57 protein-coding genes and 1 pseudogene are annotated in these 55,515 nt (G+C 67.4%); 23 read left to right on the top strand and 35 right to left on the bottom strand.

All coding sequences use genetic code 11. The features are described from left to right. The 4 genes from DQW50_RS03770 to DQW50_RS03755 form a co-directional block, all read right to left on the bottom strand. On the bottom strand, positions 1-746 hold a 746-nt coding region (locus DQW50_RS03770), incomplete at its 3' end, for a carboxypeptidase-like regulatory domain-containing protein (RefSeq protein ID WP_133258790.1). A 2-nt stretch (positions 747-748) separates the two neighbouring features. Further along, positions 749-2,464, bottom strand: a complete 1,716-nt coding sequence (locus tag DQW50_RS03765; protein WP_112077977.1) for a collagen binding domain-containing protein — start codon at positions 2,462-2,464, stop codon at positions 749-751. 6 nt (positions 2,465-2,470) lie between these two features. Next, positions 2,471-3,913, bottom strand: coding sequence for a hypothetical protein (locus DQW50_RS03760; RefSeq protein ID WP_112077976.1), 1,443 nt, complete (start codon positions 3,911-3,913; stop codon positions 2,471-2,473). A gap of 7 nt (positions 3,914-3,920) precedes the next feature. Further along, entirely contained in the window at positions 3,921-7,109 is a 3,189-nt protein-coding gene (locus DQW50_RS03755) for a tubulin-like doman-containing protein (protein WP_112077975.1), read from the bottom strand. Between the two features lie 226 nt (positions 7,110-7,335). Here DQW50_RS03755 and DQW50_RS03750 point away from each other — a divergent pair, with 226 nt between their 5' ends. Further along, positions 7,336-8,535: an iron-containing alcohol dehydrogenase family protein gene (locus DQW50_RS03750; RefSeq protein ID WP_112077974.1), complete on the top strand. Its 1,200-nt coding sequence runs from the start codon at positions 7,336-7,338 to the stop codon at positions 8,533-8,535. A gap of 61 nt (positions 8,536-8,596) precedes the next feature. On the opposite strand, the gene DQW50_RS03745 is transcribed toward DQW50_RS03750, so the two are convergent. From DQW50_RS03745 to DQW50_RS03735, 3 genes are all read right to left on the bottom strand, one after another. After that, positions 8,597-10,042, bottom strand: a complete 1,446-nt coding sequence (locus tag DQW50_RS03745; protein ID WP_112077973.1) for an MATE family efflux transporter — start codon at positions 10,040-10,042, stop codon at positions 8,597-8,599. A gap of 86 nt (positions 10,043-10,128) precedes the next feature. Further along, a complete protein-coding gene (locus tag DQW50_RS03740; protein ID WP_112077972.1) occupies positions 10,129-10,560 on the bottom strand; it encodes an EamA family transporter in 432 nt (143 codons plus the stop codon). A 31-nt stretch (positions 10,561-10,591) separates the two neighbouring features. Next, positions 10,592-10,834, bottom strand: coding sequence for a hypothetical protein (locus tag DQW50_RS03735; protein ID WP_112077971.1), 243 nt, complete (start codon positions 10,832-10,834; stop codon positions 10,592-10,594). Between the two features lie 169 nt (positions 10,835-11,003). On the opposite strand from DQW50_RS03735, the gene DQW50_RS03730 reads away from it, so the two are divergent. After that, entirely contained in the window at positions 11,004-11,771 is a 768-nt protein-coding gene (locus DQW50_RS03730; protein ID WP_112077970.1) for a VOC family protein, read from the top strand. A 90-nt stretch (positions 11,772-11,861) separates the two neighbouring features. On the opposite strand, the gene DQW50_RS03725 is transcribed toward DQW50_RS03730, so the two are convergent. The 9 genes from DQW50_RS03725 to DQW50_RS03685 form a co-directional block, all read right to left on the bottom strand. Next, complete coding sequence (locus tag DQW50_RS03725) at positions 11,862-12,308, bottom strand: Zn-ribbon domain-containing OB-fold protein (RefSeq protein ID WP_112077969.1); 447 nt, start codon at positions 12,306-12,308, stop codon at positions 11,862-11,864. Then, the gene (locus tag DQW50_RS03720) at positions 12,305-13,471 is read right to left on the bottom strand and encodes a thiolase domain-containing protein (protein ID WP_112077968.1); all 1,167 of its coding nucleotides are present in this window, start codon (positions 13,469-13,471) and stop codon (positions 12,305-12,307) included. Before DQW50_RS03720 ends, DQW50_RS03725 begins: the two co-directional genes overlap by 4 nt. 134 nt (positions 13,472-13,605) lie before the next feature. Next, a complete protein-coding gene (locus DQW50_RS03715) occupies positions 13,606-14,361 on the bottom strand; it encodes a proteasome assembly chaperone family protein (protein WP_112077967.1) in 756 nt (251 codons plus the stop codon). 153 nt (positions 14,362-14,514) lie between these two features. Next, positions 14,515-14,694, bottom strand: a complete 180-nt coding sequence (locus tag DQW50_RS03710; RefSeq protein WP_112077966.1) for an RNA-protein complex protein Nop10 — start codon at positions 14,692-14,694, stop codon at positions 14,515-14,517. Between the two features lie 32 nt (positions 14,695-14,726). Then, on the bottom strand, positions 14,727-15,527 hold the full coding sequence (locus DQW50_RS03705) for a translation initiation factor IF-2 subunit alpha (RefSeq protein ID WP_112077965.1): 801 nt from the start codon (positions 15,525-15,527) through the stop codon (positions 14,727-14,729). A gap of 17 nt (positions 15,528-15,544) precedes the next feature. Next, a complete protein-coding gene (locus tag DQW50_RS03700) occupies positions 15,545-15,718 on the bottom strand; it encodes a 30S ribosomal protein S27e (protein WP_112077964.1) in 174 nt (57 codons plus the stop codon). Between the two features lie 2 nt (positions 15,719-15,720). After that, a complete protein-coding gene (locus tag DQW50_RS03695; RefSeq protein ID WP_066414660.1) occupies positions 15,721-16,002 on the bottom strand; it encodes a 50S ribosomal protein L44e in 282 nt (93 codons plus the stop codon). A 70-nt stretch (positions 16,003-16,072) separates the two neighbouring features. Then, positions 16,073-16,708, bottom strand: a complete 636-nt coding sequence (locus DQW50_RS03690) for an IS6 family transposase (RefSeq protein ID WP_112077963.1) — start codon at positions 16,706-16,708, stop codon at positions 16,073-16,075. A gap of 181 nt (positions 16,709-16,889) precedes the next feature. Beyond that, entirely contained in the window at positions 16,890-17,978 is a 1,089-nt protein-coding gene (locus tag DQW50_RS03685; protein WP_112077962.1) for a M42 family metallopeptidase, read from the bottom strand. 114 nt (positions 17,979-18,092) lie between these two features. Here DQW50_RS03685 and DQW50_RS03680 point away from each other — a divergent pair, with 114 nt between their 5' ends. From DQW50_RS03680 to DQW50_RS03650, 7 genes are all read left to right on the top strand, one after another. Next, positions 18,093-18,350, top strand: coding sequence for an MTH865 family protein (locus DQW50_RS03680; protein ID WP_112077961.1), 258 nt, complete (start codon positions 18,093-18,095; stop codon positions 18,348-18,350). A gap of 75 nt (positions 18,351-18,425) precedes the next feature. Beyond that, positions 18,426-19,118, top strand: coding sequence for a J domain-containing protein (locus DQW50_RS03675; protein ID WP_112077960.1), 693 nt, complete (start codon positions 18,426-18,428; stop codon positions 19,116-19,118). 105 nt (positions 19,119-19,223) lie between these two features. Then, positions 19,224-20,264, top strand: coding sequence for an NAD(P)-dependent alcohol dehydrogenase (locus DQW50_RS03670; protein WP_112077959.1), 1,041 nt, complete (start codon positions 19,224-19,226; stop codon positions 20,262-20,264). Positions 20,265-20,331: 67 nt separating this feature from the next. Beyond that, on the top strand, positions 20,332-20,814 hold the full coding sequence (locus DQW50_RS03665; RefSeq protein WP_112077958.1) for a hypothetical protein: 483 nt from the start codon (positions 20,332-20,334) through the stop codon (positions 20,812-20,814). Positions 20,815-20,836: 22 nt separating this feature from the next. Further along, entirely contained in the window at positions 20,837-22,018 is a 1,182-nt protein-coding gene (locus DQW50_RS03660; RefSeq protein ID WP_112077957.1) for a thiamine pyrophosphate-dependent enzyme, read from the top strand. An 83-nt stretch (positions 22,019-22,101) separates the two neighbouring features. Next, positions 22,102-22,869 carry a ribonuclease H-like domain-containing protein gene (locus DQW50_RS03655; RefSeq protein ID WP_112077956.1) on the top strand — a complete coding sequence of 256 codons (768 nt, stop codon included), beginning with the start codon at positions 22,102-22,104 and terminating at the stop codon, positions 22,867-22,869. A gap of 88 nt (positions 22,870-22,957) precedes the next feature. After that, entirely contained in the window at positions 22,958-23,452 is a 495-nt protein-coding gene (locus tag DQW50_RS03650) for a universal stress protein (protein ID WP_112077955.1), read from the top strand. A 3-nt stretch (positions 23,453-23,455) separates the two neighbouring features. Here the strand turns inward: DQW50_RS03650 and DQW50_RS03645 are convergent, their stop codons facing one another. Beyond that, positions 23,456-24,709, bottom strand: coding sequence for a polymer-forming cytoskeletal protein (locus DQW50_RS03645; protein ID WP_112077954.1), 1,254 nt, complete (start codon positions 24,707-24,709; stop codon positions 23,456-23,458). 177 nt (positions 24,710-24,886) lie between these two features. Between DQW50_RS03645 and DQW50_RS03640 the strand changes: the two genes are divergently transcribed. Together DQW50_RS03640 and DQW50_RS03635 are read left to right on the top strand one after the other, a co-directional pair. After that, positions 24,887-25,063 (top strand): DUF5786 family protein, encoded by a 177-nt coding sequence (locus tag DQW50_RS03640; protein WP_112077980.1) that lies wholly within the window; start codon positions 24,887-24,889, stop codon positions 25,061-25,063. 71 nt (positions 25,064-25,134) lie between these two features. After that, complete coding sequence (locus tag DQW50_RS03635) at positions 25,135-25,332, top strand: DUF5800 family protein (protein ID WP_112077953.1); 198 nt, start codon at positions 25,135-25,137, stop codon at positions 25,330-25,332. Between the two features lie 39 nt (positions 25,333-25,371). Here DQW50_RS03635 and DQW50_RS03630 read toward each other — a convergent pair whose 3' ends face one another. Together DQW50_RS03630 and DQW50_RS18365 are read right to left on the bottom strand one after the other, a co-directional pair. Further along, entirely contained in the window at positions 25,372-25,800 is a 429-nt protein-coding gene (locus DQW50_RS03630; RefSeq protein ID WP_112077952.1) for an ArsR family transcriptional regulator, read from the bottom strand. Between the two features lie 103 nt (positions 25,801-25,903). Further along, entirely contained in the window at positions 25,904-26,203 is a 300-nt protein-coding gene (locus DQW50_RS18365; RefSeq protein WP_241964327.1) for a hypothetical protein, read from the bottom strand. On the opposite strand from DQW50_RS18365, the gene DQW50_RS18360 reads away from it, so the two are divergent. Further along, positions 26,204-26,584, top strand: a complete 381-nt coding sequence (locus DQW50_RS18360; protein ID WP_241964325.1) for a hypothetical protein — start codon at positions 26,204-26,206, stop codon at positions 26,582-26,584. Positions 26,585-26,654: 70 nt separating this feature from the next. On the opposite strand, the gene DQW50_RS03620 is transcribed toward DQW50_RS18360, so the two are convergent. Both DQW50_RS03620 and DQW50_RS03615 read right to left on the bottom strand, forming a co-directional pair. Then, positions 26,655-27,092: a PIN domain-containing protein gene (locus DQW50_RS03620; protein WP_112077950.1), complete on the bottom strand. Its 438-nt coding sequence runs from the start codon at positions 27,090-27,092 to the stop codon at positions 26,655-26,657. Beyond that, positions 27,089-27,388: an AbrB/MazE/SpoVT family DNA-binding domain-containing protein gene (locus DQW50_RS03615; protein WP_112077949.1), complete on the bottom strand. Its 300-nt coding sequence runs from the start codon at positions 27,386-27,388 to the stop codon at positions 27,089-27,091. Before DQW50_RS03615 ends, DQW50_RS03620 begins: the two co-directional genes overlap by 4 nt. A gap of 152 nt (positions 27,389-27,540) precedes the next feature. On the opposite strand from DQW50_RS03615, the gene DQW50_RS03610 reads away from it, so the two are divergent. Further along, positions 27,541-28,668, top strand: coding sequence for an FAD-binding oxidoreductase (locus DQW50_RS03610; RefSeq protein ID WP_112077948.1), 1,128 nt, complete (start codon positions 27,541-27,543; stop codon positions 28,666-28,668). Between the two features lie 315 nt (positions 28,669-28,983). On the opposite strand, the gene DQW50_RS03605 is transcribed toward DQW50_RS03610, so the two are convergent. Further along, on the bottom strand, positions 28,984-30,339 hold the full coding sequence (locus DQW50_RS03605) for an alkaline phosphatase family protein (protein ID WP_241964323.1): 1,356 nt from the start codon (positions 30,337-30,339) through the stop codon (positions 28,984-28,986). After that, positions 30,336-31,601: an inositol-3-phosphate synthase gene (locus DQW50_RS03600; protein ID WP_112077947.1), complete on the bottom strand. Its 1,266-nt coding sequence runs from the start codon at positions 31,599-31,601 to the stop codon at positions 30,336-30,338. The genes DQW50_RS03605 and DQW50_RS03600 overlap by 4 nt, the downstream gene beginning before the upstream one ends. 243 nt (positions 31,602-31,844) lie before the next feature. Between DQW50_RS03600 and DQW50_RS03595 the strand changes: the two genes are divergently transcribed. The 5 genes from DQW50_RS03595 (at position 31,845) to DQW50_RS03575 (ending at position 36,392) form a co-directional block, all read left to right on the top strand. After that, the gene (locus DQW50_RS03595) at positions 31,845-32,645 is read left to right on the top strand and encodes a TatD family hydrolase (protein ID WP_112077946.1); all 801 of its coding nucleotides are present in this window, start codon (positions 31,845-31,847) and stop codon (positions 32,643-32,645) included. Continuing rightward, positions 32,635-33,477 (top strand): sugar phosphate isomerase/epimerase, encoded by an 843-nt coding sequence (locus tag DQW50_RS03590; protein ID WP_112077945.1) that lies wholly within the window; start codon positions 32,635-32,637, stop codon positions 33,475-33,477. Before DQW50_RS03595 ends, DQW50_RS03590 begins: the two co-directional genes overlap by 11 nt. 4 nt (positions 33,478-33,481) lie before the next feature. Beyond that, positions 33,482-34,435 (top strand): UbiA family prenyltransferase, encoded by a 954-nt coding sequence (locus DQW50_RS03585; RefSeq protein WP_112077944.1) that lies wholly within the window; start codon positions 33,482-33,484, stop codon positions 34,433-34,435. A gap of 6 nt (positions 34,436-34,441) precedes the next feature. Beyond that, positions 34,442-35,290: a sugar phosphate isomerase/epimerase gene (locus DQW50_RS03580; protein WP_112077943.1), complete on the top strand. Its 849-nt coding sequence runs from the start codon at positions 34,442-34,444 to the stop codon at positions 35,288-35,290. 169 nt (positions 35,291-35,459) lie between these two features. Beyond that, entirely contained in the window at positions 35,460-36,392 is a 933-nt protein-coding gene (locus DQW50_RS03575; protein ID WP_112077942.1) for an NAD-dependent epimerase/dehydratase family protein, read from the top strand. Positions 36,393-36,568: 176 nt separating this feature from the next. On the opposite strand, the gene DQW50_RS03570 is transcribed toward DQW50_RS03575, so the two are convergent. Then, positions 36,569-38,194: a hydantoinase B/oxoprolinase family protein gene (locus DQW50_RS03570; protein ID WP_112077941.1), complete on the bottom strand. Its 1,626-nt coding sequence runs from the start codon at positions 38,192-38,194 to the stop codon at positions 36,569-36,571. Next, the gene (locus DQW50_RS03565; RefSeq protein ID WP_112077940.1) at positions 38,191-40,269 is read right to left on the bottom strand and encodes a hydantoinase/oxoprolinase family protein; all 2,079 of its coding nucleotides are present in this window, start codon (positions 40,267-40,269) and stop codon (positions 38,191-38,193) included. Before DQW50_RS03565 ends, DQW50_RS03570 begins: the two co-directional genes overlap by 4 nt. 245 nt (positions 40,270-40,514) lie before the next feature. Between DQW50_RS03565 and DQW50_RS03560 the strand changes: the two genes are divergently transcribed. Further along, complete coding sequence (locus DQW50_RS03560; protein WP_112077939.1) at positions 40,515-41,489, top strand: NAD-dependent epimerase/dehydratase family protein; 975 nt, start codon at positions 40,515-40,517, stop codon at positions 41,487-41,489. Then, positions 41,486-42,811, top strand: coding sequence for a nucleotide sugar dehydrogenase (locus DQW50_RS03555; RefSeq protein ID WP_112077938.1), 1,326 nt, complete (start codon positions 41,486-41,488; stop codon positions 42,809-42,811). The genes DQW50_RS03560 and DQW50_RS03555 overlap by 4 nt, the downstream gene beginning before the upstream one ends. An 80-nt stretch (positions 42,812-42,891) precedes the next feature. On the opposite strand, the gene DQW50_RS03550 is transcribed toward DQW50_RS03555, so the two are convergent. Further along, entirely contained in the window at positions 42,892-44,316 is a 1,425-nt protein-coding gene (locus tag DQW50_RS03550) for a sugar transferase (RefSeq protein WP_241964322.1), read from the bottom strand. 57 nt (positions 44,317-44,373) lie between these two features. Continuing rightward, complete coding sequence (locus DQW50_RS03545; RefSeq protein ID WP_112077937.1) at positions 44,374-46,857, bottom strand: hypothetical protein; 2,484 nt, start codon at positions 46,855-46,857, stop codon at positions 44,374-44,376. A gap of 172 nt (positions 46,858-47,029) precedes the next feature. Here DQW50_RS03545 and DQW50_RS03540 point away from each other — a divergent pair, with 172 nt between their 5' ends. The 3 genes from DQW50_RS03540 (at position 47,030) to DQW50_RS03530 (ending at position 48,469) form a co-directional block, all read left to right on the top strand. Continuing rightward, complete coding sequence (locus DQW50_RS03540; protein ID WP_112077936.1) at positions 47,030-47,476, top strand: VanZ family protein; 447 nt, start codon at positions 47,030-47,032, stop codon at positions 47,474-47,476. 260 nt (positions 47,477-47,736) lie between these two features. Next, positions 47,737-48,042 carry a DUF6516 family protein gene (locus tag DQW50_RS03535; RefSeq protein ID WP_112077935.1) on the top strand — a complete coding sequence of 102 codons (306 nt, stop codon included), beginning with the start codon at positions 47,737-47,739 and terminating at the stop codon, positions 48,040-48,042. Positions 48,043-48,064: 22 nt separating this feature from the next. Further along, positions 48,065-48,469 (top strand): transcriptional regulator, encoded by a 405-nt coding sequence (locus DQW50_RS03530; protein WP_112077934.1) that lies wholly within the window; start codon positions 48,065-48,067, stop codon positions 48,467-48,469. Between the two features lie 143 nt (positions 48,470-48,612). Here DQW50_RS03530 and DQW50_RS03525 read toward each other — a convergent pair whose 3' ends face one another. From DQW50_RS03525 to DQW50_RS03490, 8 genes and pseudogenes are all read right to left on the bottom strand, one after another. Beyond that, on the bottom strand, positions 48,613-49,128 hold the full coding sequence (locus DQW50_RS03525) for a helix-turn-helix domain-containing protein (RefSeq protein ID WP_112077933.1): 516 nt from the start codon (positions 49,126-49,128) through the stop codon (positions 48,613-48,615). A 218-nt stretch (positions 49,129-49,346) separates the two neighbouring features. After that, positions 49,347-49,772, bottom strand: a complete 426-nt coding sequence (locus DQW50_RS03520) for a putative toxin-antitoxin system toxin component, PIN family (protein WP_112077932.1) — start codon at positions 49,770-49,772, stop codon at positions 49,347-49,349. Beyond that, on the bottom strand, positions 49,769-50,032 hold the full coding sequence (locus DQW50_RS03515; RefSeq protein ID WP_112077931.1) for an AbrB/MazE/SpoVT family DNA-binding domain-containing protein: 264 nt from the start codon (positions 50,030-50,032) through the stop codon (positions 49,769-49,771). The genes DQW50_RS03520 and DQW50_RS03515 overlap by 4 nt, the downstream gene beginning before the upstream one ends. Before the next feature lie 163 nt (positions 50,033-50,195). After that, entirely contained in the window at positions 50,196-52,757 is a 2,562-nt protein-coding gene (locus tag DQW50_RS03510; RefSeq protein ID WP_241964320.1) for a BGTF surface domain-containing protein, read from the bottom strand. Positions 52,758-53,331: 574 nt separating this feature from the next. Next, complete coding sequence (locus DQW50_RS03505) at positions 53,332-53,859, bottom strand: hypothetical protein (protein WP_112077929.1); 528 nt, start codon at positions 53,857-53,859, stop codon at positions 53,332-53,334. Further along, on the bottom strand, positions 53,852-54,511 hold the full coding sequence (locus DQW50_RS03500; protein WP_198664592.1) for a hypothetical protein: 660 nt from the start codon (positions 54,509-54,511) through the stop codon (positions 53,852-53,854). Before DQW50_RS03500 ends, DQW50_RS03505 begins: the two co-directional genes overlap by 8 nt. Positions 54,512-54,752: 241 nt before the next feature. Further along, a pseudogene (locus DQW50_RS03495) lies at positions 54,753-55,049 on the bottom strand (type II toxin-antitoxin system RelE/ParE family toxin); the annotation flags it as partial. Between the two features lie 10 nt (positions 55,050-55,059). Then, positions 55,060-55,332 carry a ribbon-helix-helix domain-containing protein gene (locus DQW50_RS03490; protein ID WP_112077928.1) on the bottom strand — a complete coding sequence of 91 codons (273 nt, stop codon included), beginning with the start codon at positions 55,330-55,332 and terminating at the stop codon, positions 55,060-55,062. Positions 55,333-55,515 lie beyond the last annotated feature (183 nt).

The following is a 55,515-nucleotide window of genomic DNA, read 5'->3' as shown; positions in this document are numbered from 1 at the left end:
TCGAGTTCGATGTCGGCCTGATCGCCGAACGAGTCGACGGTGTGATCGGCCGACTCGTAGCCGTCGGCCTCGGCGGTCACCGTGTAGCTCCCGTCGAGGTCGTCGACGGAGAACTCGTAACTGCCGCCCGTCGCTGTCGCCACGGACTCGCCGTTCCCGTCGACGAGTTCGATCGAGGCGTCGACCTCCCCGTCGCCGTCGGTCGAGAGCGGCTCGCCGGTCTCCGCGTCGACGACCGCTCCGTTCACGGTCGCGCTGGCCGGGGCGACCTCGACCCCGTCGGTTCCGTTCGGATCCTCACGAAAGACTACTGATTCCGGACCGATCCGGAGGTGATACGGGGTCGATCCGTAGCGACCGTAGCTCCGGATCGCCTCACAGACGTCCGCGAGAAGATCGGCACGCGTCGCGAGGTCGCAATCGAGCGCGGCCTCGACGCTCCCGCCGGTCGCGAGCGTCTCGAGTTCGCCGGGAACGTACTCAACGGCGACCCACGGCTCGGGGTCGGTTCCCCAGTCGAGAAGCGTTCGGGCGGTTTCGCGACCCGAGATGTTTCCCCATTGCGTCGCGAGCGAGTCGAACCTGTCGTACTCGTCCTCTGGGGCCGTCCCACAAAGTGATCTGACGGCGACCGCGTCGCCGTCGGCGGTTCGCCCGTCGAACGTCTCCCAGTGTGTTTCCGTCCCGGCTCGTTCACCGACGGTTATCCTCAGATCGGTTCCAGAGAGCGTCCGGTCGGGGCGCATAACTACGACTCGGACGGATCTAGATCGAAGTCTTTCTCTTGGGTCTCCCCACTGAGGTCGATGGTCTCTGCTTTCGTCTCGTATCCTTCGGCATTCACTTCGACACGATAGTCGCTACCCGGGGGGAGTCCAGTTATTTCGTAGTTTCCGAACGAGCCGGTTGTCACCGTCCGCACGTCGCCAGCTACGACCGTCACCTCGACCGTTGCATCCGAGACGACGGTTCCGTTCGAGGTGACTTCCCCCGAGAGCGTCACTCCCGTTGACTCGAGTTCGATGTCGGCCTGATCGCCGAACGAGTCGACGGTGTGATCGGCCGACTCGTAGCCGTCGGCCTCGGCGGTCACCGTGTAGCTCCCGTCGAGGTCGTCGACGGAGAACTCGTAACTGCCGCCCGTCGCTGTCGCCACGGACTCGCCGTTCCCGTCGACGAGTTCGATCGAGGCGTCGACCTCCCCGTCGCCGTCGGTCGAGAGCGGCTCGCCGGTCTCCGCGTCGACGACCGCTCCGTTCACGGTCGCGCTGGCCGGGGCGACCTCGACCCCGTCGGTTCCGTTCTCGTCGACCTCGATCTCCTGGGCACCGTACTCGAAGGCGTCCGTCGACTCGGCGGAGATCTCGTAGGTTCCGGTCGAGACGTTCTCGAAGGCGAAGCTCCCGCCGTCTGTCGTCGTGTTCATCCCGCCGTCGCTCTCGGTCGCGTTGTCGTCAGCGACCCGTTCGATGGTCACCTCCACCCCCGAACCGATCGGCTCGCCGTCGGCGTCGACCACGGTCCCGTTGATCGACGCGGCCGCGGCGCCGCCGTCGTCGCCGCCACTGCCGCCGATCACCCCGAACGCGGAGGCGCCGAAGAAGCCCGCGATCAACACGAGCAGTACGAGCGCGCCGATGGCGACGTACTTGCCGATCTCCGCCATGTCGAACCGGCTCGAGGAGCCCGAACTCGCGAGTCGGTCGGCCGTCGACCCGCCGGTGTCCGGCGCGCTCAACGCCGGGACACGCTGGCTGACCCGCCTCCGGATCTCGGAACTCGAGAGGCCGTGCTCCCGCGAGAGCGTCTGGACCGACTCGTTGATCGAGGCGATCTCCGCGTCGATGAGCCGGCTCCGGATCGACTCCTTCGTCGACTCCCACCGGTCTTCGGTGTCGCCGACCGGAACGATACCGCTCGACCCGTTCGGGGCGACGACCAGGTCGAACTCCGACAGGGCGTTCGACTCCGGCGAGTCGGCGACGGCGGCGCGGTTGTACGTGCCCATGAACTCGTTGACGAGCCCGAGCGCGCTCTCGGCGTCGCGCACGCCGACGGTCCCGCCCTGCCGCGACCCGATCAGCTCCTCGAGTATCGCGCGGTCCTGGTCGCTTCCCGGGAGCGACGTTTGACCGGCGTCGAGCGCCCGGAAGACGCTCATGTCGTCGGCGGAGTCGTCTATCGTGTACCCCCACTCGTCTTCGATCCGGTCGCGAAGCGCGTCCATGAACTCCCGCATCGAGCCGTTCCGCGTCGAGTACACCGCGTAGAACTGTTCGGCGCGGGCGTTCCGGGTCTCCCGCGCCCGGAAGAACATCGTGAACTTGCGCTCACGCCCCGCCTCGATCGCGAGTCTCACGCCGGCGGGACCCAGGTCCTTCTTCACCCGTTCGTTCGATCGGCTACCGCCGCCCGTCGGCGAGTGTTCGTTTCCTCTCGTGTCGTATACGCGTAGTGATGGCATCCGTGTTCACCCCATCTTTTCGAGGAGTTCGTCGAACCCGACGGTCATCACGTTCCCGTTGCGGTCGCGCATCGGGACGCGTTCCCCGTTCTCGTCGGTCGTCGTCTGGTAGTACACCGGGTGGATGTCCGACCCGGAGGTGTCCTGTACGAGCGTCCGAACCGTCTGGTTGTTCTCGATCAGCGTCTCGCTCACGAACTCCCGGAACTCGTCGAAGTACTGGTGGGCCTCGAGCGCCTGCTTGTCGCGGAACTCCTCGGCGAGGATGTCACACTTCGTCGCGACGAGCAGTACGTCCTTGTTCGAGGCGACGTCCAGGATGTCGAAGTACGGCTCTATCTCCAGCGGCTCGTTGTTGTGGTACCGCTCGACGTCGATGATCAGGATCAGCGTGTTGGCATCTCGGACCCGCTGGGCGAGGAGCCGGAGCGTCGAGTTGTCGATCTCGTCGTCCGGGCTCATCAGCGCGTTCGGGAGCCGTTCGAGGTACTCGCCCGCGTAGTCGAGGCTCGACAGCTCGATGTTCTTCGGGAACACCCGGCCGTCGACGTAGTTGAAGTTCAGGTCCTCGACGTCGGTCTGACCGGTCGCGTCGAGCTTCCAGCCGGTGTCCTTCGACGCCGCGTCGAGCGAGCCGACCAGCTCCATGAGGTCGCTGCTCGGGTTCAACGGCGTGTCGGCCTCACGGCCCACGGCCTCGTCGAGGGCGGCCAGGTACTTGCCGACGAGGAAGAGCGACTTCCCCGACCCCTGCGGGCCCAACACGAAGAAGTTCTCGGAGGCGTCGTACGTCACGAACCGGCGCAGCGTGACCACGAACACCGCCGCCATGAGCGTGTTCACGCCGATCCCGGACCACTCGACGCTCACGTCCGGCGCCGGCGGCACGACCCGAACCGTGTCGGCAGTGACCTGGAGGACCTGCGGCAGGTTGAGGTGGAACTCGATCAGCCCGCCGACGACGATCGCGCTGATCAGGTAGAACAGGAGCGTCGCGGAGCGCCTGAACTCGAGGGCCGACGCCGTCCGGACCTCCAGGAGCTTGGGACCGCCGCCGACGAGTCCGCCGCCGACGAACCCGGCGAGGACCCACACGACGTTCGCCGCGAAGTCGATGTTCGGGATGAACAGGCCGATCGACAGCAGGCCGACGAGCGCGGAGACGGTTCCCAGCCACAGCAGGATCCCCTGGACCCGTTTCTTCGGATCGAGGGTCACGAGGACCAACAACCCGAGATAGAGCCCGAACATTAGCGCGGAGAACTGTTCGAGGGTAACGCCCAAAAGCGGGTTCAACGCGAGGATCGCCGGCCTGACGATGTCCGACGCCTGCCACGCCTCCCCGAGCGAGAGGAAGAGCGGTCCGGCGACGATCACCATCACGGCGAAGTAGACGACGAGAAAGACCTTCTCGCCGTTTTCCTCGAGGAACTCACCGATCGTCGTCATCTATCGATCACTCCCCCCCGTCGAGGGTCTCGGAGGGCGCGTCCGCCTGCTCCGTGCCGTCCGCGTGTTCCTCCCCACCGGTGAACGAGACGTGCTCGATGTGTTCCACCAGGAGGTCGTCTTTGATCTCGCCCTCGTCGCGGAGGAAGAACTGGGTGTCGTTGGGGTTCTCGAGGTTCAACACCTCGTCCCGACGGACGTAGTACCCCTCGTCGAGGCCGTACGTGTGGTGAACCAGGATGTCGGTGTCGTCGGACGCCTCCTTGGCCCGGTAGCCGGTCTGGTAGCCGTCGGCTTCGACCTCCGCGCGGAGGTTGTCCAGGAAGATCCCGTCGATGAAGATCCCGAGTCCGATGTCCCAGCTCCCGCCGGCCTCGACCGGGAACGACGCGAAGTTCTCGCTTCCGGCACCTAGGTTGTAGGCGCCCTGGAAGACGGGTTTGAGGTCGGCCACGTCGCCGATCTGGTTTATCGCCCGGCTCATCACCCCGACGACGACGTTCATCTCGTTGTACCGGGAGCGGTCGCCGCTGATCCGGCGTTTCCGGATCCCGGTGTATTTGGGGTTGTGCGCGTTCTTCGCGAGCTCCTCTAAGGAGCCGCGGAGCCGCTGTTTCTCGGTCTCGTCGTCGAACAGCTTGCTCTCGGCGATGTCGGCGTCGTCGCGGAGCTGGAGGATGTCGTGGGGTTTGACCGTCTTGACGTAGTGGTACTCCTCGTCCTCTGTCGAGACGGACGTCTCCCGGCTCTCGTTGTAGTTCTCTCGGAGATCGCGGTATCGGCTCTGTGAGTTCATGAACGCGTCACGCGGGCCGTTGAGCTCCTCGAAGAGGCTGACCGTCCCGTCGTACAGATCGGCTTTGTGCTCCGCGTCCTCGAGTTCGGATTCGAGCTCGTCGCGGCGGCGCTCGATGTCGTCGGTCTCGATGACCTCGTCTTTGATCAGCTCCTCGAACTCGCGGGCGAGTTCGGAGAAGCTCGTGCCGGAGTCGAGCAGGCGTTCGATCTCCTCGAGCGCCCGCGGGCTGTCGGTCTCGAGCTCGGCGCGGGTCTCCGTGACGATGTCGCGGCGGCGCGCATCGAGCTCCTCCTCTATCGTCCGCAGGAGGCTGTCGACGGTGAACTCGAGTTCGATCGACAACGAGTCCCCGGCACGGGAGATCGTGAACACCTCGTTGTCGTCGAGCTGGTTGCGCTTCATCCGGTAGTTCTTCTGCGCCTGCTTGCGCTCCTCCTCGCCGGAGGTGTCCCACGGGAGGATGGACTCGAGGGTTCCCTCCTCCTGGTTCATCTGGAGGAACGCCTCTTTCGCGTCCGCCAGATCGGCTATCGAGGCGTTTATCTCTCGTTCGGTGTCGGAGACGTTGATCCCGACGCGGTCGAACTCCTCGGAGAGTTCGTTGAGCGTGCTCCGGACTCCCCCGTCGCTCACCGCCTCGAGCTGGTCTTCGGTCTCCGCGTTCTTCACCTCGCGGGCGTACGTCTCGAGCGCCATCTCGAGTTCGTCGCCCAGCCGCTCGGCGTCGATCGACCGGCAGTCCTCGTACTCCTCGTAGATCGGCTGGACCGACCGCTCCCACTCGTCGACGCGGCGGTCGACCTCGTCCTGTTGGGAGCGCCGGCGTTCTTCGAGCTCCTCGTCCGCGTCCTCGAGGTCGGCCTGAAGCCGGTCTCTGCGCTCCGTGGCCTCCTCGAGTTTGGCCTCGAGCTGGTTGAGCCGGACGCCGGCGTTTATCCCCTCGTCCTCCAGGGCGAGGAGGTAGCTGATCGTGCTCTCGACGCGGTTGTCGTCGACGGCGCGAAGCCGCACGAGCAGGTCCTTCCGGTGGGCGAGCCGGTTCAGTTCCTCGCGGATCACGTCGCCGAGCTGTTTGTCGATGCTGTCGACGAACTGTTCGCCGTCGGTGTTCACCTCGGCGGTCCCGGCACGGATCGAGCCGCCGATCACCTCGATGAGCTCGACGATGTCGTCCGTCTCCAGCTCCGCTTCGGAGACGATCTCTCGGTAGATCGAGACCGACTCGTAGTCGAGTTCGGTGAAGAGGTCGAGCTCGAGCAACGACCGCACGTTGTTGAGCCGCGTCTCGAGGTCCGTCCGGTCGGAGTCGTGGAGCTCGCCGTTCATCCCGTCCGGGCTCCACTCGCGCGAGAGGAACCGGTCGATGCCGGCGTAGATGTCCGCCTCCGACTCGAGGGCGTCCTGTTTGGCGTTCAGGATGTCCTTCGTGACGGTTTTCGCGTCCTGGATCGCGTCGACGTTGTACCGGAGGACCTGCGGGATCCCGATGATGAACGGGGCGTAGGAGGGCGTGTCCGCGAACGGGTCCTCCATGTCCATCATGTTGTAGTACGTCGCGATGAGGTAGATCGCCGCCCGGTCGAACTCCAAGAGCGCGTCGGAGCTCTGGAGGATGTTCGCCTTCTTCCCGCCGAACCCGGTCGGGTCGATCGGGATGAGGATCCGGTCTTTGAACAGGTCCTCGTCCTGGAGGCTGAGGTACTCGAGTTCGGAGAGCGCGGCGTGCGCGTTCGCGTTCTCCGCGTCCCCCTCGTCGTCGTTCGGTAACACGCCGAACAGCGTGATCTCCGCGGTCCGCTGTGTGCGCTTGAGGTGTCTGACGAGGTCGATGAAGATTCCCGAGCCGGAGCCGCCGCCCAGGCCGGCGATGACCGCGACCTTCCCCCTGCCGGGGAGGTCGATGGCCGTCCGGACGTCGTCGTCCTCGGCGTACGCCTTGTAGTAGAGCCCCTTGCCCAGCCCGCGCTTCCGGACGACGCCGGTGGCGAAATCGAGGTTCTCGTTGATGAACTCCGGTTGGAGCCACCAGTTCTCCTCCTCCATGCCGACCCCCGAGGCGATCCGCGGTACCGCCTCCTCGCCGATGAGGTCGTTCTGGTCGTGGAGCTGGATGTTCCGGGTGAGCGGGAGATACTCGATCGTGATCTCCCCCGGTCGGCCGGTGTGTTCCGAACGGAGCCGGTCTTTCGTCTCCTGGATCTGTTGTTCGATCTCCTTGATCCGTTCGAGGTCGCGGTTCTCCTCCTCCTCCGCCGTGTCGATCACGGTCACGGTCAACGTCTCGGGGTTCGGGCGGGGTCGCAAGACTGCCTCCTGGACCCAATCGGCCTTCAGAAGCTCGTACGTAATGGCCTTCCCAGCACCCCCGATCGCAAATATCCTGCTTGGGAGATTCATGCTGACATCCAACGATCATTACAACTATCTATAAATTATTCGATGGCCGGATACCATATTGACACGATTCGGAAACGAACGCCCACGGTCACGTTTTTTCTATGTGATAGGTTTGGCTCGTTCGTTTCCCACAGTATCCTGCGCAGTATCCTGCGCAGTATCCTATCATGTATCCGACTCGTTCGCGTCCCCCAGTTACAAACGGTCCCGCGTGGTACGGGTGGGCATGTTGCCGATCGCGGACCGCTTCGACTCTCAGCACCACGGCTGTGACGTGTTGTACGGGCGCGGGCGGGTCGCCGACCTCGGGGGGTACCTCGCCGATCGGGGGATCGACGGCGCGCTCGTCGTCTGCGGGGCGAACGTCGGCGCGAACGACGCCCTGATGGACCCGATCCGGGCGGGGCTCGGCGACCGGCACGCGGGGACCTTCGACGGGACGACCCCCGAGAAGCGGGCCGAGGACGCCTTCGACCTGCTCGAGACGGCGTCGACGGCGGACGCCGACGCCCTCGTCGCCGTCGGCGGCGGGAGCAGCCTCGACACGGCGAGACAGGCGTCCGTCCTCGCAACCGACGATCGCGACCTCACAGCCCTCGAGGCGGAGGCGCGGGAGGGGGCGATCGCCCCCCCGACCGCTGAGCCGGCGTTTCCCGTGGTCGTGGTCCCGACCACGTTCGCGGGGGCAGACCTCTCCGCGGGCGGGTCGCTCGAGGTGCTCCCCGCCGAGGCGTCGCCGACGGGCCACCCGCTCACCGTGAGCGGTTCCGCGATGCCGGTCGCCGACCTGCTCGACCCGAACCTGTTCGAGACGACGCCGCGGTCCGTCCTCGCCGGGTCGGCGATGAACGGCTTCGATAAGGGGATCGAGACGGTGTACGCCCGCGACGCCTCCCCCGTCAGCGACGCGACCGCCGTCCACGGGACCCGGCTCCTCTCCCGGTCGCTCCCGGTCGTCGCGGGCGACCGCGCCGGCGACGAGGCCGCCGCGATGGACCGGGCGGTCGCGGGGACGCTACTGGTCCAGATCGACCGGAAGATCAGCGTCGTCCACGCGTTCGGTCACGGCTTCGCCCGCCGGTACGACGTCCAGCAGGGCGCGATCCACGCGGTCGTCGTCCCGCACGTCCTCGCGTACCTCTTCGAGGAGGTCGACGCCGGACGCCGGGCGCTCGCCGTCGGGTTCGGGATCGACGCCGAGGGCCGCGACGACGACGCGGTCGCCGAGGCGGTCGTCGACGCGGTGGCGGACGTCCGCGACGCGCTTCCCGTTCCGAACCGCCTCCGCGACGTCGGGGCCGTCCGCGAGGAGGACCTCCCCGCCATCGCCGAGTTCATCGCCGAGGACCCGCCGATGGAGCGTGCGCCCCCCGGGATCGACGCCTCACCGGAGCGGATCGAGGGCGTGCTCCGCGGGGCGTGGTGAGGGCGGTTCGCCGACCGCGACGTGCCGGATCGATCGGGGTCAGTCGTCCACAGCGGTCGGGTCAGTCGTCCACGGCGGTGGCGTCGGGGCGGTACGCCAGGCTTATGGCCTTCCACTTGCCCGAGCGGAACCGCCAGTAGTTGATCGTCGCGGGGATCGTCGTCTCGGCGAGGAACGCCAGGTAGAGCCCCCACAGGCCGAGTTGGGTGGTCGCGCCGACGTACGCCAGCGGGAGCGACACCAGGAACATCCCGACGAACTGGCTGGCGAACGGCACCTTCGTGTCGCCGGCGGCGTCGAGCGGCCCCGCCGCCCCGCCGGAGATCCCCTGGAAGACCACCGCGAGACACGCGGCGTACACCAGGTTGACCGCGATGGGCACCTCCGGGCTGTCCGCGCTGTCGGCGAAGAGCAGGACGATGTCGCCAGCGAACGTCGCGATGAGCGCCGCGCTCACGAGGTACGCCCCAACGGAGAAGCGGATGATGTCGCGGGCGTACGCCTCCGCCTCGGCGGGGTCGTCGCCGCCGAGTTCCTGCCCGACGAGGCTGGAGGAGGCGAGCCCGAAGCCCCACCCGGGCGTGTTCATGATCCCCCAGATCCGGCGGGCGATCACGAACGCCGCCACCGTGTTCTCGCCGAAGATGTCGAGCACGAAGAGCATGGGGAACTCCGCCGAGGTCCACACGAGGTTCCGAGCCCCGACGGGGAGGCCGATCTCGACGAGGTCGCGGAGCATGTCCGGGTTGAGGTACGACCCGAACGGGTCGATCGCGACGGGGAACGCGCCGAGGAGCGGGAGCCGTCCCCGCGCGATCCCGACAGCGAACGCCGCGGTGACGACGACGTTCGAGAGGACGGTCCCGAGCGCGGCACCCTCGACGCCCCAGCCGAGCCCGAAGATGAACCCCGCGTTCAACACGACGTTCACGATCGCCCCGCCGGCACGGAGCTGCATCGCGGTGTACGAGTCGTCACAGCCCACGAGCGCCCGCCCCCCGACCAGGTTCAAGCCCGCGAACGGCACGCCGATCCCGACGATCCGCAGGTAGTCAGAGCCGTACGCGATCGCCGTCTCGTTACTGCTGATGAGCGAGATGAGTTCGGTCGGATACGTCCAGAAGACGAGCGTGACGGGAACGCTTATCACCACCACGAGCAGGGTGCTGGCGCGGATCGCGTCCCCGAGCTCCCGGAACGCCTCGGCCCCGTAGCGCTGGGAGACCAGCGCGATCGTCCCGCCGGCGACGCCGCCGCCGATGGCGAACGCGATCCCCCAGAAGGGGCCGGCGAAGCCGACGCCGGCGACCGCGCTGGTGCCCAAAGCGGCGCCGACCATCGCCACGTCGACCGCGTTCTTCGACATCCGGGCGATCCCCGTGACGATCCGCGGCCACGCCAGGTCGGTGGTCCGGACCACGCGGTGGCGATCGATCAGCCCGAGACGCGCGAGCGCGAAGCCGATGTAGAGGATGACGAGCCGGAACGGGTTCGGGAGGGAGGACACTGAGTACGGCCCCTTTTCCTGCGGTCGCTATAGGCGTTTCCTCACGCGGCGGGCGTTTCCGGATCGTCGCCGTCGATTCCAGCGGATCAGGTCCCGGAGACGAGGTAGACGGAAACGACCGCGAAGGCGATCCCGAGCGCCTTGCGCGCGGAGAACGACTCGCCGAGGAGGACGACCCCGATCAGCGAGGAGAACACGAGGAACATGGCGAAGATCGGCGTCACGACGCTGACGGGGCCGAGCGAGAGCGCACGATACAGCGCGAGGATGCCGACGCCCAGGAAGAGCCCGGCTCCGAGCACGTGGAGGAGTTTGGGTGAGCCGAGGTGGGAGGTGAAGCCCTGGCCGGTGTACCACACCACGCCGACCGCCATCGAAACCAACAGGACGTTCGAGACGATGACGGCGACGTCGCTGGGGATCGCGTCGGGGCCGGTGGTCGCGACCCGCATGAGCGGCGAGACGAACGTGTACGCCCCCATCGCGAGGAGCGCGTAGGGGAGATAGGTGGCGTCCATACGCCCCCCGTGGAAGCCGATCGGCAAGTCGCTACCGACTCCGGCCGGGCTCGTGGGTGTGTCCCGCGAGCAGTACGACGGCGTTGGCGACGAGGAGCGCGAACACCACCGCGCCGAACGCGGGGATCCGGTCACGGAAGACCGCGAGCCCGACGTAGACGGCGGGGAACGCGATCGCCGTCCAGAACGCGAACTGCTCCACGACCGCCGAGACGCCGGCGGAACCGGAGCGGACGACCGTCCGAACGCGTGTGGGTCCCGTGTCGTGGCTCATCCCGTGTTCGGATCACGCGGGAGGACGTCAAATACGAACCGAAGGCACAAACGGCGGTTTTCGTTACCGCTCCCGGACCGGGAGGGCGATCCTCGATCGACTCCGGCGAGCGAGTCCCGCGAGTTCCCGGTTCAGTACGCTTTTGGACCGAGCGGCCGAACCGCCGGGTATGGAGTCCACGTTCGACCACGTGATGATCCGCGTCGAGGACTTAGACGAGAGCCTCGACTGGTACGAGACGCACCTGAACTACGAGGAGAAGGGTCGCTGGGAGGCGGACACGTTCACGAACGTGTTCCTCGGCCCCGAGGACGTCCACGAGTCCGGCGCGCTCCTCGAGCTCACCTACAACCACGACGGCCGCGCCTACGAGCTGGGCGACGCGTGGGGCCACATCGCGGTGCGCGTGCCCGAGGACGCGCTCCAGGAGTCGTACGACGAGCTGATGGAGGACGGCGTCGAGGACTACCGCGACCCCGAGTCCTGCGGGAACCGCTACGCGTTCGTGAAGGACCCGGACGGCCACGAGATCGAGATCGTCAAGCGCGACTACGGCGCGAAGTGGAGCCTCGACCACACGATGATCCGCGTCGAGGACGCCGACGAGGCGCTCGGCTACTGGACGCGCAAGTTCGAGTACGGCGAGGCCCGCGACCGATGGGAGGCCGACACGTTCGCGAACTACTTCGTCGCGCCCGAGGACGCCCCGGAGGAGGCGATGAAGCTCGAGCTCACCTACAACTACGACGGTCGCTCCTACGAGCTGGGCGACGCGTGGGGCCACCTCGCGATCGAGGTCGACGACCTCGACGACGCGTGGGAGCGGCTGATGGAACGCGAGGCGCCCGACTACCGCGACCCCGAGTCGTGTGACCACCGCTACGCGTTCACGAAGGACCAGGACGGCCACGAGGTCGAACTGGTCACCGAGGACTGAAAACGCCCGAAAACGCCCGAAAACGCCCGAAAACGATCCGAGCCGGCGGATCAACCTTCGAACGCCGACGCTTTTTCGACGCGCCGACGTCTACGTCCCGACCGGTCGGAAGGTGACGATCCGCCCGCCGTCGGTCTCGCGTTCCCCGACGCCGACCTCGACCGTGGTTCCGACAGCGACCGCGTCACCGCCCGCGCCCTCGTCGCCGTCGTCGACGCCGTCGACGCCGCGGACGATCCCCGTCAGCCGGACCGGGCCGAACCGGGCGACCGCCGTGGTGTACGGCGCGTCGTCGGCGAACCGCGGCGAGGGGACGTGGACGACGGTGAACGTCTCGATCTCCCCCCGATCCGGGAGCGGCTCCTCCGCGAGCGAGGACGACCCGCACTCCGGGCACACGCGACGCGGCGGGAGCGAGCCGTGGCCCTCCGGGCAGACGAGCGCGTAGCCCGTCCCGTCCGCGAGCGCGTCGATCCACTCGTCGTAGCCGGCGTTCGCGGTCGGCGCGGCGCCGTCGGCCGTCGCCTCGTCGCTCATTCCGCCACCTCCAGGACGTGGACGACGGCGCTCGCGACCGTCCCGCCCGCGTTGTGGGCGACGCCGACCTCGGCGTCGGGGACGTGCTCGCTGTTCGGGTGGTCGCCCCGCAACAGCCGCGTCAGCTCCGCGATCTGTGAGCCGCCGGTCGCGCCGACCGGGTGCCCCTTCGCCTTCAGTCCCCCGGAGAGGTTGACCGGGCGGTCACCGTCGGCGGTCGTGAGCCCGTCGCGGGCGGCCGTGATCCCCTCGCCCGGCTCGGCGAACCCGAGCGACTCGATCGCGAGCACCTCCGCGATCGTGAAACAGTCGTGGACCTCCGCGAGGTCGACGTCCGCCGGGCCGATCCCCGCGTCGTCGTAGGCGGCGGTCGCCGCGGCGTCGGCTGCGGGCGTCGCCGCGAGCTCCGCCCGGTCCGCGAGCGCCAGCCGGTCCGTCCCCTGACCCGTTCCCGTCACGGCGACGGGGGCGTCGAGGTCCGCCTCGGCCGCGTACTCCTCGGAGACGAGCACGAGCGCGCTCGCGCCGTCGGTGATCGGGCAGGCGTCGTAGAGGTGAAGCGGCTCCGCGATCGGCGGAGCGGAGAGCGCCTCCTCGATCGAGACCTCCTTTCGGAACTGGGCGTACTCGTTCGGGAGGGCGTTCTCGTGGTTCTTCGAGGCGACGTGCGCGAGGTCCTCTCTCTCCCCGCCGTGGGCCTCGAAGTAGGCGGTCGCCATCAGCGCGTACGCGCCGGGGAACGTGACCCCCGCCCGCACCTCGAAGAGGTCGTCCGCGGCGATCGCCAACCCCTCCGTCGCCCCCGCGGTGTCGAGGTTCGTCATCCGCTCCATCCCGCCGGCGACGACGACGTCCGCGTCGCCCGCCGACACCGTGCGGACCGCCTCCCGGACTGCCACGCCCGCGGACGCACACGCCGACTCGTAGCGGGTGGCCGGACAGCGGACGCCCGCAGCTTCCGCCATCAGCGGGGCCTGGTGGCCCTGATGCTCCGCGAGCGCGCCCATGAAGTTCCCGTAGTTCAGCTCCTCGACGGCGTCCCGGTCGACGCCGGCGTCCGCGAACGCGCGGTCGGCAGCCTCCGCGAACAGGTCCCGACCCGTTCGCTCGGGGTGGCTCCCGAACCGCGTGAGTCCGACGCCGGCGACGCGTACCCCAGTCATACACGATCGATGGTTTCGGACCGTGTTTAGCTCTGCCGGAACGGCGGAGCCCGTCCGTGACGGGGACACGGATCGGGTGGAAAAACCGGGGCTGGAACGCCGGACCGAGAGAACGCGAGGAGGGGATCGACGGCCTAGCCGATGTACCGCAGGTCGTCGTCGGGGACGGCCGGGCCGTCCCGCATCTCGCGGATCTTCCCGACGACCTCCTCCATCTCCTCGGCGCGGTCCTCGAGGGAGTCGTAGCCGAGCTCGAAGCCGAGCAGCTCCTCGAGCACCTCCAGGACCGCGCGCGCGCTCTTCGGGTCGACGAGGTAGCCGCTCGTCTCGCCCATCAGGCAGGCAGCCTCGAGCCCGCGTCTGCCGCCGAGCCCGAGCACGAGCCCCGAGACGCCGACGATCCCGCCGGCGGGCTCGTCCGGCCGGAACTCGACGCCCGCTTCACGGAGGCCGTCCGCGATGGCGGCCTCGGAGACCGCGCCGAGCACCGTGTACTCCTCGACGAGTTCGCCCGTGGGCACGCCCCCGAGCGCGAACGCGCGCTCCGCGCCGAACGACTCGGCGACGTCGAGGAACGTCGACGTGAGCGTGTAGTGGCCCGCGTTCGACCCCGCCTGGTGGTCGCCGGTCAACACGAGCAGGTCGGCCCCGTCGGTCTCGACCGCGTGAAACTCCGCGCAGGTGAGCTCCGCGACTCCGTCCTCGCCGTCGACGCTCACCTGCGGCGGGAACTCCGTGGCGTACACCCGCCGGACGAGCTCGCCGTCGAACTCCTCGAGGAGGTGTTCGGCTGCGAGCTTCCCCACGTGGCCGACGCCCGGGAGCCCCTCGATCAGCACCGGCTCGTCGAGCTCCGGCGTCGCCACCTCGTCGATCTCGATGTCGTCCATGTCGTGTCCGTGCGAGCGGCGGTCACAAGAGGGTGGCTATTCGGCTGGCACGGGTCGTCCGGGGACGGTCCGGATCGGGGCGATCCGTCTCAGGGACGGACCGGATCAGGGGCGATCCGTCTCAGGGACGGACCGGATCAGGGGCGATCCGTCTCAGGGGCGGTCCGGCCGCGCCCGCCGACGGTACTCCCCGTACCGGTCGGTGGGATCGAACGGGGCCGGCGCGCTGTTCTCTGCCGGCGCGTCACAGACCGGACAGCGGTCGCCGAGCGTGTACACCGGGCGGTCGTGGACGTTCTCCGGGTCGGAACAGACGTGAATGTCGGAGCGCACGGGTGGTAGAAACGAAGGGGAGGCGACGTCGGTTACTCGTCGTCCTCGTGTCGTTCGCGGTGGAACGAGCCGACGCCGCCGGCGGACTCGATCGCCTCGCGGGCGCGTTCCGCGGCGGCCTCGAGCTGAGCTTCGGCCGTCTTGTAGTCGGGCGCGCGCACCTTGATCCGGTACTCCGGCGAGCCGACGTAGCCCACCTCGAGCTCGACGCCGTCCGGGATCTGGCCGTTCCCCTCAGCGGCCTCCAGGGCGGCTTTCACGTCGTCGACGCCGTCGGCGGCGGTCGACTCGAGGTCGACGTAGCCCGTGACGTCGACGTACGGGACCGAGACGTTCTCCCGGGCTGTGTCGACGATCGCCGCCGCCGCGTCGTCGTCCACCTCGACGCCCTCGAGCGCCTCGAGCCCGCGGATCGCCGACGCCTCGAAGGCGTCGTACAGCGAGTCGTACTCGCGGAGGAGCGCGTTGGCGACCGCGGTGTAACGGTCGTCGTCGACGTCCTCGCCGAGCGCGATGAGCATCCAGTTGTCGGCTTTCCGCTCGTTCTTCCAGTCCTGTATCGTCTCCTTGCGCTGGTGTTCGTTGACGTCCTTGATCGAGAGATCGATCTGGTTGGAGGACCGATCGACCTCCAGGACCTTCGCGACAACCGTCTGTCCCTCGCGGACGTGGTCGCGGACGTTCTTGATCCAGCCGGAGGCGACCTCGCTTATGTGACACAGGCCGCGTTTTCCCTCGTACTGGTCGAGATCGACGAAGACGCCGAAGTCGGCTATCTCGTCGATCTCGCCGACGACGAGCTCGCCGGGTTCGGGCCAGCCGCTGTACTTCATATCAGGTGGCGAGGCGGTTACCGCGCCTCAACGGTTTCCACGACGTCGCCGTACAGGTCGGCCTCCCCGCCGGTCGGCGTCGCGAGCGTGGTGCCACAGACGGCACACGACACGACCGAGGACGCCTTGCCGAAGACGACTTGTTCGTTCTCACAGTCCGCACAGGCCACGCGGAGGAAGCTTCCCGCCATGGTCACTCCTGGAACGTGAGCCGGCCCGCGCGCCATCCCTCGCGCATGTGGGCCTTCCCGCAGTCGCTGCAGCGGTACTTCAGGTGCGTCTTCTTGGTGGGCTTGTCGCCACCGGGCACCTTCGAGTACCCGCCGGCGTTGCCGATCGTCGCGAGCGCGCGGCGTCGCTGTCGCGCGTCGCGTTTCATGCCGGTCGCCCGGCCCGACCGGACCTTCTCGACCTCGTGCTCCTGGTGGGAGTCACAGTGAGGGCAGTACGTATTGAAGCGGCGTGGCATTTCCATGGATATCTACCTTGGGAGGCGATTCGACGCCGACGCTTAAAACGGGTTTGGTCTGGCGTGGAGGTAGTGTTCAGATAAGCTGATTCCATGCGAAGGCGAACGATCTCAACCACTCGTCAGCAGTTTCTGCTTCGGCGTTGCTAAAACAGTTTGAGAAACAGACAGTTCTACGTTTTACCTCACGGAAGACACGTTCGACGCTATTCCGATTTCCATGTCGTTCGTATCTGAAATCGAGGCCATGTTTTTCACATGCTCGGTGAAGTGGAACCGCACCATCAACGAGAAAGATCGCGTCATCCACGTCGTGTTTTTCGCGGAGTTCCGCGAAAAACTGATCTGCGATCACGTTCGTTCTTGTTGGCTCAAGCTTTGTGTGGAGTAAATCGTTTGAGTCGGGATCGACGGCAGCGTACAGCCAATATTGTTCATCGTCAAGCTGAATCACCGTTTCATCAACCGCAACGTGATTCGGGCTCCGACCAGATTCCGGCTGTAGATCGGCCTTGTGAACCCAGTTGTGAACAGTGGATCGAACCCGATCAACACCAAATACCTCAAGAAACGAAACAGTATTCGAAAGCGATAATCCAGCAAGGTGGAGCTGAATACTGAGCTTCATCAACAACTTCGGTGTTGCTTCTCGCTCCACAAACTCTAAGTTGATCTCGTCTAAACAGCCGCTGAGGCGGGCGTTTTCGGGCATGAATCACTTTGAAAACGCACCGCCTCACCTTTCAATCCTTATCTGAACACCGTCGGCGTGGACCGCGGACGCGAGGGCCGTGCTGCCGGCGAACTCCGGCCCGGGTCCGTCCCTACAGCGAGCCCGGATGCGTCCCTACGGCGGGCCCGGATGCGTCCCTACGGCGGGCCCGGATGCGTCCCTACAGCGTGTAGTCGTGCTCGCCCGTCTCCGACTCGAGGAACGCCGTCAGGAGGTCTGTCGTCGCCGCGACGTCGCCGAGGTCCGCCGTCTCTGTCACGGTGTGGAGGTACCGCGTGGGGATCGAGATCGCGCCGACCGGCTTCGCGCCGCCGGGCGTCTGGAAGCCGGCGGTGTCGGTGCCGCCCGCCGGCAACACCTCGTGTTGGTGGTCGATGTCGTTCGACTCGGCGACCGCCGTCAGCCGCCGGTGAACCTTCGGGCTCGTGATCACGGAGGAGTCCTTGAGCTTGATCGCCGCGCCGTCGCCGAGCCGCGTCACCGCGTCCGCCGCCTCGCCGATCTGCGGGACGTCGTTGGCGACGGTGACGTCGAGCGCGATCGCGAGGTCCGGGTCGATATCGACGCCGAGCGCGTGCGCGCCGCGGAGCCCGACCTCCTCCTGGACCGTCGCAGCGAAGTGGACCGTCACGTCCGGGTCGTCGATCCGCCGTGCAGCCTCGAGCATCGTAAAGACGCAGACGCGGTCGTCGAGCGCCTTCCCGGTCACGCAGTCGCCCATCCGCGTCGTCGTCTGGTCGAGCGTGACGAGGTCGCCGACGCTCACCAGCTCGGTGACCGCGTCGGCGTCGCGGCCGAGGTCGATGAAGACGTCCGAGACATCGTCGTCGGCCTCCTTCTGCTCGTCGGTGAGCGTGTGCGGCGGGACGGAGCCGATGACGCCGGTGAGGTCCTCCTCGCCGTGGACGGTCACGCGCTGGGCCCGGAGCACGCGCGGGTCGAACCCGCCGAGCGCGTCGACCTGGACGAAGCCGTCGTCGTCGACGTGGCGGACCATGAAGCCGATCTCGTCCATGTGGGCCGCCACCGCGACCGAGTAGTCCGGGTCCGCGTCGCCCTCGATCGTCCCGACCACGTTCCCCATCGCGTCGGTGCGGACGCGATCGACGGCGTCGGCCAGTTCGCGGCGAACGATCTCCCGAACGCGGTCCTCGTACCCCGGAACCCCGCGGGCCTCGGTCAGTTCGTACAGCAGGTCCTCCTCGAGCGCGTCGTCGCCGTCGAACGGGTCGTCGGGCGCAGTGGGCATGTACGGAACCGACACGGCCACGGGCAAAATACCGTCGGGTGTCGTTCCGAGAACGGTAAACAGATTCATTGTTGTTCCACAACGCTTTTGCGGTCCCTCCGGAGAGATGGGGGCATGACGGACGTCAAGGCGGAACTCCGCGAACAGTTCATGGACGCGTTCGGCGGCGCGGACTTCCCCGTCCAGAACCAGATGGACCTCGTCCCGGCGCTGCCGGACGGCCCGGCGACGAAGTTCGAGGCCGGCGACGTGAGCTTCACCGCGATGGAGCTCGCCGCCAAGCTCGGCAGCGACCAGGACTTCCCGTACGACACCGCCGAGGAGCTCGTCGACGACATCCTCGAGGCGCTCGAGGCGAAGGACCTGATCTAGGGGCTGTCGGCGGGCCCCGATCCGAGGGCCACCCGCCGGCGAGGGGTTGATGTACACGCGGCCGTTAGGTCGCCCGTGACCGTGGCCGCTCCCGGCGTCGTCCCGCAGTGGGTGCTCGTGGGGGTCGCACTCGGCGTCGCCGCCTCCGTCGGCGTCGCCGTCGTCTTCTACCTCGGCCAGCGGCTGTTCCCCGAGGAGGTTTCCTCGACCGACGGGACCTCGAACAGCGACGCGCGCCGCCGCGGGGAGATCCGCGGGTACCTCACGGCGATCGGCGAGCGCTTCCTCGAAGAGTACGCCGTCGGCGGCGTCGTCGTCCCCTTCTACCTCCCGGCGCGCGGCGTCGCCGTGACCTTCGACGCACACGACTACTTCCGGCTCGAGGGCGAGGACGTCCACGCCGTGTTGTGCGAACACGAGATGCCCGGCCGCGGGCTCGGTCGGCGGCTCCCGTTCGACGTGACCGAACCCGACTGGGGCCCCGATCCGGGGCGGTCGGGCCGACGCGACTCGGCCGAGGACGCCTTCGACGAGCTCGGGATCGCCGCCGACGCCGACGCCGACGAGGTGAAGCGGGCCTACCGCCGACGGGTGAAGGAGACCCATCCCGACCGTGGCGGCGACGAGGCGGCGTTCCGCCGGGTCCAGGAGGCGTACGCGACCGCCAGCGACCACGCCGACGGGAACGCGGCCGCGTCCGACCGAGCGGACGGGGGCGGTCGGGCCGGCCGGGAGGGCCGGCAGCGCGGATACGGGTTCGGTCGTTGACCCGTCCGCACCGCCGTCGTCCCGTCCGATCCGGTTCGATCACCGGGGGCTGCCCCGACGTGTTTTTAACGAACGTTTATGTGATTAGATGTGATATCATATCGCATGCGCGCAGCCAGACTCCACGAGTACACCGACGACATGACCGAGGGGCTCACGATCGACGAGGTGGACCGCCCGGAGGCGACGGGCGCGGACGACGTGATCGTCGAGGTCGAGGGGGCGGGATGGTGTCAGACCGACAACCACATCATCGAGGGGATGTGGGAGGAGTACGTCCCCCAGGAGCTCCCGATGACGCTCGGCCACGAGAACGCCGGGACGGTCGTCGAGACGGGCGAGGACGTCGGACTCGTCTCCGAGGGCGATCCGGTGATCTGTCATCCGGTCCAGACCTGCGGTACCTGTCGCCCCTGCCGGCTCGGCGAGACGATGTACTGCGAGAACGACGCGTTCAACGGGCTGACGACCGACGGCGGCTTCGCGGAGTACCTCCACACCAGCGAGCGCTCGGTGATCCCGCTCCCGCGGGGCGTCGAGCCGATCGACATCGCGCCGCACGCCGACGCGGGGATCACGGCCTATCACGCAGTCAAGAAGGCGGTCGCCCGCTTGAACCCCGGCGACCACGCGGTCGTCATCGGCGTGGGCGGGTTGGGCCACATCGGGCTGCAGTGTCTCGACGCGATGAGCGCGGCCCGGATCACCGCGGTCGACCTGAAGGAGTCCGCGCTCGACCTCGCGGAGGGGTACGGCGCCGACCACGTGATCAACCCGGGCGAGGCGGACGTCCGCGAGGAGCTCGACGGGATCACGGACGGGAAGGGCGCCGCGCAGGTGCTCGACTTCGTCGGCGAAGACGTGACCACGGCGTACGCCCCCGACATCACCGCCGCCGGCGGCGACCACCACATCATCGGCTACGGCGGCCACGTCCACGAGCCGGCCCAGGCGCTCGTGAACGGCGAGTTCTCGTTCGTCGGCAACATCGTCGGCCGCTACGCGGAGCTCCAGGAGCTGGTCGCGCTCGTCGAGCAGGGGGACGTCGACCTCCACACCAGCCGGTACGGCCTCGGCGAGGTCAACACGGTCGCCGAGAAGCTCGAACACGGCGAGATCGACGGCCGCGCCGTGATCACGCCCTAGGGACGGAGACTCAAATCGGGGTTTCACTCACGAAAACGCCTATACGATGGATCCGCGACCGTCGAGCATGAACGCCTCTCTCCCGTCCGGATCCGGGCTTTCGTCCCCGCAACGGTGGTCGCTCCTCGCGGGCGGCTACGCGTTCTGCTGTGCCACGGTGACGGCGGTCCTCCTCGCCGACGTACTCGGACTCTTCGCCGAGGTGATCGGCCTCCCGGCCGTGCTCTCGATACCTCTCCTCGCGAGCCCGGCGCTCGTCGCGGGCGCGGGGTTCTGGTGGATGCTCGTCGAACGGCCGGCGTCCTACACGTATCCCCGGGGGGCTGTGTTCGGACTGCTCACCGCGCTCGCAACCGGGGCGGTGTGGAGCGGGCGGTTCGTGGCCGTCTGGGGCGTCGAGATGCTCACGGCCGGCCCCGTCCCGCTTCTGGTCGGGTTCGTGCTCGGGGCAACGGCGCTCGCGGGGACCCTCGTCGGGCTGCCGTTCGCGTACGTCCGCCGACGGGAGGAGACGCGTCGGGACGCCGCCGCGACCGCCAACTCCTTGTGAGTACGGCACACACTCGACGCGCATGGACGAAGACGGTACGGACGAGACGGACGACTCCGCCGCCGACCCCCTCGCCGACGAGGACGTCTACCGCGTCCTCGGGCCGGACGGGATCCCGCTCCCGGACGCGACCGTTCCTGACCTGTCGGACGAGACGTTCCGGACGATCTACCGCGACATGGTCACCACCCGTCGGTTCGACGAGCGCGCGGTCAGCCTCCAGCGGCAGGGCCGGATGGGGACGTACGCGCCGTGTGCCGGCCAGGAGGGGTCGGCGGTCGGGTCGACGCACGCGCTCCGCGATCGCGACCTGATCAGCTACCAGTACCGCGAGCACGGTGCGGTCGTCGCCCGCGACCTGCTCGCCGAGTACCTCCCGTACTGGATGGGCCACGAGGCGGGGACGGCGGCGATCGCCGAGGGGAACGTCTTCCCGCTGAACATCGGGATCGCCGCGCACCTGCCGCACGCGGTCGGGGCGTCGTGGGCGTTCGACTACCGCGAGGAGGACCGCGTGGTGGCGTGTCACTTCGGCGACGGCGCGACGAGCGAGGGCGACTTCCACGAGGCGCTGAACTTCGCCGGCGTCTTCGACACGCCCACGCTGTTCTGTTGTCACAACAACGGCTGGGCGATCTCGGTCCCGCGCGAGCGCCAGACCGCGAGCGCGACGTTCGCCGGGAAGGCGGCCGCCTACGGCTTCGAGGGCGTCCGCGTCGACGGGATGGACCCGCTGGCGAGCTACGCCGTCACCCGGGCGGCGGCCGAGCGCGCCCGGAACGCCGGGGGAACGGGAAGCGAGGACGCGGACGGAGCGGGGATCGTCCGGGACGCGCCGACCCGGCCGACGCTCGTCGAGTTCGTCGAGTACCGGTACGGCGCACACACCACCGCCGACGACCCCACCGCCTACCGCGACGACGACGCGGTCGACCCCTGGCGAGCCATCGATCCGATCGACCGCATGGAGGCGTTCCTCCGGGAGACGGGCCGGATCGACGACGAGGGCGTCGCGGCGGCGCACGACCGCGCCGACGACCTGGTCGCGGAGGCGATAGACGCCGCGGAGGCGGTCGAGGCGGACCCCGCCGCGATGTTCGACCACGCCTACGCCGACCTCCCGCTCGAACTGCGCCGCCAGCGCGACGAGCTGCTCGCGGCGGTCGAGGAACACGGCGAGGGCGCGTTCGACCTCGGGGAGTGACGCCGAGCCCGAGCCCCCGCCTCCCGGGATCGGTTCGCCCGCCTCCCGCGGGGTTTTTGCCCGCCGGTCCCCCGGTAGCGGACATGCGCATCGAGAACAGCTTCATCCCGGTCGAGGGGGTCGGCGAGACGACGGAGCGCCGGCTCTGGGAGCGGGGCGTCCACACCTGGGACGAGTTCGACCCCGCCGTCGACGTGGCCGGCGTCGGCTCGACCACCGCCGACCGGATCGAGGCGTTCATCGCGGAGGCGCGGGCCCGCCTCGACGACGGCGACGCGACGTACTTCGACCGGCGGTTCCCGAGCGGCGAGCGCTGGCGGCTCTACGAGGACTTCCGGGAGGGGACCTGTTTCTTCGACATCGAGACCACCGGCCTCGACGAGCACCGCGACCGGGTCACGACCGTCAGTTTCCACCAGGCCGGCGAGACGACGACGCTCGTGGCCGGCGACGACCTCACCGCCGACCGGCTCCGCGAGCGGTTCCGGGAGGCCGACCTCCTGGCGACGTTCAACGGCGCGCGCTTCGACGTGCCGTTCCTCGAGACGTCCTTCGGGATCGAGGTCGACACCCCGCACCTGGACCTCGTGTATCCGGCGAAGCGGATCGGGCTCTCCGGCGGGCTGAAGCCGATCGAACGGCAGCTCGGCATCGACCGCGACCGCCCGGACCTCTCCGGTCGCGACGCGGTCAGACTCTGGCACGAGTACGAACGCGGCGACGACGGGGCCCTCGAGACGCTGGTGTCGTACAACCGCGAGGACACGGAGAACCTCCGAACGCTCGCGGACACCGTCTGTGAGTCGCTCCACCGCGACGTGTTCGCGCCCGCCGTCGGGGAGAGCACCTGAACGCGGGGCCGCCGCCGAGGAGAGCGTCAGAACCCTGTATCGCTGCCGGTATGTTTTTCACATGTCAAATGGACGTACTAACGGGAATATGTACCGGAACCTTCTGTACCCGACGGACGGGAGCACCGGGTCGAAAGCGGCGGCCGAACACGCTCGGGCCCTCGCCTCGTCGTTCGACGCGACCGTTCACGTGCTACACGTCGTCGACGCACGCCATGCCGGGCTGGGGGCGAGCGGATCGTTCCTCTCCGATGAGCAATCGGGAATGAGCGGCCAGAGCGCCGAAGCCGGTTACGAGGGAATGGGGACGTCGGACGTCGACGACGCGGTCACGGAGCGAGCGGAGGCGGTCGTCGAGGAGACGGTCGCGGCGCTCGGCGACGCCGAGACGGTGACCGCCATCGAGGTGGGGACTCCGCACTCGACGATCCTGAAATACGCCGACGAACACGACGTCGACGCCATCGTGATGGGGACACACGGTCGTACGGGCGTCGAACGATACCTCCTGGGCAGCGTCACGGAGAAGATCGTGCGGATGGCGGACGTCCCCGTGCTGACGATCCGTTCCGACGACGGGTAACGGTCACTCGCGGTCCGTCCCCTCGTCGTCGTCCGTCCCGCCCGACGCGGTCGTCCCGGCGGAGCCGTCACGTTCGGTCGTTTCCGCCTCCTCGAGCGTCGCGTGTAGCGGTCCCGAGGTCGTTCGGGGGCGGGCGTCGGCGGTGTCCACGTCGGAGTCGGTGTCGGTATCCCCGCTCGTATCGGTGTCCACGTCGGAGTCGGTGTCGACGTCCCCGTCCCCGCCAGGGTCCGTGTCGGCGTTCGAGTCGGTGTCGGTCTCCTCGCTCGCGTCCCTGTCGGCGTCGGGGTCCGTCCCCACGTCCTCGCCCACGTCGAGATCGGCGTCCTCGTCGGAGTCCGTCGCTTCGTCCGTTGGTTCTCCCGGTCCGTTTCCGGCTTCCGGTCCGTTTCCGGCTCCCGTCCCGTCGTCGTCGTTCCGGACGGACTGGACCAGCTTCATCTCGCCGCGGGCGCGGAGCGAGCCGTCGATCTCCGCGCCGTCGTGGATCACGAGGTCGCCGGCGGAGACGTCGCCGCGGACGTGCGCGCCCGCCTCGATCGTGACGGTCCCGCCGCGAGTGGTCACGTCGCCGTGGATGACGGTGTCGGCACCGACCGTGACGTCGTCGCGGGCGCGGAGCGAGCCGAACACCTCGTTGCGCTCGCCGATCGCGATCGACTCGGCCCGCAGGTTGCCGTGGAGCCGGCAGTCGTCGCCGACCGCCGCGGGCGTCGAGACGCGCCACGCGTCGTCGGAGATCTCCGCAGCACGGGGGACGAAGAGCGGGTCGCGCACGTCGTCGCCGTCGGCGAGCGCCTCGGCCAGCTCGTCGGCCGCGTCCGTCTCGCCGGCCCGCAACAGCTGTGAGAGCACGATGAAGTAGAAGACGAGCGTGGGAACGGGGTTCCGGATGACGATCCAGCCGTTGGCCTCGAATCCCTCCTCGATGTCCACGTCGTCGCCGATGTCGAGGTCGCCCGAGACCATGAGCCGACCGGCCACGGCCACGCGCTCGCCGAGGTAGGCGTCCTCGCCGACGAGGACGTTGCCGTCGACGGAGCACCAGGTGTCGAGCCGGCAGTCACCGTCGGCCTCGATGTCGTCGCCGATTTCGACGCGCTCGCCGATCGCGACGTTACGGCCCCGGATCCCGAACTCGACGGTCGACTGCCCGCCCACGAGCACGTCACCGTCGACGACCACGTCGTGCTCCTCGACGGTGGTCCCCGACGGGACCGAGAGCTCGTCTATCGGACCGTCGCCCCTCAGTGACACACCCGTGGGAAGTCCCTCGGGAGACATAAACGATAGGGGGGCGTCCGACGCCCGTCGGACGGCCTTCGAATTCCTCCCGAGCCGGGGCTTCACGGAGCCGAGCCCGACGCGTGCGGACCGTCCCCAATGGGGCCCGCGGTCACCGACCTTTTCAACTCCGGTCTCGAACCCGACGACATGGGATTCGGATCGTACGACGAGAGCGAACAGGGGAGCCAGGACGTCGACACCGACGAGGACGGGGCGGTGAACGTCCACGAACACGACCACGACGGGGACGTCTCCGTGGAGGGTGACGCGGACACCGACGAGCTGGTCGACCGCCTCGGCACGATGAAGGGCGACGACGAGTAACGGGACCCGTGAGCGAGCCGACAGCGAGGACGGGTCACGCTCCTTTTATCCGTCGACGGGCTACATCGGCCATGAGCACGGATCTGACGTTCAACGAGGACGGCGTCGACGTCGTCTACGAGGGAACCGAGTTCGAACTCGAGAAGACGCTGATAGAGGAGGCCACGGGGAAGGCATACCGCGACGTGACCGACCACGAGGTCCGTCAGATCGTCGCCGAGGAGCCGGAACTCGACGGCGAACCGGTCCGGATCGGCGACGTGTTGTGAGACGGGTCTGAGTCTGCCGATCGGGGTCAGCGGCGCGGGCTACTCGGGCCGGGGCATCTCTTCGAGTTCGGCGATCTCGCCGGTCTTCTCGACGCGAGCGTACTGCCGTCGCCAGGCGTCCGCCGGGAACAGGTCGTTTCGATCGAACAGCTCTCGCGCCTGCTCGGTGAGCTGATAGAACTTGTACGGGTAGCCACGCACGCGGTCGCCCGGCTCGACGACCAGCTCCGCGACGACGCCGACGTCCTGTAACACGCCCAGATGCCGACGGATCGCGTCCTCACCGAGCGCGGGGTTCATGTAGTCGAGTTCTCGGACGCTCGGAGCACCCTGTGGGTGGCCGACGACGTCCGCGATCAGGTTCGCACGGGTTCGATCGGTAGCCCTCTGGAGCGCCGTCCACGTCTCGAACCCGTCAGGCTCCCTCCCGGCGTCCGCAGTGTTCGTCTTTGCGAGTTGGGGGTTCATACGCGCTACTAAGGACGGACGGCGCATAAACACTTGGTTGCTGAGTACAATCGATTGATCAAGTAGTTTCACAACCAGTACCACTATCTAACGGCAAACTAGATCATGATATGAAATGGTAGGCGGTGACACTGATGATGACCACGACGATCGTGGTGACAGTGAAAGAGGTGTTTCCGACGATACTACCTGTCGAACTACAGAACACGCGGAAGCCGGTCTTATCGGTGACATCGCGGCCGATGAGCTCCACGACGAAGCGACGTTGTCGCTCACACCCGAGCAACACCAGCGACTCAAGGACGGGCTCCACGGGGCCCGGTTCGTCGATGTCCGTCGTGCGAGCCGTCGGTACCTCGTGGTCGGTAGCGGGTCGGGTGCGTCCGGGGAGCGTCGCCGGCACGTGTGTGCTCGGTTGGATGACCGGCGAGACGCCGTCGGGTTCAGGGTAGAGGAGTTCGGGTTCGACGCCGACGACCTCGATCTGTGGGCGCCGGCCTTCGAGGTGTTGTCGGCACAGGCGACGTGGGTCGTCGGCGTGATCGAGGACTTCGACGGCGGCCACGTCTGGGAGCTCGGCTACCTGTATCGACAGCAGACGGTGGTTCGAGACGTGCTGTGGATCCTCAAGCGTGTGTACGACGATCCGGAAAAACAGCGGGCGAAGTACGAGAACGGGATGGCTGTATCCCACCTGGCCGCCCTCGAGAACGCGGTGGATGAGCGTGTCGTGGAGTGGGCGACTACCGACGAACTGGACGGAGCCGTGGATCGGATCCCGTGATGGAGCGCCGACACGCTCGTCTCGGAGCTGAGCGGGGTCGCTTAAACCCCGCCGTTCACGGCGGGAAGGATCACACCCCCTCGTCTCGGAACCGGAACAGATCGATCTCGACAGGGAGTTCCTCGAAGTCGTCGTCGGCCCCCGCGACGAGCGTCGCGTCGCGTTCGTGTGCGAGCGCGACGGCGTACGCGTCGGCGAGGGAGACGCCCCCGTCGGCTTTCACTTCGGCCGCCAGTCGCCAGTCGGCCGATTCGATGCCCACCCCCCGTCGTTCGAGCGCCCGGAGGTCCCGGTCGGCATCCCGTAGTGAGGCGTTCGTCGGAGCGCCATCGACGCCTTCGAACCGCGCGACGAGGTAGAACACTTCGGCGGCGTTCGTTCGGGAGAGGACGCCAGCCGATTCCCCGGCGAAGACCTCGTCGAGAAGCGCTGCGACGGTTTCGTGGGCGAGTTCGCTGTAGAGGAAGGCGACGATCGCCTCGGTGTCGAAGACGTATCCACCGCTCATGCGTCCTCGGACGGACTGAGCCGATCGGCCCGTTCGTCTTCCCGGCGTTTCTCCTCGTCTCTCGCCTCACGGACGCGCTCCAGCACCTCGCCGGGTTCGTGTGTCCCGGCGTGGATCCCGTGTAGCTCCTCGGGCGACGGCACCGGCTCGATGACGATGCGTCCACCCTCCTCGTAGACGAACACCTCACCCGGCGTCTCGATCCCGAACTTCTCGCGTAATCCTTTCGGGATCGTGGCCTGTCCCTTCTGAGAGACGTGTACGATCTGTGGTTCGTTTGTACTACTCGATGTCATTAGTAGTACCTATAGATTTGTGTATTACTAAAACTCCCGCGATCACGGAGAGCGTCGTCGACGGCCACCCGAAGGGAGACGTGACGGGCACCGGTATCGGTCCGAATTCCGCGACCCGAAACGCCTTGTAAGCCCCGCGCCACTCCGTCAACATGTACGACGCGGTCGTGGTCGGCGGGGGCATCGTCGGCTCCTCGGTCGGGTATCACCTCGCCCGTGCGGGCGTCGAAACGCTGCTCGTGGACCGCCGGGACGCGGGTCGGGCGACGACCGCCGGCGCGGGAGTCATCTCGCCGGGGACGAGCAGCCGCACCGCGGACGACGACTGGTTCGCGTTCGCGACCGACGCCGTCGACTACTACCCCGAGCTCGTCGACCGGCTCGAGGCCGACGGCGTCGACGACACGAGCTACGGCCGGGTGGGCCTGATCGCCGCCGCGGTCGACGACGACGAGCTCGCCCCGTACGAGGAGGCGACCGCCCGGATCGAGGCGCGCTGCGAGCAACTCCCGAACATCGAGGCGATCGACCCGGCTGCGGCGACCGACCGCGTCCCCGCGCTCGCGGAGCCACAGCGCGCGTTCCACGTCCTGGACGCCGCACGCGTGAACGGCCAGGTCTTCGCGGGCGCGCTCCGCGAGGCGGGACGGAGCCACGGCCTCGAGGTCGCGGACGGGAACGTGACCGGCGTCCGGACCCGGGACGGCCGCGTGGAGAGCATCGAAGTCGCCGACGGCAGCCGGATCGACGCGGACCGGGTCGTGATCGCCGGCGGCGCGTGGTCGCCCGCGTTCGGCGACGACCTCGGGCTCGAGATCCCCGTCGAACCGAAGCGCGGGCAGATAGTCCACCTCGACCTGCCGGACGCCGAGACGGGTTCGTGGCCGGTCCTGAAGGGCTTCCGGCACCACTACGTCGTTCCGTGGCCCGACGGCCGCCTCGTCGCGGGCGCGACCCGCGAGGCCGGCAGCGGCTTCGATCCGCGGGTCACGGCCGGCGGGCTCCACGAGGTACTCGGAGAGGCGCTCCGGCTCGCACCCGGGCTCGCCGACGCGACCGTGATCGAACGCCGGGTCGGGCTCCGCCCCGTCTGTGCCGACGGGGTCCCCGTCCTCGGTGTCGCCCCCGACGTCGAGGGCGCGTACCTCGCGACCGGCCACGGCGCGACCGGGCTCATGTTGGGCCCCTACAGCGGGAAGCTCGTCGCCGACCACGTCGTCGAGGGGGAGCCGATCCCCGACCGCGTCTCCGTGACGCGATTCGGCGGTGACTCGGGGTAGCGGACCGTCGGGACCGGTCACGCGCGTGGGGTTCACGCATTGGGTACACCACGAGGATCGTTCGCGCCCGGCGGGCCGGCTTTCGCGTGAGCGGACGAACGCGAGGACTTCGCCCGGTACGCCGGGACGGTCACGTCCGATGCCGTGCTCGCGCCCTTCGGGACGGTGGAGACCTGTCGTCACCGCAGGGGACGTCGCCGGGGACGATCGCCGACCGACGAGGTCGTCTCGAGGTGCCACGGCGCGCAGAACCGAGGCGAGCGACCCGTGGCGTCACGACGGGTGCGTGAATCGTCTCGGGGTCACGCGTCTCGTTCACCGGGAAAGCACCGAGGCGTCCTCGGCGTGCGAAAGGGCGTCGGTCGTGACCCCGAGCAGGTCCGCGAGGGTGGGCGAAACCGAACGGGCGTCGATCGGGCCCTCGGGAAGCGTCGGCGCGGCGGGCCCTCCGACGCCGAACAGGGGGAACGTCTTCGGGTCGACGCGACCGTGGGAGCCGCCGACCGCCGTCGGATCGAGCGAGGCCATCCCCTCGTCGCCGATGAACAGTTCACAGGGGTCGAATCCCGGCTTCCGGTGAATGTCGACGCTGGTGGCGTAAAACGGGGCGTCGTCGCGGTCGTCCCACCAGTAGTACTGGAACCAGGCGTCCTGGGCAGCAACGAGGACGAACTCGCCCGCGTTCGGGTGGGCAGCGAGGTCACAGTCACCGGGTGTGAGCAGGGCGTCGACGGCGGGAAGCCCGGCGAGCACCTCGTGGGCGGCCGTTCGAGCCTCCGGATCGACGTAGACGTGCGCGATCTGGTGGTCGACCACCGCGAACGCCGCGGAGGCGTCGAGGTCGACGTCCTCGCCACCCTCGCCGTCGTCAGCCACCGAGAGCAGTCCCGCATCGCGCAGGGCGCGGTTGGGAAACACCGGCGTGTCGACGGCGTTGAACCCGTACTCGCTCACGACGGCCACGGCCGTCCCGTCCCACCGGTCGTCCGCCCGGCGGGCCTCGATGAACTCGCCCAGCAGGTCATCGACTACCGGGAGCTCCGCCTCGAACGCGTCGCCGGGACCCTCCGCCAGGCCGGTGTAGTCGAGGTGGGGGACGTACACCCAAAGCAGGTCCGGATCGACGCGGTCGACGGCCCGCTCCGCGGCCTCGAGGATCCAGCGAGTCGCCTCCACGCTGGCCGCCGGTCCCCAGTAGTTGTGCAGCGGGAAGTGACCCAACTCGTCACGGAGGTCGTCGTAGAAGCCGTCCGGGTTCGTCCAGCAGTTCATCGCGATGAGCTCGTTGTCCGCGTCCTCGACGGGCGAGGGCGTCACGGCGACGTCGGCGTCGGTCCCGATCAGGTGCTGGAAGAACAGCGCCCCGGTCGTCGCCCCGTCCTCGCGGGCCGTCTCCCAGAGGCGTTGCCGGTCGGCACGGTCCCGTCCCCAGAACTCGACCGTGTCGGTCGCGCGGTCGTACCGTCCGCTCGCCACGTCGCCGTGGGTCGTCGGGTCCGTCCCGCTCGCGAGCGTCGATTGGGCCGGCACCGTCAGCGCCGGGAACGCGGGGCGGGTCGCCACGACGTCGTCGAGCAGGTCGGCCAGCGCGGGCATCGCGTCGACCGTGACGTGGCGAGGCTGGAGACCGACGACGTCGAAGACGAGCACGCGGTCGGCGTCGGTCGTCACTCGTCCGCCTCCGGCTTGGTGCCGGCTCCCGCCGTGTCGGCGGTCCGGTCCCGCTCGCCGACCGACGTCGGCCCGTCGCCCGCGTGTGCTTCGACGTACGCCTCGAGCGTGACGAACTGCTTGGAGAGGTCGTGTTCGTCGACGCCCATCGGCGACTTGAAAAAGGAAGCGAGGTGTGGTTGGAGCCCGCCCTCGCCCCGTTCGTCGGCGTAGGCGGCGAGTCGAGCCAGGTCGAGGACGAGCGGTGCCGCCAGCGCCGAGTCGCTCCCCTCCCACGTCAACTGGAGTTTCATCTCGGTGCCGAGGAAGCCCTGGAAGTGGACGTGGTCCCACGCGGTCTTCCAGTCGCCGAGCGACGGGGTGTAGTCGATGCGCACCCGGTTGTGTTCGAGATCGGGGAGTAGCCCGTCCAGGACGCCGCCCTTGCTCGCCAGTTTGCCGGCCTGGTTTTCCTCGTCTTCGAGCACTAAGCCGTCGTCGTTACCGAGGATGTTGTGACCCTCCCAGGACATGACGTGGAGGTTTCGACCGGCGAACATCGGGGCCAGCGCGGACTTCAGTAGCGTCTCCCCGGTTTTCCCGTCTCGACCCATGTGCGGGACGCCCCGGGCCTCGGCGAGCTCCTCGAGGCCGCCGAGTGCGCTCCCCGTGTTGGGCGTGAAGTTGACGAACGGCCGGCCGTCGGACAGCGCCGCGTAGGCGTACAGCGAACTGGCGGGAATCTCGTCGTCGTCGTCGTCGAGCGCCGCCTCGAACGCCGCTCGCGTGTCGTACCGGTCGGGGGTAGCGGGCATCGGTTCGCTCGAGGCCACGTTGATCACGACGACGCGACCGAGGTCGTGGCTCCGCTCGAAGTCGGTCAGGTCGGCCTGGATCCGTTCGACGACGCCACGGAGCGAGTGCTCGTCCTCCAGGAGGTCGTCGCCGGCCAACTCGAGCGCGCGGCCACAGTTCACCGCAGTCCCGGTCCTGATCCGATCGTCGATGTGGTCGAGGTCCTCGGCGACGGCGTCGACCACGGACGCCGGCGGGACGCCGTCCGTCGAGAGGGCGGCCGCCCGTTCCCGGAGGGGCTCGGTTCGAACGTCGTGTCCGCCGAAAACGAACTCCTCGACGCCGGGCAAGTCGAGACGGGCACAGGGTTCCCGGGCGGTCACCAGGCCCGTCGTGTCGGTCACGCCGTGATCGATGGCTCTGGCGCCGACCATCGCCGTCGTCGCGACGTTCCCGCGCGCCCCGATCAGCCAGACGCCAAGCGTCATCGTCGCCTCCGTGTCGGCCCTGGCGACCGCCGGAGGGGGATCCCCCCGGCGCCGTCGTGAATCCCGTGTGTCATCTCGAGGTACTTCCGAGTTCGTCGGCTAAGGAATGATCCGGCTAACGCGCATCCCGCCGGCCGCCGTCCCAGTTATATGACTCCTTAACATCCGATATCGCCGCATGAGACGGGGGATCCGCCGTTTAGTCGGACGGTAATTAATACGGTTGGCTGATTGAACCGTCTCATGCGGATAATCGACCCACACATGCACATGGTGTCGCGCTCGGCGGACGACTACGACCGAGCGCGGCGGGCGGGCATCGAGTGCTGCATCGAACCGGCCTTCTGGAGCGGGACCGACAAGCAACACGCCGGGTCGTTCTTCGACTACTTCGAGCACATCATCGACTTCGAGACCGAGCGGGCCGAGCGGTCGGCGGGGATGGACCACTACGTTACGATCGGGCTCGAGCCGAAAGAGGCGAACTACGAAGCGATGGCTGAGACGGTACTCGAGCGTCTCCCGGCGTATCTGGACCGCGAGAACGTCGTCGGCGTCGGCGAGATCGGCTACGACCAGCAGACCGAGGCGGAAGACCGGGCGTTCCGCCGCCAGCTCCGGATGGCCGAAGAGCGGGAACTCCCCGTCATCGTCCACACACCTCACGAGAACAAGCCGTCGGGGACCGAGCGTATCGTCGACGTCATCGAGGAGGAAGGCGTTACCCAAGAGCGCATCGTCATCGACCACAACACCGCGGAGACGATCGAGACGAGTCTGCAGACCGACTGCTGGATCGGGTTCACGCTCTACCCGGGGAAGATCGAAGCCGACGCGGCGATCGACCTCTTGGAGGAGTACGGCACCGACCGGATGCTGTTCAACAGCGCCGCGGACTGGGACCCCTCGGACCCGCTCGCGGTCCCGAAGGCCCGCGACGAGATGCTCGACCGGGGCTGGAGCCGCGACGAGGTTCGGAAGGTCGTCCTCGAGAATCCGCACGAGTTCTTCAGCCGGTCGCCGAACTTCGAGTATGAGCTCTGAGCTACGACTCGGCTTCTCGACGAACGCCTTCCGAGAGTACGCGCTGGACGAGGCCATCGAGACGATCGGGGACGCGGGATACGACGGTGTCGAACTGCTGTTGGACGAGCCGCACCTCTATCCGACGACGGCGACCGACGCGGACCTCGACGCCGTGCGGGCGGCGCTCGCGGGTGCGAACGTCGCGATCAGCAACTGTAACGCGTTCATGCTGACAGCTATCGAGGGGTTTCACCACCCGTCGTACGTCGAACCCGACGACGAGTACCGACAGCGACGGATCGACTACACCGCCGACGCCCTCCGGGTCGCCGCGGCGCTCGACCAGCCGTACGTCTCCGTTGAGCCGGGCGGACCCGTCCCGGACGGGAAGTCCCGCGAGTGGGCGATGGACCGGTTCGTCGCCGCTATCGAGGAGCTGACGCCGATCGCCCGGGAGACGGGCGTCGACCTCCTCGTCGAACCGGAGCCGGATCTCCTGATCGAGACGACCGATCAGTTCCTCTCGTTCGCCGACCGGGTAGACACGGACGTCGTCGGCTGTAACTTCGACGCGGGCCACCTCTTCTGTGTCGGCGAAGAGCCCCCAGCACAGGTCGAGCGGCTCGCCCCGTACACCCAGCACTACCACCTGGAGGATATCCCGGCGGACCGGCGACACGAGCACACCGCGCTCGGCGACGGGGCGATGGACATCGACGCGTTCCTCACCGCGGTCGCGGCCACCGACTACGACGGGTACGTCACCGTCGAACTGTACCCGTACCAAGAGACCGCCGCGGAGACCGCTCGGGACGCGATGGACTACCTCCGCGACCACGGGTGGGCGTGAGGCGATGGCGACGACGTCCCCGACGGTCCGCGACCGGTTCACGGGGTACGCGGCGCTCGTCCGCGTGCCGAACCTGTTCACCGCGCCGCCGGACGTCGTCGCCGGGGCCGCGCTCGCGATCACCGCCGGGATCGCCGGTCGTGCCGTCCGCCCCAGGGACGTTGCGGTTCTCGCGGTCGCGTCGATGCTGTTGTACGCCGGCGGGACGTCGCTGAACGACTGGGCCGACGCCGCCGGCGACGCGGAGACGCGCCCCGAGCGCCCCATCCCCTCCGGGATCGTTCCCCGACGGGCCGCACTCGGCGTGGGACTCACGGCGCTCGGCGGCGGGGTCGTGCTCGCTGCGACCGTCGGCCCGGTGTCCGTCGCGGTTGCGGGCCTCCTGTCGATCGTCGTCGTGGGCTACGACGCCCTGTTGAAGGGGACTTCGGCCGGGTTCCTCGCGATGGGTACGGCCCGCGGGCTCAACGTTCTCCTGGGTGCCAGCGTTGGAGGCGGGGAGATCCGTGCCGCGCTGGACGGCCCCGGGATCGACACGACGGTGGGACTCGTCGCCGTCCCGGCGGCGGTTTTCGGCTACATCGCGGCCGTCACGGCGATGGCCGACGACGAGGGGACGGGCGGCTCCCGTCGACGCATTCTCACCGTAGGCGCGGCGTCGCTGCTCGCTGCGGTCGTCGTCGCCGGCACGCTCTTCACTGCCCGCCCGTCGGCGCTCGCGATCGTCGTGGGCCTCCTCGCGCTCGGCGTGTTCCTCGTCCGCAACGGGCGGACACTCCGTCGAGCGTACGCCGACCCGGTACCCGAGGCCGTCGTTCCCGCGGTCGGGACCTGCGTCGTGGGCGAATCGATTCTCGTCGGGAGTGCGGCGGCGGCCGCCGGCGTCGGGTGGGCGCTCACGGCGCTGTCGTTTCTCGTCCCCGCGACGGTCCTCTCGAAGCGGTTCGACGTCAGCTGATCCACCATGACACGACTCGCATTCTCCACGAACGCGTACACGGAGTACGACCTCCCCGAAGCGATCGGGCGCATCGCCGACCACGGCTACGCCGGAGTCGAACTGCTCGGTGACGACCCCCACGCCTATTTCCCGAGGTTCGGGACTGCGGACCGGAACGCGGTCCGCGAGGCTCTCGAAGGGACCGGTCTCGCGGTGTCGAACGTCAACGCCAACACCGCGACGGGCTTCTACGACGACGCCCCGCCGTCGGCCTTCTTCGAACCGAGCCTCTCGACGGCCGACGGGGACGACCGCCGGTGGCGGATCGAGTACACGAAGCGGGCGATCGATCTCGCCGACCTGGTCGGCGCCCCGGCCGTCTGCGTCGCTTCGGGGACCGCCCTCCCCGGTACGCGTCCCGAGGAGGCGTACGAGTACTTCGTCGACTCTCTCCACGAGATCCTCGACTACGCGGAACCGCGGGGGATCGAGGTCGGCATCGAGTTCGAACCCGAACTGCTCGTCGAGAACGTCGAAGAGACGCTGACGTTGCTCGACGACGTGGGCCGGGACGGACTCGGTGTCAACCTCGACCTCGGCCACGTGGCGGTGTACGGCGACGACCCCGTCGACGCGATTCACCGGTGTGCGGGCGTCATCACCGGCGTCCATCTCGAGGACATCGCCGGCGGGATACGCGGGAAACACTACCACCTCGTCCCCGGCGAAGGGGATCTCTCGTTCGCTCCGATGTTCGATGCGTTCGACGATATCGAGTACGACGGGTTCGTCACCATGGAGCTGTACACGTACCCACAACGGCCGGACCACGCGGCACGGGAGGCGTACGAGGCGTTGGCGCGATTCGTCTGACACGCCCCCCGTCCGGCCCTTCCGACGGTGTCGTCACTCGTCTCGCGTCGGTGAGACCGGGTGCTGGGGACGCCTGCGGTCGCTGACCCGGAGTGGCCGGTATCGAGCGAGACGATCGCCGAAAGACAAGATCGAAGCGCTAAACGGGCCGCTCCGAGGACACACGCTCATGCGAAACAAGCGCGTCCTCGTGACGGGCGGCGCGGGCTTCATCGGCTCGAACCTCGCGAACCGCCTCGCGGCCGACAACGACGTGATCGCCGTCGACGACACCTACCTCGGCACGCCAGAGAACCTCGTCGACGACGTTGCGTTCGTCGAGGCCTCCGTCCTCGACGACGACTACCCGGTCGACGTCGACGTCGTCTTCCACCTCGCCGCGCTCTCCTCGCGCAACATGCACGAGTCCGACCCCCAGCGCGGCTGCCGCGTCAACGTCGAGGGGTTCGTCAACACGGTCGAACGCGCCCGGAAGGAGGGGTGTGACACCGTCGTCTACGCCTCTACCTCCTCGATCTACGGTAGCCGCACCGAGCCCTCCCCCGTCGACATGGACGTCGAGGCGCACACCGCCTACGAGGCCTCCAAGCTCGCCCGCGAGCGCTACGCGGAGTACTACGCCAACCACCACGACATGAACATGGCGGGCCTGCGCTTCTTCTCGGTCTACCAGGGCTTCGGCGGCAACGAGGGACACAAAGGGGAGTACGCGAACACGGTCGCGCAGTTCGCCGACGCCATCGCCTCCGGCGAGGCCCCCGAACTCTTCGGCGACGGTTCCCAGACCCGCGATTTCACCCACGTCGACGACGTCGCCCGCGCCTGCGAGCTCGCTGTCGACGAGGAGCTGACGGGCGTCTACAACGTCGGCACCGAGGAGGCGTACTCCTTCAACGAGATGGTCGAGCTGATCAACGACGCGCTCGGCACCGAGGTCGACCCCGAATACGTCGAGTGCCCCTTCGACGGCTACGTCCACGACACCATGGCCGACGCCTCGGAGTTCCACGACGCCACCGGCTGGGAACCCGAGATCGACTTCGCGGAGGGCGTCGAACGCGTCTGTGCGCCCTACATCGAGGGCGCGCGAGAGATAACGTAGCGGCCCCATCGAGCTCTTTTCGACGCCGATCCCCCCATCGTCGGTACGGATCCCCGGCGGCGTGCTGACAGCCCCGGTACGGAGACGACCCCGATCACGCGATCGCGATCGTACTCGAAATCCGGGGTCGATCGGGACCGAACGGCTCCACGGCGCAGGGACGCCCTCCCGGCCCGCTACTCCTCGACCTTCCCGTCCCGCCGGTCGCGCTCCCGGGCCTTCGGGTCGCGCGCTTCGGGATCGCCGTGGCCGCCGCCGCCGGGCGTCCGGATCGAGACGGTCGACCCGGCCGAAACGTCGACGGAGACCTTCGCGGGCACCGGCTCCCCGTCGACGAGGTTCTCTCCCACGGCACCGTTCCCCCCGCCGTCGAGCCCCGCGGGGGCCGTCCGCCGGCGTTCGGTCAGAAGCGAGACGGTGGCGTCGGTCTCGACGGTGACGGTGCGTTCGAGCCCCAGCCCGCCGCGGTACCGGCCGTCGCCGCCGCTCGAGGGGCGGAGCGCGTAGCGCTCGACCCGGAGGGGGTACTCGAGTTCCATCGCCTCGGCGGGCGTGTTGAGCGTGTTCGTCATCCCGACCTGGACGCCGTCCATGCCGTCCTTCCCGGGACGAGCGCCGAACCCGCCGCCGATCGTCTCGTAGTAGGTGAACTCGCCCGAGCGGTCGCCGATGATGAGGTTGTTCATCGTCCCCTGCCCGCCGGCGGGGATGGCGTCGGGGATCGCCGGGGCGAGCGCAACGAGCGTGACGTCGGTGACGCGCTGGCTCGTCTCGACGTTGCCGCCGACGACCGCCGCCGGGGGGTTCGGGTCGAGGAGCGACCCCTCGGGTGCCGACACCGACACCGGCTCGTAACAGCCGTGGTTCGGCGGGATCTCCGGGTCGGTGATCGCGCGGACGACGAAGTAGACCGCGCTCTTCGCGACCGACAGCGGCGCGTTCAGGTTGCCCGCCACCTGGTCCGCGGTGCCGGCGAAGTCGACGGCGAGCGAGGCCCCGTCGATCGTGACGGCGGCCTCGATCGGCACGTCCCCGTCGGTCACGCCGTCGCCCTCGAGGACGTCCCGCGCCCGGTAGGTGCCGTCCGGGAGGGCAGAGAGCGCCGTCTCCACGCGCTCGCGGGAGTAGTCGATGACGGCGTCGAACGCTACGAGCAACGTCGACCCGTGCTCGTCGAGGAGCTCGCCGACCCGCTCTTCGGCCCGCGCGTTCGCGGCGCGCTGTGCCCGGAGGTCGGCGTCGCGCTCGTCGGGCGTCCGGACGTTCGCCCGGATCAGCTCGTGGACCGCCTCGTTCGGCTCGCCGCCGTCGACGAGCCGGACCGCGGGCAGTCGGAGCCCCTCCTCGTAGATCTCGCGGGCACCCGGCGGCATGCTCCCCGGCGCGCTGCCCCCCACGTCGGCGTGGTGGGCGCGCGACACCGCGAAGCCGAGCACCTCGCCCTCGGGCGCGATCGTCGACACCAGCGTGACGTCCGGCAGGTGCGTCCCGCCCGCGAACGGGTCGTTGACGACGAACACGTCGCCCGGCTTCGGGTCCTTCTCGAGGACCGTCTCGACCGCGTCGGGCATCGCGCCGAGGTGGACCGGGATGTGCTCGGCCTGCGCGACCATCCGCCCCGACGCGTCGAAGAGCGCGGTCGAGCAGTCCTGCCGCTCCTTGATGTTCGGCGAGTACGCCCCACGGATCAGCACGTGGCCCATCTCGGTAGCGACGCTCTCGAGCTGGTTCCGGAGGATCTCCAGCGTTACGGGGTCCATCCCGCCGCGTTCGTCGTCCGTCGTCCCCGACTCGTCGCTCATTCCCCGCTCACCTCCGCGAGCAGCGCGCCGTCCGAACGAACCCGCACGTTCCAGCCCGGCGGGACCACGGCCGTGCTCTCGTCGCCCTCGACGACCGCCGGCCCCGCGATCGTCTCGCCCGGCGACAGCCGACCGCGGTCGTAGACGGCCGTCTCGTGGACGCCGTCGTCGCCGTCTCCCTCACCGTCGCCGAAGGCCGCCTCGCGGGTCCCCTTCCGCGGGTCGCCGTCGGCGTCGTACGTGAACGACGGCGCGTCCCGGGCGACGGTGGCCGTCGCGCGGCAGTTCACGAGCGTGACCGGCTCGTTCACGCGGTAGCCGTAGGCAGACTCGTGAGCCGCCGCGAACGCCTCGCCGGCCGCCGTGGGGTCGAAGGGGCGCTCGACGTCGACGGTGAGCTCGAAGCTCTGGCCGGCGTATCGGAGGTCGACTGCGTACCGCACGCACGCCGCGTCGCGGTCGCTCACCTCGGAGAGGAGCTCCTCGGCCAGCGACGCGTACACCGCGTCGACGTCGGCGGGGTCGACCGCCGAGAGCGGACGCTGGTACGTCCGGACCGCGTCGCGCTTCTCGTCGGCCGCGAGCAGACCGTACGCCGAGAGCACGCCGGACGCCCGCGGGATCACCACGCGCGAGACGTCGAGGCCGTCCGCGATCGCGATCGCGTGCATCGGGCCCGCCCCGCCGAACGCGACGAGGCCGAACCGCCGCGGGTCGTACCCCCGCTCGACGGTCACGGAACGGATCGCCCGCGTCATGTTCGCGTTCGCGACGCGGTGAACGCCGCGGGCGGCCGCGAGCGGGCCGTCCATGCCCGCCTCCACAGCCAGCGCCGCGAGGGCGTCGTGGGCGGCGTCCGGATCGAGCGACAGCTCGCCGCCGAGGCTGGTGCTCGCGCCGACGTAGCCCAGCACGAGGTTCGCGTCCGTCACGGTCGGCTCCGTACCTCCCTTCCCGTAACAGGCGGGACCGGGGTCGGCGCCGGCCGATCGCGGACCGATGCGGAGCGCACCGCCGGCGTCGACCCAGGCGATCGACCCGCCGCCCGCGCCGACCGTCTCGACGTCGACCATCGGCGTCCGGATCGGCCGACCGTTTATCTCCCCCTCCGTCGTCCGCTCGGCCGTGCCGTCGCGGACGAGGCTCACGTCGCTCGACGTCCCGCCCATGTCGAAGGTGACGAGGCCGGCCCCCTTGCTCGCCTCGCCGGCCCCTCTGCTCGCCTCGCCGTCCGCGTCCTGGGTCGGTTCCGCTCCGTCACCGGCCGCCATCGCGCTCGCACCCACGACGCCCGCGGCCGGCCCCGAGAGCACCGTCGTCACGGCGTTCTCCCTGACGGTGTCGGCGTCGGTGATCCCCCCGTTCGCCTGCATGATCCGCGGCTGGGGGACGCCGCGGTCGCGCGCGCGGTCCGCGAGCCCGCCCACGTAGCGGTCGATCGCCGGACCGACGTAGGCGTCGACGACCGTCGTCGACGTCCGCTCGTACTCGCGGAACTCGGCGAGCACCTCGTGGGAGGCCGACACCGGCACGTCGAGCGCTGTGCGCAACGTCTCCGCGACCCGGCGTTCGTTCTCCGGGTGTGCGTACGCGTGGAGCAACGAGACGGCGACCGACTCGACGTCGGCCTCGCGGAGCTCGTCGGCGACGGCGCGCACCGCATCGACGTCGACGGGGCGTTCGATCCCGTCGACGGTCGCCCGCTCGTCGACCTCGAACCGGCGGCGCCTAGGCACGAGCGGCGCGGGCTTCTCGGCGTCGAGGTCGTACAGCGACGGCCGGTCCTGGCGACCGATCTCGAGGACGTCCCGGAACCCCTCGGTCGTGACGAGGCCGGTCCGCGCGCCGTCCTCCTCTAAGAGCGCGTTGACCGAGACGGTCATCGCGTGGGAGAACGCCTCGAGGCTCTCGGGGTCGATCCCGGCCGCCGAACAGGCCTTCTCGATCCCGGCCATCACCCCCTCGCTCTGGTCGTCGGTGCTCGGGACCTTCGCGGTCACGAGTTTGCCGTCGACCGCCAGCGCCACGTCGGTGAACGTGCCGCCGACGTCGACGCCGACCCGTCGCTCTCCCATCTATACCACCCCGGCAGTGCGGGCAACCCCCGCCTCCGGGCTCACGTCGTTGTATCGTGTGTGTTCCATGTCGATCGCTTCGAGGTATACGGGTAGGTTCCGCCAGCGGGTGAAAAACGTTGTCGGGCGACCCACGTCGGCGGCGAGTTCATCCGTGATCCCGGAGACGGAACCCGTGCGGCTGGCTAGGGCGGTACCCAATACACAAAGTTAACATGCCGCTACTCCGGATACTACTCCAGTAGATGTCAGTTCTGATCACCGGCGGGGCGGGATTCATCGGCTCGCATCTCGTCGATCACCTCCTCGCCGAGACCGACGACCGGGTCGTCGTCCTCGACGACTTCTCGACCGGCAGCGCGTCGAACCTCGCCCACCTCGACACCGATCGGGTCGAGACGGTCCACGGCGACGTTCGGGACGGGTCCCTCGTCACGGACCTCGTCGCCGAGTCCGATTCCGTCTACCACCTCGCGGCCGCGGTCGGCGTGAAGACGATCGTCGAGAACCCGCTTGACTCGCTACGGACGAACCTCAAGGGGACCGAGAACGTCCTCGAGGCGGCCACGGCGGACGCCACCCCGACGTTCATCGCCTCGTCCTCGGAGGTGTACGGCAAGTCCGAGTCCGTCCCCTTCGCGGAGGACGACGACCGGGTGTACGGGCCGACCACCGCCCCGCGGTGGGGGTACGCGACCGCAAAGGCCGCCGACGAGTTCCTCGCGTTGGGACATCACGCCGAAGAGGACCTCCCCGTCGTCGTCGGGCGCTACTTCAACATCGTCGGTCCGCGACAGACGGGCCAATACGGGATGGTGATCCCCACGTTCGTCGAGCAGGCGCTCGACGGGAACGACCTCACGGTATACGGGGACGGGACACAAACGCGAAGCTTCACGCACGTCGCCGAGGCCGTCTCGATCACGCACGACCTACTGACGACCCCCGAGGCTCACGGCGAGGTGTTCAACGTCGGGACGCCGGATCCGACCTCGATCAACGACCTCGCAGTCAGAGTGATCGAACTCACGGGATCGGATTCCGGGATCACGCACGTCCCCTTCGCGGAGGCGTACAGCGAGGACTTCGAGGAGCCCGACGAACGCGAACCCGACGTCTCGAAACTACACGACGCACTGGGGCGAACACCCACGGTCGAACTCGACCGGATCCTGCGTGACGTGATCGACGAGCGGACCGACGAGGTGCCCGCGCGATGACCGGCGTCGAGGACCGCCTCGCGGACCGTGACGCGAGGATCGGCGTGATCGGCCTCGGATACGTCGGCCTTCCGTTGAGCCTCGCCTTCGTCGATGCGGGCTTCGAGGTTCGCGGATTCGACATCGACGAGGAGCGGGTCGGACGCCTCCGGAACGGGGCGAGCTACGTCGACGACGTCAGCGACGCCGAACTCGTGGCGGGACTCGACGCCGGGTTCTCCCCGGAGGCGATTCCGAGCGTCGTCGCCGACTGCGACGCGTACGTCATCGCGGTTCCGACGGGCGTCGCCGACGGCGAGCCGGCGATGGGCGCGGTCAGGGCCGCTTCGAGGACGGTCGCCGAGCAGGCGGGAAAGCGCGAGACGCTCGTCGTCGTCTCCAGTACGGTCTACCCGGGGGCGACGAGCGACGTGGTCGCCCCGATCGTGTCGGCCGACCGTCCCGCCGGGTCGACCCTCCTCGCGATGGTCCCCGAGCGACTCAATCCGGGGGGAGATCACGAGATCGCGGAGATCCCGCTCGTGGTCGGTGCGGACGATCCGACCGCACGGGACGCGGCGACGACGCTCTTCGAGGCGATCACCGAGACGGTCCCGGTGGACGCGACGGAGACGGCCGAGCTCTCGAAGACCCTGGAGAACACCTACCGGATGGTGAACATCGCGCTCGTCAACCAGCTCGTCGCGCTCGCCGAACGGCTCGATGCCGACGTGTGGGAGGCGATCGACGCGGCCGGGACCAAACCGTTCGGGTTCCAGGCGTTCGAACCCGGCCCCGGCGTCGGCGGTCACTGTATCCCGATCGACCCACAGTTCCTGACGTGGCGTGCGAACGAGGCCGGGACGGAGCTCCCGTTCATCGAGCACGCCCACGAGGTGAACGAAGGGATGCCCGGCCGGGTCGTCGAGGGGGTGACCACCGCGCTCGAAGCTCGCGGTGTTCCCCTCGAGGACGCCTCGATACTCGCGTTCGGCGCGGCGTACAAACCGAACGTCGGCGATCCGCGACACTCGCCCGCGATAGACGTGTTCGAGGAGCTCCGTCGACACGCCGACGTGACGCTCGTCGACCCACACGTCGACCCGGAGGAGCTGTGGGTTCCGGTTACCGAATCGGTGAGCGACGAGACGGTCGAGGCGGCCGACGCGGGCGTCCTCCTCGTGGACCACGACGCGTTCGATCTGGCCCGATTGGGCGAGCACGCCTCGTTCGTGTACGACGCGAAGAACGCGATGCCGGACGACACGTCCGCGATCGTGGTGACGCTCGGAGAGACGGCAGAACGTGTCGACACGGCGGTCGAGAAGCCGCCGACACGCTGACCCTCGTACTGCGGCGAAACCACCCACGGACCGCGAGACGTGAAAGGTCCCACCGCCGGGAGGCGAGCCGGTTCGAACGGTTACGTTTTTTCGTCGTCTTCTCCGAGTGACGCCACGTCGCGGGCGACCTGCCAGAGCTGGCGTAACACGATCTTCACGTCGAACGTGAACGATTGTCTGCGGATGTACTCGACGTCGTAGTCGATCTTCAGCGACGGTTCCTGGCTCGTCGCGTCATGGACCTGTGCGAGCCCCGTGAGACCGGGTTTCACGAACCACCGACGCTTCCAGGTCGCCGCTTCGTTCTCGAAGTCGTCCTCGAGGTCGGTCTGGGCGGGCCGAGGGCCGACGACGCTCATGTCCCCGACGAGGATCGACCACAGTTGCGGGATCTCGTCGAGATGGGTCGCCCGGAGGACGTCACCGAGCGGGGTGCGTCGGTCGTCGTCGAAGGCGGTTCCGACCTCCCCTTCGGGTTCCGGCTTCAGCGTCCGGAACTTGTAGACGGTGAAAACGTCCCCAAACCGGTATGTTCGGTTCTGAGAGAAGAGTATCGGCCCGTTCCCTTCGAGTTTGATCGCGAGCGAGATGAGGAGGATAACGGGGGCGAGGACGAGCAGGGCAGTCCCGGCGAACGCGACGTCGAACAGCCGTTTTATCACCTGATCCTGCGGGTCCCACGGGTCGAGGTCGATGTCGACGATCGGTCCGTCGCCGCTCGTGGGATCGACGAGGAGGCTGTCGACGTGGTCGACGTGTGTCTTGGCGTCGATCCCGTGTTCGTGACAGGTGTGTAACGCGCCGAAGAACTCCGCGCGGTCGGCCTCCTCGAACGCCAGGATCGCCGAATCGATGCTGTGTTCTTCGACGACGTCTTCGAACCTGGATAACCCGCCCACGTAGCCGTGTTCGAAGGTCGCGAGTCCGCCGTCGGTGACTCCGATCGGTTCCCGTTCGTCGGGGTCTCCGGTCCGGTACGGGGTCGGCGGTGCGACGTATCCTAACATCGGCCCGTCGTACGCCTCGACGACGCGTTCGATCCCTGCCGGATCGTCGCCGACGACGACCGACCGCTCGCCCCCCACCGAGGAAGCGCGCGAGATGGCCACGAACAGTGCGGGGAGGGTGATCGAAAGAAACGCTGTGATGAGGATCACCGTCTGTCTCGGAAGCCGATGTGACCACTCGAAGTAACCGAGCGTCGCCATCGCGCACACGGCGAAGACGACGCGTTTCTCGACGGAGAACACGATATCGAGAACGCGCCGTGGTTCCGGACGGAACAGCGGGACGAACGACGCCAGGACGATCACCGTGGAGATGAAGACGGCCCATCCGAGACCGCTGTCGTCCAAGACGACCGGATCGAGTCGGTTGACGACGGGCGTGTACGTCGTCAGCAGGGTCTGGAACACGGGCAGGTTCGCGACGTACACGGAGAGGGACGCCAGCGTCGTGACGCCGACGACGCTCGCGACCCGATAGCGCCACCCGGTAAGCATCATCGAAGACACGTCGGTCAGCGTATATAAATCACCCGTCTGACGGGCGAGAGGTGGCCGTCAGGGACGGTACGTCGAAACGACCGGAGCAGGGACTACGTCGGACCGGTTTTCGCCGACGCGTACCGTGTTCCCCCCCCGGATGTCGTCCTCGGTGACGGTAACGGTACCCCGCTCGCCGACGTCGTAGGTGCCCGGATGCGCGACCCGGACCGAGTACGTCCCGTTATCGGTGGGGTCGACGTGCCGGCTGTAGGTGAACGACGCGCCGGGGACCGACACGTCCGTCGACGCGTTGAACCGCTCGTCGACCGGCCCGGTCCCGTTGATCGTCGCCCCGGGAACCGGCGTGAAGACGAGGTAGCCGCCGCCCGAGGACACGAACCGCAGGCGGTAGCGTCCGACGCCGTCGGCGCCGGCCGTCGCGCTTCCGTAGCGTTCGACGAGCCGCGTATATCCGTCCTCGGGACCGGCTTCGGCGGGTACGTCCTCGAGTTCCTCCAACACGAGGTAGCCGACGCCAGAATCGAAGCGATCGTACTCGTCGTCGGGTCTCGACGAGGCGTACAGGACTTCGATGTCGTCCTGGACACCGGTCCGATACGAGTCGCTCTCCCCGAAGACGTGGTAGTTGTAGAACCGCTGTTCGCCCCACCGGCTCGCGACGAACTCCTCGGGCTCGTTCGTCGCCGCGTCCTCGGCCATCCAGCCGACCGCCTCGACCTGCCCGTCGGTCTGGGCGACCGTGTCCATCGCCGTCGGGCCCAACAGGATCCCGAGACTCGCGACGAAGAGCAACATCCCTGCGACGTAGGCGGTCTCCGACGACGGTCGGAAGGTATCCGGGGATAGCCGATACCGGGACGCCGTCTCGATCGGAGAGACGGGAGCAGCCAGGTCGATCCACGACAGGAGCCACAGCGTCCCGACCGCGACGAACACCGCGGTGAAGGGCGACAACTCGCCGGCGAACCTGATCTCGAAGAGCGTCACGCCGAGGAGCGGCCACGCGAACCCGGAGAGGACGAGCCACCGGGGCTCGTGTGTCCGTACGCACCGCCAACTGATCCAGCCGAGGATCGGCAGCGCGAGCACGAGGAACCAGCCGAACATCTCGAGGCTCCCGAACACCACGCCGTAGTCGGCCGACAGGAGCGATCGGCTCTCGGCGATCCCGCTTCGGGCACCGCCGACGATCGTGGCGAACCGGTCCACGAGCCGGCCGAGGACGTCCGGCGTCACCACCCGTGCGCCGACGAACAACCCGGCCCCGCCGAGGCCAACGCCCCCGAGATACGCCCGAAGGGAAGTGACGCCGAGGAAACGACAGGCTTCACCGAGCGCGGCGACGAGGAGAGCACCCCCGGCCACCAACAGGGGACTGTACGCGACCGCCGGCTCCAGCCACCCGGACGACGAGTGGATCACGTGGGTGATCGCGCCCCCGAGCGCCAGCCCTCCGACGAGTGGAAGGGCAACCCCCGCCGGCGACTGACCGGCCCGCAGGTCCGAGCCGGACCGGAAGACGGCGTACGTCGCCACCCCCGTCAACAGGAGCGGAGCACCGTTCCACGTGAGCATCGAGGCTGCGACGACGACGCCGAACCCCGAAGCGACGAGCCACGTCCACGGGTTCCAGAGGTGTCCCCGCAGCGGATTTTCAGTCGCCGGATCGCCCGTCCGCCGCTCGACGTCGCGGGCGAGCCACACCAACGCCGCGGCCATCGCCGTGACCCAGAGGTAATCGAACGGGTGGTGGTCGAAGAAGCCGACCCCCGAATAGAGCGCGTGTGCGGGCGTCGCCGCGAGGGCGAGCACCGACAGGACGGCGACGCGCTCGTCGTTCGCGACGACGAGCCCGATCCAGGCGACGAGCACGCCGACGCCGACCGCGGCCGCGACCGGTAACAACGCGATAGCGACGCCGGACTGCTCGGCTGCCGGCTCCAGGAGTCGCGTCACCCAGTAGCCGAGCGTGTAGACGAGCGGATCGCCGGTGGCCCGGCCACCCAACACGTCCGCGATCGCCCGGGGATCGAACGGGGACGGATCGGCAACGAGCAGCCGATCGACGTGGTGCCGGTAGTGATAGGGGTCGTTTCCGGGAAGCGTCACCATCCCCTCACGGAACACGGAGCGATAGGTGACGAGCCGGAACGCCACCAACACGACGAGCGAGGCGAGCAGGGGCGCCACGAAGGTCGGACGAACCGAGTTCGCTCGATCGGTGAGGGCAAGCCGGATCCGTGATCCGATCCCGTCTCTGGACCCTTCGGCGTCCTCGCCGATGGATCCGTCGTACGCCTCCCCGTCGAGTACAGCCCGGACGGCCGCGGGGTCCGCGACGCGGTAGTCGCCCGCGTCGTCGTCCACGTGCTCGACGATCCCCCGCGAGACCAGCTCGCCGAAGGTGCCGGAGTCGACGTCGACGTCGTCGAACGCCCACGGGCCCGACCCGTCCACTGCGAGGACCGATTCGAGCGCCGCCTCGACCGCCGGTCGCTCCGCGAGGAGCTCCCGCGTCGCAGCGTGCGGGTCCGCCATTACCTGCCCGTGTGCGGGCGACCGGGTAAAAGCCTCCGTTGTCGACGGGGCAGTTTCCACCACCGTCGCCAGCCCGTCGACGGGCGCCCGCTCGTCCGTCCTCGCCCGTCCCTCGCCCGCCCCTCGCCCGAAGACCGGGTGTTTTACTCCGCCCCTCCGCCACCGGGCGCACATGGCTCGGATCCGGCTGCCGTTGATCCCGCGGGGCGTCCGCTGGGTCGCGGTCGCGCTCGTCGCGCTCGTCATCCTGTGGTACTCGGTCGTGCCCGCGCCGGGCAGCGGCACGTTCCGTACCGGACCCTTCGGACTGCTCGGCTACTCCACATGGCTCCACCTGCTCGCGTACGCCGGGCTCGCTGGGGTGCTCGCGTACACCCTCCACGACAGCCCACGGCCGGACTGGCAGGTCCTCTTACTCGTCTTCGGTGCGGTCGCTGTCTACGGGGCCGGAATGGAACTGCTCCAGTCGACGCTGTCGGCCCGCTACGCGACCTACGACGACGTCCTCACCAACGCCGCGGGGGCGGGCCTCGCGGTCGTCGGCTGGCGGTTGGTCACGCGGTACGTGCGCTTCTACCGCGCCCGGCGGGTGGCGGACCTTCGGGTTCCGGTGGAGTAGGGGGGGACGGTCGGCTCGAGGTCGTCAAACACCCGGGACTGGTTCCGAATGGGAGCAGTGTAGGTGCCCGTGACGACTCGTTTTGCCATGTAGACGAATTCATTTGGAAGGGTGGATTCCGGCGTGGAACATCCAGCCGGAACATCGAACGCCGTGTCGTGAAGGGTTCCGTCGGATTCGGCCCCGCGCCAAAGGCACGAGGCTTTCTCTGTTAATCTGCGTAACTTTATTGCTATGGAGATGATAACATAGGTTGGTGGATGGCGTCCTACATCACCATCGAAGACTGGAAGAACGTCGAAGACGGCTATGTCGTCGACGTGACCATCCGACGAACGGAGGCCGAGACGTACCCGAGCGGGTGGGACTACGGCCTACACCTCGGGGAAGTTGGCGGCGACACAGTCCTCCGCTACGATAACGCCCACGAACGGACGAAAGGCCACGAGCGCCACACTCGGGATGAGGTCGAACTCATCCGATTTCCGGGAATGTTGGCGCTTTATGACCGATTCAAACGGGAGGTCGAAGAGATGACTCCCGTCTCGTGGAACTGGTCGGAGTAGGACGCCTCCGGAGGGAGACACCATGCCCACGCTCAAAGTCACCATCGGCGAACGCGACCGTCTCGACCAGCGTACGCGGAGTCGTATCAAGGCCGCTCAGGAAAGCGAAGACCTCGAGGACGCGCAGCCGGTGTTGAACTTCGGATCGTATGCCGAACTCAGCCGGCTCCTCAGTCCGAAGAACCTGGAGCTGCTGGAGGCGATCGCCGAACACGAACCGGAGAGCATCCGAGAGACGGCCGAAGTAGTCGATCGGGACTACAAACAGGTCCATCGGAACCTCTCCGAGCTCGAGGACATCGGCGTGGTCGAGTTCCACGGCGGCGAGTCGGGCCAAGCGAAAGAGCCGAAACTGGTCTACGATGGCCTCGAGATCGACATCCCGTTCACGGGATCGAACGGGAACGTCGGGACGGCAGCGCCCTGACGGACTCTCACCGTCGCGGTAGTTGCCGGACTGATACGAGACCCTTGACGCCGTGTCGGTCGAGGCGTAGATCGATCTCGAGAACAACTAATTCTCGAACGGATTTTCAGTGAAAACGACCTCCTCGTCGTCTCCCATCCCGGTCACTCCTCGACGACGGGACGGAGTGCGTCCAGAATGACCCCGGCTTCCACGGTCGAGAGGTCCCGTTCACGAGCCATGATCCGGTGTGTGACCGAACCGTCCGCGTACTCGCGAGCGTACTCGAGCGCGACGGCGAGCCCGTCGAGTCCGTGGCGATCGATGTACGTGTCGACGTCGTCGTCCCGTAGTCGGCGAGCGACCGCCTCGATCAACTCCCGGGTGATCCGTCGTTCGGTATCATCGACGATCAGTCGCAGATCGATCTCGTGAGCCACGTACTCCGCCGGTCGTCCGTCGTTTGCCTGCTCGATGAATCCCGCCGCTTCGAGGTCCTCGACGTAGTCGTAGACCGTTCGCTGCGGGAGTTCGAGCGTCTCGACGATCTCCTGAACCGTCGTCGCCGGGTGATGGTGGACGTAGGTGTAGATCCACGCTTTGCGAGGGTTCTCGAGGAGTTCGAACGCCTGGCCGCCGGTATCGAGCGGGGCATCCCGGTTCGCTTCTCTCGTTGCCATCCTAGTTGCGAATTGTACGTAATTCACAATAAGAGTTGCGGGGGATCCGTTCGAGATGCTGACGCCGCGTGTTCTCGATCCATCGAGGTCGTCCGTCGGGAGGGATCGGCCAGCATCACCGACAAAACCGATGAGATCGTGATCAGTGGTGCTCTCTCGACGATCCCCTCGAACCAGACAGAACGTGGTCCTACGGAGCTAACAGGTGCGCTGTTAAGCTACGTTGAGTCTTCATCGATGTTCAACAATTCGAAGAATTCTCTCGGTGTGACGATCTCGATCCCACGGAACGAATCGAGATCGAGGAGGTGCCGGTCGCCGGAGACGAGGTAATCCACGTTACCCGCTACCGCCGCCTCAAGGAACTTGTCGTCGTCCGGATCCGGCTTGACGGCGTCGATCTCTTCGTCCGGAGCAACGAATTCTGCGAAGTACCGGAGCGTTTCGACTTCAGTCTGGATCTCGTCGTCAGTGAGCCCGAAGCGCTCCGGGTACTTGTGGAGCGTCTCGCGGAGTTCGACGAGCGTCGGAACGGATACGACGATCTGATACGTCCCGGTGTATCCGGCCACGACGACGTCGTGGGGCGTTCCGGTGGCGATGATCGCCGAGATAAGCACGTTCGTGTCGAGGACGGCCTTCATTCGTCGGCGTCACGCGCGTCGTGAACCAGTTCGGTCACGTCGTCCAACGAGAGTTCGGTATCGTCGGCGCGTTCGGCGACGCGTTCCTGGAACTCCGCGACCGACGGCAGGTCGATCTTCTTCAACACGAGTCCGTAGTCAGTCGGGACCACCATCAGTTTCGTCCCCCGTTCGAGGTCGAACCGGTCCCGGAGCCGACTCGGGATCGTGATCTGTCCTTTCGACGTCACGGTCGTCACTTCGGGGTCGTCCGCGCTCATACGTAAGGATCCCTTACGAAGACGGTTGAACCTATCGCTCGAAACGAAGGAAGGGAATCACCGATCCGACCGAGCGCCGTCGCTGGTCGGCGTAGCGTTCCGATAAAGAAAGTCCGCGAATGACCGGCGCGGAGCCGGTGGTTAGCCTGACGGAGTAGCTGCCTTAGTCGCGACGGCGGGTCGCGAGCAGGGCAGCGGCGATGAGCGCGACGAGCGCGACGAGCGCGCCGAAGCCGGGCGTGCTGTCGTCGGTCTCGTCGTCATCCTCGGAGTCGTCCGTGGAGTCGTCCTCGGAGTCGTCCGTGGAGTCGTCCTCGGAGTCGTCCTCGGAGTCGTCAGCCTCGTCGTCGGCCTCGTCGTCGTCGTCGGTACTCGTGTCTTCCTCGACGGTCAACGTAGCCGTCTGGCTGTCGTCGTCGGTGAAGACACCGTGCTCGTAGTCACCAGCATCGAGACCGGAGGTGTCGATGTCGGTGAACTCGACCGTGGTGTCCTCGCCACCTTCCAGTTCGACGTCCTGGTCGGCGACGACGTCGCCGTCGACCTGGAACTCGACCGTCTGAGTGGCGGTCGCTTCGCCAGTGTTCTCGACGGTCGCGGAGACGTCGATCGCGTCACCCTGCGTGACGGTCACGTCCTGCGGGTCGAGGTCGGAGACCTCGAAGTTCGCGGTCTCTTCCTCTTCCTCGACAAGCACCATGTCCGAGTCCGCGACGGAGCTACCGGCCACACGGAAATCAACCGTACCCGTGTCGCCCTCAGATTGCTCGCTCAGATCGAAGTCTGTCTCGAAGGAACCGTCGGATTCGATGTCGACGTCGCTCGTCTCGACGAAGGACGGCGTCACACCATCATCAGAACGGACGCGAACGCTAGCATCCGAACCGGGCGCAACGTTCGTCTCTCCGCTGACGGTAGCCGAGTCACCAATGGCGACTTCGACTTGGTCATCCTCGTTCAGGTTGTCGAAGCTCGCGTCACTCTCGACGATACTGAAGTCAGTACTCTCAGTCTGGGTCACGTCGTCACCAGCCGGGAAGTACGGGAAGGCCGGCTCACCGGTGTCGCCGCTTGCTCCGCCGAGGAAGCTGTCGTCAGCGAACTCGAAGCGGTCGTCTCCGTCACCCTCGTATTCGAGTTCGGCAGAGAAGTCGGCATCCGGATCCAGATTGCCGTCGAAGGCATCACTGGAACTAGTGTCGACGATCACGTACATCTGGCCCTCCTCGTTGTCGACGAGGACGAAGATGTCGTCATTTTCCGCATCAGAGAGGTCGAGCGACGTCGCGTCCTGGTTACCGGTCGCATCGTCGGCTTCGACCTCGAAGTTCACGCCTTCGCCTTCCCAGTCATCACCATTGGCAAGGACGTCAAGCGTACCCGCGCTGAATCCGTCATTAAGCGCGTCGAAGCCGTTGTCGTCGAGCGCAACCATGTGACCGTAGATACCGCTGGCTTCGGCCTGAATGACGAGTCGGTCGTCCTCAGCGATCTCGGTCGATTCGTTGACTGCGTCGAGGACATCCTCGAGATTATCGTCTTCGTCAGCAGCGTCCGACGGGGCAGTCCACGTCTGGAGGCCGTCCACGCCGGGTTCGGTCAACTCGAGCGTGGCGAGGTCGATCTCATCGTCGAGTTCGGACTCGTCGTCGTCGTTCACGACGAAGACTTCGTTACCGTTCGCGGCGAGGTCGTAGCTGGTGGCCTGGAGCGGACGGACGAGTTGGTCCGTACCGTCCTCACCGCCATCGATCAAGTCCAGCTCCTCTAGGTAGGTATCGATGTCAGTACCTAGCTCATCTCCGTCTTCATCTTCGACCCGAATATCGTCTCCTTCATCGAAGCCACCGTGGATCGCACTTTCGACGATGTCTTCTTCACTGTCGTAGACTTGGTCGAAGCCAACATCGTCATTACCCAGCGTGCGGGTGTTGATCTGGAAGGAGACTTCGCCATCGCCGTCGTCGTCCTCGACGTAGACGATGTCGACGAATCCGGAATCCTCGTCACCGATCTGGACGTAGGCGTCGTCGGTGTCCTCGAGTTCGAGCGTGACGTTTGCGACGTCACCCGCAGTCTGCGAGTAGACACCCTGACTGAAGTCACCGGTCGTATCCAGTTCGGTCACCGTGACGGAATCAGTGTCCTCGGCTTCGGTGTCCGTGACTTCGAAGGAGAATTCGTACTCGTCCGTGTCGATATCGCTGAAGTTGACCTCGTGCTCGCGATCGTCAATATTGTTGAAGACGATCTTCTCGTCAGCGTCCTCCTCGTCCTCATCGTACACGTCGACGTTGAAGTCACCCTGTGCTTCACCGTCGTCAGTCGGCTTATCGTCGGCACCGATCGTTACAGGACTACCCGTAGCGTCGTCGTAGTCACCATCCGGGGCGAAGATTTTGAACAGTTCCTCGTCGTCGAGGTCACCGTCAGCACTCACGTTGAGGCTGTAGTCACCACGGTTCGACTCGATGTCGAGGTCCGTCGTGGAGTCGGAACCTTCGTCGGTTACTTCAGAGTCGTCGAACTCGGCGGAGAGGCTCTGAACGCGAACCTCGAAGGTCTGATCCAAGGTCGGCGACCGGCTCAGTCCCTCTCCAGAGACGAAGTAGTCGTCCGCGTCGAGATCGCCGGTGTCATAGACGATTTCTCCGCCGTCTTCATCCGGCGAGACGGATTCAACGAACTCGCTGTTAGTGACGTCGCCTTCGTCGGTATCGGTCACTCGCCGAATCTCGTACTCCCCGTCGGAAGGCCCATCAAGACCCACCGTCGATACATCCTGACCCTGGAAGGGACCGGTAGGTTCGTAGTCAATATCTCCGTGGCTATTCGCCTGCGCCGCAGCGGAACCGGCAAAGCCGGCAAACCCGATCGTGACCATGGAGAGTACCACGATCAGGCTAAAGAAGACTGCGTTAGCCTTCCTGCGTGTGTTATTGTCGTTTGTCATTGTTGTGTTTCGTTCTGCATCGCATCAGTAGCTTTCTCCTGACCTTCGAGACGCGCCCGGTCGTCGTCGCCTACCATGTCTCGTCGTACAGCCGGACTTGGTCGGTGATTACTCGTCCACTGACGCATTTGGGTAGGGGTTGCATCCATCCCTTCAAGCGTTCGGTATATATGCTTTGTGTGATTTCCACGGATCGTGTGAACACGTCACAAAGGAGTCTGACCTGCGTCAGACGCCCGTTTTCGGTTCTGAGAACGGCCGTCGTGGCGGGTCCTCGTGCGTCGTCGTTGAGTACATCTCGCGTGCGCGAGCGTGGGAAGATGACACGACAAACGACCAGGAGTGCTTAAATGAGCGTGAGATCGCCGTCGTCCGCTCCGATCACGTCCTCCAGTGTGAGCACGCGAACCGTTCCGCGGGCTTCGACCGATCGCACCGCGGCCTCGATCGCTTCGGTTGCCGGACCATCATCCGTCAAGACCGTCACTCGGTCGTCGCCGAGCGTCAAGTACTGGACCGCCAGTCCCGCAAAGATCGTGTCCGCCTTCTCGACGTCGTGTTCGTCCCGCCCAGTTCGCTCCGCTATCACTCGGCGCGCACGATCGGCCGCACTAACCGCTTCCGCGGCAGTAAGCGACGGTGGCGACACGACTTCTGCCCACCCCTCGTCGAGTGCCAGCGTGAGCCGCCGTTCGGTCGGGTGGATCGAGAGTTCATCGCGTACTCGCTCCGGAACCGACAACACGACACCACTCCGCGTGACCGTTTCCCGGAACCGTCGAAATTTCGCGTTCTCCGGACTTCCGATCGCGACGAACAGGTTGGTATCGACAAGCGTTCGCTCGTTCCGATCCAGTTCCGCCCCCTCACTCATCGCCGTCCGTGGATCCCGAACGAGGGGTCAACGAGGTAGCGTCGACCGACGTCTCGACGTCGGCGGCGGCGTCACCCACGACGAGATCGAAGTAGGGGTCGTGTTCGGCTCCGACCGCCACTACGCGCTCGAGCGCGTTCACGAGCGAAATTCCCTCGACTGGCTTGACATCGAGTTCGCTGGCCACCATCCGCTTCGTGAGCCGACCAGCGTAATGTTCGGCGACGAACCGAACCGCCGCGGCGACCGTGCCCGCCCCGTACCGGGTGTAGACGTACGCCACGTCGTCGTCGATCTCCCGAAGTGCGATCGCGTGTAGCACGGTGGGCGTGATGGTGATCCCGTCCGGATCGACGTAAGCGAAGGCCGCCGCACTGATCTCATGTGGACGCGTTGAATCGTCGCGGTCGATCGCTCCGAGGCGCTCGAGCTCCTCGACGTCCTCGTAGGTGGTCGCCCGCTTGAGTTCCAACGCGTCGATGACCACATCGATGGTCGTCGGTCCGAAATAGCAAACGTAGACGTAGATCCGTGCGAGTCGGGGATCCTTGAGCAACTCCGCCGCGATCAGGAAGTCGTCATACTCCTCGACGGCCCCACCGTTCCCCAGAGATTCGTCGTCCGTCGTCGCCCGATCCTTGATCACCGGCATGACATGGAATACGTGATCTACATATTTCAGATTAACGGAAAGGGTGGTCGCCATCGACGACGTCGTCGATCACCGTGTCGACGTTTCGTCGATCTCCTGTTGAGCCAGAGTGGTCCATACCCTCTCGACGTACGCGTTACCGGTCCAGTCCGTGGGTCGTCCGGCAGTTTGCTCTCGGCTTCCCTGTACCGGCTTGCGATCTCCGCCTTCTCCTGCCGCCGCTCGTGGATTTTACTCTCGACTCGTCATCTCGCCACGAGCCCCATACCTCCCGGTATTTGCCGAGTTCGCGGTACTCCTTCTTCCGCTCGAAGGCGTCGATGGCGTACAGCGTCTCGTTGTCCTTGTCCCAATCGATCAGCACTCGGAAGTCGCCGACGCGAAGCTTGTAGCCGGGATGGTTCTTCAACCGGTCAAGGAAATGGTCCGGGAAGCCGCCGACGTCCTCCAGCTTGTTGACGATCCGCTCGGCATCCTCCGTCTCGAACTGTTCCAGTGTTTCGACCAACGTCTCCGTCAGGACGACCTCGTGAGCCACCGTTAAGCCCTCAGTCGTCGATACCGAGGCGTTCGCGGGCCTCGTCCGTGGACATCGTCCGCCCCGCTGTAACGTCCGCGTAACCCTCCGAGACGCCCTCCTGCGCACCGGGCGTCAGAATCGGCTCCGTGGTGTCGCGCAGAACCTCACGGATGAACTCCGAGCGGTTGGTGTACTCCAGTTCCTCGGCCAGTTCGTCGATCTCTTCGAGAAGCCGCTTCGGCACCTTGACGTTCAACTTCACCATGTCTCCGTCGCCATCGTCGCCCGCGTCCGTGCTCATACGTCGTGGTACGCGGGTGGTACTCAAAGAACTGACGCTCAGTCGCCGCGGGGATCGGCGACCAACTCGTGAAATACGTGATCTACATATTTCAGAGTAACGGAAAGGGTGGTCGCCATCGACGACGTCGTCGATCACCGTGTCGACGTTTCGTCGATCTCCTGTTGAGCCAGAGTGGTCCAT

The organism is Halorubrum sp. 48-1-W, assembly GCF_003287355.1.
Classification (GTDB): Archaea; Halobacteriota; Halobacteria; order Halobacteriales; family Haloferacaceae; genus Halorubrum.
The sequence above is the reverse complement of the archived record's forward strand: the minus strand, read 5'-3'. Positions and strand labels throughout refer to the sequence as shown.

Excerpts from the sequence above, each read along its gene's own strand:
- DQW50_RS03610 (WP_112077948.1), top strand. The coding sequence starts at position 27,541 with ATGTACGACGCGGTCGTGGTCGGCGGGGGCATCGTCGGCTCCTCGGTC.
- DQW50_RS03515 (WP_112077931.1), bottom strand. The coding sequence starts at position 50,032 with ATGAGCGCGGACGACCCCGAAGTGACGACCGTGACGTCGAAAGGACAG.
- DQW50_RS03760 (WP_112077976.1), bottom strand. The coding sequence starts at position 3,913 with ATGACGACGATCGGTGAGTTCCTCGAGGAAAACGGCGAGAAGGTCTTT.
- DQW50_RS03620 (WP_112077950.1), bottom strand. The coding sequence starts at position 27,092 with ATGAGCGGTGGATACGTCTTCGACACCGAGGCGATCGTCGCCTTCCTC.
- DQW50_RS03575 (WP_112077942.1), top strand. The coding sequence starts at position 35,460 with ATGCGAAACAAGCGCGTCCTCGTGACGGGCGGCGCGGGCTTCATCGGC.
- DQW50_RS03700 (WP_112077964.1), bottom strand. The coding sequence starts at position 15,718 with ATGGCGGGAAGCTTCCTCCGCGTGGCCTGTGCGGACTGTGAGAACGAA.
- DQW50_RS03685 (WP_112077962.1), bottom strand. The coding sequence starts at position 17,978 with ATGCCCACTGCGCCCGACGACCCGTTCGACGGCGACGACGCGCTCGAG.
- DQW50_RS03600 (WP_112077947.1), bottom strand. The coding sequence starts at position 31,601 with ATGACGCTTGGCGTCTGGCTGATCGGGGCGCGCGGGAACGTCGCGACG.
- DQW50_RS03705 (WP_112077965.1), bottom strand. The coding sequence starts at position 15,527 with ATGAAGTACAGCGGCTGGCCCGAACCCGGCGAGCTCGTCGTCGGCGAG.
- DQW50_RS03690 (WP_112077963.1), bottom strand. The coding sequence starts at position 16,708 with ATGCCCGAAAACGCCCGCCTCAGCGGCTGTTTAGACGAGATCAACTTA.
- DQW50_RS03545 (WP_112077937.1), bottom strand. The coding sequence starts at position 46,857 with ATGGCGGACCCGCACGCTGCGACGCGGGAGCTCCTCGCGGAGCGACCG.
- DQW50_RS03650 (WP_112077955.1), top strand. The coding sequence starts at position 22,958 with ATGTACCGGAACCTTCTGTACCCGACGGACGGGAGCACCGGGTCGAAA.
- DQW50_RS03750 (WP_112077974.1), top strand. The coding sequence starts at position 7,336 with ATGTTGCCGATCGCGGACCGCTTCGACTCTCAGCACCACGGCTGTGAC.
- DQW50_RS03560 (WP_112077939.1), top strand. The coding sequence starts at position 40,515 with ATGTCAGTTCTGATCACCGGCGGGGCGGGATTCATCGGCTCGCATCTC.
- DQW50_RS03565 (WP_112077940.1), bottom strand. The coding sequence starts at position 40,269 with ATGGGAGAGCGACGGGTCGGCGTCGACGTCGGCGGCACGTTCACCGAC.
- DQW50_RS03655 (WP_112077956.1), top strand. The coding sequence starts at position 22,102 with ATGCGCATCGAGAACAGCTTCATCCCGGTCGAGGGGGTCGGCGAGACG.
- DQW50_RS03615 (WP_112077949.1), bottom strand. The coding sequence starts at position 27,388 with ATGACATCGAGTAGTACAAACGAACCACAGATCGTACACGTCTCTCAG.
- DQW50_RS03670 (WP_112077959.1), top strand. The coding sequence starts at position 19,224 with ATGCGCGCAGCCAGACTCCACGAGTACACCGACGACATGACCGAGGGG.
- DQW50_RS03660 (WP_112077957.1), top strand. The coding sequence starts at position 20,837 with ATGGACGAAGACGGTACGGACGAGACGGACGACTCCGCCGCCGACCCC.
- DQW50_RS03630 (WP_112077952.1), bottom strand. The coding sequence starts at position 25,800 with ATGAACCCCCAACTCGCAAAGACGAACACTGCGGACGCCGGGAGGGAG.
- DQW50_RS03740 (WP_112077972.1), bottom strand. The coding sequence starts at position 10,560 with ATGGACGCCACCTATCTCCCCTACGCGCTCCTCGCGATGGGGGCGTAC.
- DQW50_RS03540 (WP_112077936.1), top strand. The coding sequence starts at position 47,030 with ATGGCTCGGATCCGGCTGCCGTTGATCCCGCGGGGCGTCCGCTGGGTC.
- DQW50_RS03765 (WP_112077977.1), bottom strand. The coding sequence starts at position 2,464 with ATGCCATCACTACGCGTATACGACACGAGAGGAAACGAACACTCGCCG.
- DQW50_RS03580 (WP_112077943.1), top strand. The coding sequence starts at position 34,442 with ATGACACGACTCGCATTCTCCACGAACGCGTACACGGAGTACGACCTC.
- DQW50_RS03680 (WP_112077961.1), top strand. The coding sequence starts at position 18,093 with ATGACGGACGTCAAGGCGGAACTCCGCGAACAGTTCATGGACGCGTTC.
- DQW50_RS03635 (WP_112077953.1), top strand. The coding sequence starts at position 25,135 with ATGAGCACGGATCTGACGTTCAACGAGGACGGCGTCGACGTCGTCTAC.
- DQW50_RS03555 (WP_112077938.1), top strand. The coding sequence starts at position 41,486 with ATGACCGGCGTCGAGGACCGCCTCGCGGACCGTGACGCGAGGATCGGC.
- DQW50_RS03715 (WP_112077967.1), bottom strand. The coding sequence starts at position 14,361 with ATGGACGACATCGAGATCGACGAGGTGGCGACGCCGGAGCTCGACGAG.
- DQW50_RS03500 (WP_198664592.1), bottom strand. The coding sequence starts at position 54,511 with ATGCCGGTGATCAAGGATCGGGCGACGACGGACGACGAATCTCTGGGG.
- DQW50_RS03755 (WP_112077975.1), bottom strand. The coding sequence starts at position 7,109 with ATGAATCTCCCAAGCAGGATATTTGCGATCGGGGGTGCTGGGAAGGCC.
- DQW50_RS03665 (WP_112077958.1), top strand. The coding sequence starts at position 20,332 with ATGAACGCCTCTCTCCCGTCCGGATCCGGGCTTTCGTCCCCGCAACGG.
- DQW50_RS03530 (WP_112077934.1), top strand. The coding sequence starts at position 48,065 with ATGCCCACGCTCAAAGTCACCATCGGCGAACGCGACCGTCTCGACCAG.
- DQW50_RS03520 (WP_112077932.1), bottom strand. The coding sequence starts at position 49,772 with ATGAAGGCCGTCCTCGACACGAACGTGCTTATCTCGGCGATCATCGCC.
- DQW50_RS03550 (WP_241964322.1), bottom strand. The coding sequence starts at position 44,316 with ATGATGCTTACCGGGTGGCGCTATCGGGTCGCGAGCGTCGTCGGCGTC.
- DQW50_RS03490 (WP_112077928.1), bottom strand. The coding sequence starts at position 55,332 with ATGAGCACGGACGCGGGCGACGATGGCGACGGAGACATGGTGAAGTTG.
- DQW50_RS03640 (WP_112077980.1), top strand. The coding sequence starts at position 24,887 with ATGGGATTCGGATCGTACGACGAGAGCGAACAGGGGAGCCAGGACGTC.
- DQW50_RS03535 (WP_112077935.1), top strand. The coding sequence starts at position 47,737 with ATGGCGTCCTACATCACCATCGAAGACTGGAAGAACGTCGAAGACGGC.
- DQW50_RS03730 (WP_112077970.1), top strand. The coding sequence starts at position 11,004 with ATGGAGTCCACGTTCGACCACGTGATGATCCGCGTCGAGGACTTAGAC.
- DQW50_RS03735 (WP_112077971.1), bottom strand. The coding sequence starts at position 10,834 with ATGAGCCACGACACGGGACCCACACGCGTTCGGACGGTCGTCCGCTCC.
- DQW50_RS03695 (WP_066414660.1), bottom strand. The coding sequence starts at position 16,002 with ATGGAAATGCCACGCCGCTTCAATACGTACTGCCCTCACTGTGACTCC.
- DQW50_RS03595 (WP_112077946.1), top strand. The coding sequence starts at position 31,845 with ATGCGGATAATCGACCCACACATGCACATGGTGTCGCGCTCGGCGGAC.
- DQW50_RS03590 (WP_112077945.1), top strand. The coding sequence starts at position 32,635 with ATGAGCTCTGAGCTACGACTCGGCTTCTCGACGAACGCCTTCCGAGAG.
- DQW50_RS03720 (WP_112077968.1), bottom strand. The coding sequence starts at position 13,471 with ATGACTGGGGTACGCGTCGCCGGCGTCGGACTCACGCGGTTCGGGAGC.
- DQW50_RS03525 (WP_112077933.1), bottom strand. The coding sequence starts at position 49,128 with ATGGCAACGAGAGAAGCGAACCGGGATGCCCCGCTCGATACCGGCGGC.
- DQW50_RS03725 (WP_112077969.1), bottom strand. The coding sequence starts at position 12,308 with ATGAGCGACGAGGCGACGGCCGACGGCGCCGCGCCGACCGCGAACGCC.
- DQW50_RS03505 (WP_112077929.1), bottom strand. The coding sequence starts at position 53,859 with ATGAGTGAGGGGGCGGAACTGGATCGGAACGAGCGAACGCTTGTCGAT.
- DQW50_RS03585 (WP_112077944.1), top strand. The coding sequence starts at position 33,482 with ATGGCGACGACGTCCCCGACGGTCCGCGACCGGTTCACGGGGTACGCG.
- DQW50_RS03570 (WP_112077941.1), bottom strand. The coding sequence starts at position 38,194 with ATGAGCGACGAGTCGGGGACGACGGACGACGAACGCGGCGGGATGGAC.